General features: G+C 64.6%; 50 protein-coding genes (2 of these 50 running past the window's edge). 29 read left to right on the top strand and 21 right to left on the bottom strand.

Annotated features, from left to right (window positions below; translation table 11 throughout):
* From J2Y55_RS20170 to J2Y55_RS20110, 13 genes are all read left to right on the top strand, one after another.
* Nucleotides 1-364 carry the final stretch of an aldose epimerase family protein gene (locus tag J2Y55_RS20170; RefSeq protein WP_310157239.1) on the top strand. It extends 722 nt beyond the left edge of the window, so 364 of the gene's 1,086 nt are visible here — the last part of the coding sequence; the start codon falls outside the window, past its left edge; its stop codon occupies nt 362-364.
* A gap of 142 nt (nt 365-506) precedes the next feature.
* Nucleotides 507-1,460, top strand: a complete 954-nt coding sequence (gene ytfQ / locus J2Y55_RS20165; protein WP_310157510.1) for a galactofuranose ABC transporter, galactofuranose-binding protein YtfQ — start codon at nt 507-509, stop codon at nt 1,458-1,460.
* Between the two features lie 102 nt (nt 1,461-1,562).
* Entirely contained in the window at nt 1,563-3,119 is a 1,557-nt protein-coding gene (locus J2Y55_RS20160) for a sugar ABC transporter ATP-binding protein (RefSeq protein ID WP_310157508.1), read from the top strand.
* A gap of 13 nt (nt 3,120-3,132) precedes the next feature.
* Nucleotides 3,133-4,116: an ABC transporter permease gene (locus tag J2Y55_RS20155; RefSeq protein WP_310157236.1), complete on the top strand. Its 984-nt coding sequence runs from the start codon at nt 3,133-3,135 to the stop codon at nt 4,114-4,116.
* Complete coding sequence (gene yjfF / locus J2Y55_RS20150; protein WP_310157234.1) at nt 4,113-5,099, top strand: galactofuranose ABC transporter, permease protein YjfF; 987 nt, start codon at nt 4,113-4,115, stop codon at nt 5,097-5,099. The genes J2Y55_RS20155 and yjfF overlap by 4 nt, the downstream gene beginning before the upstream one ends.
* On the top strand, nt 5,096-5,890 hold the full coding sequence (locus J2Y55_RS20145; protein WP_310157232.1) for a FadR/GntR family transcriptional regulator: 795 nt from the start codon (nt 5,096-5,098) through the stop codon (nt 5,888-5,890). Before yjfF ends, J2Y55_RS20145 begins: the two co-directional genes overlap by 4 nt.
* An 8-nt stretch (nt 5,891-5,898) precedes the next feature.
* Nucleotides 5,899-6,825, top strand: coding sequence for a dihydrodipicolinate synthase family protein (locus J2Y55_RS20140; RefSeq protein WP_310157230.1), 927 nt, complete (start codon nt 5,899-5,901; stop codon nt 6,823-6,825).
* Complete coding sequence (locus J2Y55_RS20135) at nt 6,822-7,748, top strand: Gfo/Idh/MocA family protein (RefSeq protein WP_310157228.1); 927 nt, start codon at nt 6,822-6,824, stop codon at nt 7,746-7,748. Before J2Y55_RS20140 ends, J2Y55_RS20135 begins: the two co-directional genes overlap by 4 nt.
* Complete coding sequence (locus J2Y55_RS20130; protein WP_310157226.1) at nt 7,742-8,656, top strand: SMP-30/gluconolactonase/LRE family protein; 915 nt, start codon at nt 7,742-7,744, stop codon at nt 8,654-8,656. Before J2Y55_RS20135 ends, J2Y55_RS20130 begins: the two co-directional genes overlap by 7 nt.
* A 75-nt stretch (nt 8,657-8,731) precedes the next feature.
* Entirely contained in the window at nt 8,732-9,799 is a 1,068-nt protein-coding gene (chvE, locus tag J2Y55_RS20125; RefSeq protein WP_310157224.1) for a multiple monosaccharide ABC transporter substrate-binding protein, read from the top strand.
* 69 nt (nt 9,800-9,868) lie between these two features.
* Nucleotides 9,869-11,419 (top strand): multiple monosaccharide ABC transporter ATP-binding protein, encoded by a 1,551-nt coding sequence (gene mmsA, locus J2Y55_RS20120; RefSeq protein WP_310157223.1) that lies wholly within the window; start codon nt 9,869-9,871, stop codon nt 11,417-11,419.
* Nucleotides 11,416-12,606: a multiple monosaccharide ABC transporter permease gene (mmsB, locus tag J2Y55_RS20115; RefSeq protein WP_310157220.1), complete on the top strand. Its 1,191-nt coding sequence runs from the start codon at nt 11,416-11,418 to the stop codon at nt 12,604-12,606. The genes mmsA and mmsB overlap by 4 nt, the downstream gene beginning before the upstream one ends.
* 260 nt (nt 12,607-12,866) lie before the next feature.
* A complete protein-coding gene (locus J2Y55_RS20110; RefSeq protein WP_310157218.1) occupies nt 12,867-13,358 on the top strand; it encodes a DUF2867 domain-containing protein in 492 nt (163 codons plus the stop codon).
* A 215-nt stretch (nt 13,359-13,573) separates the two neighbouring features.
* Here the strand turns inward: J2Y55_RS20110 and J2Y55_RS20105 are convergent, their stop codons facing one another.
* The 3 genes from J2Y55_RS20105 to J2Y55_RS20095 form a co-directional block, all read right to left on the bottom strand.
* Nucleotides 13,574-14,029: a PaaI family thioesterase gene (locus J2Y55_RS20105; RefSeq protein WP_310157216.1), complete on the bottom strand. Its 456-nt coding sequence runs from the start codon at nt 14,027-14,029 to the stop codon at nt 13,574-13,576.
* A gap of 8 nt (nt 14,030-14,037) precedes the next feature.
* Nucleotides 14,038-15,039 (bottom strand): tRNA dihydrouridine(20/20a) synthase DusA, encoded by a 1,002-nt coding sequence (gene dusA / locus J2Y55_RS20100; protein WP_310157214.1) that lies wholly within the window; start codon nt 15,037-15,039, stop codon nt 14,038-14,040.
* A 355-nt stretch (nt 15,040-15,394) separates the two neighbouring features.
* Nucleotides 15,395-15,682, bottom strand: a complete 288-nt coding sequence (locus tag J2Y55_RS20095) for a hypothetical protein (protein ID WP_310157211.1) — start codon at nt 15,680-15,682, stop codon at nt 15,395-15,397.
* Between the two features lie 748 nt (nt 15,683-16,430).
* Here J2Y55_RS20095 and J2Y55_RS20090 point away from each other — a divergent pair.
* Complete coding sequence (locus J2Y55_RS20090) at nt 16,431-18,608, top strand: hypothetical protein (RefSeq protein WP_310157209.1); 2,178 nt, start codon at nt 16,431-16,433, stop codon at nt 18,606-18,608.
* A 649-nt stretch (nt 18,609-19,257) separates the two neighbouring features.
* Here the strand turns inward: J2Y55_RS20090 and J2Y55_RS20085 are convergent.
* Both J2Y55_RS20085 and J2Y55_RS20080 read right to left on the bottom strand, forming a co-directional pair.
* Nucleotides 19,258-19,899, bottom strand: a complete 642-nt coding sequence (locus tag J2Y55_RS20085; protein WP_310157206.1) for an NrsF family protein — start codon at nt 19,897-19,899, stop codon at nt 19,258-19,260.
* Nucleotides 19,900-20,019: 120 nt separating this feature from the next.
* The gene (locus J2Y55_RS20080) at nt 20,020-20,592 is read right to left on the bottom strand and encodes a sigma-70 family RNA polymerase sigma factor (protein WP_310157204.1); all 573 of its coding nucleotides are present in this window, start codon (nt 20,590-20,592) and stop codon (nt 20,020-20,022) included.
* Between the two features lie 167 nt (nt 20,593-20,759).
* Between J2Y55_RS20080 and J2Y55_RS20075 the strand changes: the two genes are divergently transcribed.
* The 5 genes from J2Y55_RS20075 (at nt 20,760) to J2Y55_RS20055 (ending at nt 25,586) form a co-directional block, all read left to right on the top strand.
* Nucleotides 20,760-21,743 (top strand): CE1 family esterase, encoded by a 984-nt coding sequence (locus J2Y55_RS20075; protein ID WP_310157202.1) that lies wholly within the window; start codon nt 20,760-20,762, stop codon nt 21,741-21,743.
* A 72-nt stretch (nt 21,744-21,815) separates the two neighbouring features.
* Nucleotides 21,816-23,084, top strand: coding sequence for an OpgC family protein (locus J2Y55_RS20070; RefSeq protein ID WP_310157200.1), 1,269 nt, complete (start codon nt 21,816-21,818; stop codon nt 23,082-23,084).
* A 70-nt stretch (nt 23,085-23,154) separates the two neighbouring features.
* Nucleotides 23,155-24,555, top strand: coding sequence for a tetratricopeptide repeat protein (locus tag J2Y55_RS20065; protein WP_310157197.1), 1,401 nt, complete (start codon nt 23,155-23,157; stop codon nt 24,553-24,555).
* 42 nt (nt 24,556-24,597) lie between these two features.
* Nucleotides 24,598-25,083, top strand: coding sequence for a hypothetical protein (locus J2Y55_RS20060; protein ID WP_310157195.1), 486 nt, complete (start codon nt 24,598-24,600; stop codon nt 25,081-25,083).
* Nucleotides 25,084-25,109: 26 nt separating this feature from the next.
* Nucleotides 25,110-25,586: a YHS domain-containing (seleno)protein gene (locus J2Y55_RS20055; protein WP_310157193.1), complete on the top strand. Its 477-nt coding sequence runs from the start codon at nt 25,110-25,112 to the stop codon at nt 25,584-25,586.
* 276 nt (nt 25,587-25,862) lie between these two features.
* On the opposite strand, the gene J2Y55_RS20050 is transcribed toward J2Y55_RS20055, so the two are convergent.
* From J2Y55_RS20050 to J2Y55_RS20040, 3 genes are all read right to left on the bottom strand, one after another.
* Nucleotides 25,863-26,795: a glycoside hydrolase family 16 protein gene (locus J2Y55_RS20050; protein ID WP_310157190.1), complete on the bottom strand. Its 933-nt coding sequence runs from the start codon at nt 26,793-26,795 to the stop codon at nt 25,863-25,865.
* A 49-nt stretch (nt 26,796-26,844) separates the two neighbouring features.
* Nucleotides 26,845-27,939, bottom strand: a complete 1,095-nt coding sequence (locus tag J2Y55_RS20045; protein ID WP_310157187.1) for a glycosyltransferase family 4 protein — start codon at nt 27,937-27,939, stop codon at nt 26,845-26,847.
* Nucleotides 27,940-28,015: 76 nt separating this feature from the next.
* Complete coding sequence (locus J2Y55_RS20040) at nt 28,016-29,365, bottom strand: FAD-dependent oxidoreductase (protein WP_310157185.1); 1,350 nt, start codon at nt 29,363-29,365, stop codon at nt 28,016-28,018.
* A gap of 265 nt (nt 29,366-29,630) precedes the next feature.
* On the opposite strand from J2Y55_RS20040, the gene J2Y55_RS20035 reads away from it, so the two are divergent.
* From J2Y55_RS20035 to J2Y55_RS20020, 4 genes are all read left to right on the top strand, one after another.
* Complete coding sequence (locus tag J2Y55_RS20035) at nt 29,631-31,607, top strand: hydrolase (RefSeq protein ID WP_310157183.1); 1,977 nt, start codon at nt 29,631-29,633, stop codon at nt 31,605-31,607.
* Between the two features lie 94 nt (nt 31,608-31,701).
* Nucleotides 31,702-33,147: a lipopolysaccharide biosynthesis protein gene (locus tag J2Y55_RS20030; RefSeq protein WP_310157182.1), complete on the top strand. Its 1,446-nt coding sequence runs from the start codon at nt 31,702-31,704 to the stop codon at nt 33,145-33,147.
* Nucleotides 33,148-33,315: 168 nt separating this feature from the next.
* A complete protein-coding gene (locus J2Y55_RS20025; protein ID WP_310157180.1) occupies nt 33,316-34,431 on the top strand; it encodes an acyltransferase family protein in 1,116 nt (371 codons plus the stop codon).
* Between the two features lie 369 nt (nt 34,432-34,800).
* A complete protein-coding gene (locus tag J2Y55_RS20020) occupies nt 34,801-36,204 on the top strand; it encodes a hypothetical protein (protein ID WP_310157178.1) in 1,404 nt (467 codons plus the stop codon).
* A gap of 433 nt (nt 36,205-36,637) precedes the next feature.
* Here the strand turns inward: J2Y55_RS20020 and J2Y55_RS20015 are convergent, their stop codons facing one another.
* From J2Y55_RS20015 to J2Y55_RS19980, 8 genes are all read right to left on the bottom strand, one after another.
* Nucleotides 36,638-38,299 (bottom strand): Wzz/FepE/Etk N-terminal domain-containing protein, encoded by a 1,662-nt coding sequence (locus J2Y55_RS20015; RefSeq protein ID WP_310157504.1) that lies wholly within the window; start codon nt 38,297-38,299, stop codon nt 36,638-36,640.
* Complete coding sequence (locus tag J2Y55_RS20010) at nt 38,299-40,305, bottom strand: glycosyltransferase (protein WP_310157176.1); 2,007 nt, start codon at nt 40,303-40,305, stop codon at nt 38,299-38,301. The genes J2Y55_RS20015 and J2Y55_RS20010 overlap by 1 nt, the downstream gene beginning before the upstream one ends.
* Nucleotides 40,302-40,562 carry a hypothetical protein gene (locus J2Y55_RS20005; protein WP_310157174.1) on the bottom strand — a complete coding sequence of 87 codons (261 nt, stop codon included), beginning with the start codon at nt 40,560-40,562 and terminating at the stop codon, nt 40,302-40,304. The genes J2Y55_RS20010 and J2Y55_RS20005 overlap by 4 nt, the downstream gene beginning before the upstream one ends.
* 67 nt (nt 40,563-40,629) lie before the next feature.
* A complete protein-coding gene (locus J2Y55_RS20000; protein ID WP_310157171.1) occupies nt 40,630-41,322 on the bottom strand; it encodes a class I SAM-dependent methyltransferase in 693 nt (230 codons plus the stop codon).
* 37 nt (nt 41,323-41,359) lie between these two features.
* Nucleotides 41,360-42,517: a glycosyltransferase gene (locus tag J2Y55_RS19995; protein ID WP_310157169.1), complete on the bottom strand. Its 1,158-nt coding sequence runs from the start codon at nt 42,515-42,517 to the stop codon at nt 41,360-41,362.
* A gap of 75 nt (nt 42,518-42,592) precedes the next feature.
* Nucleotides 42,593-43,285, bottom strand: coding sequence for a sugar transferase (locus J2Y55_RS19990; RefSeq protein ID WP_310157167.1), 693 nt, complete (start codon nt 43,283-43,285; stop codon nt 42,593-42,595).
* Nucleotides 43,286-43,574: 289 nt separating this feature from the next.
* Entirely contained in the window at nt 43,575-44,198 is a 624-nt protein-coding gene (locus tag J2Y55_RS19985; protein ID WP_310157164.1) for a LuxR C-terminal-related transcriptional regulator, read from the bottom strand.
* 71 nt (nt 44,199-44,269) lie between these two features.
* Nucleotides 44,270-45,622 carry a polysaccharide biosynthesis/export family protein gene (locus J2Y55_RS19980; protein WP_310157160.1) on the bottom strand — a complete coding sequence of 451 codons (1,353 nt, stop codon included), beginning with the start codon at nt 45,620-45,622 and terminating at the stop codon, nt 44,270-44,272.
* Between the two features lie 177 nt (nt 45,623-45,799).
* Between J2Y55_RS19980 and J2Y55_RS19975 the strand changes: the two genes are divergently transcribed.
* The 3 genes from J2Y55_RS19975 (at nt 45,800) to J2Y55_RS19965 (ending at nt 48,369) form a co-directional block, all read left to right on the top strand.
* On the top strand, nt 45,800-46,027 hold the full coding sequence (locus tag J2Y55_RS19975) for a hypothetical protein (RefSeq protein ID WP_310157159.1): 228 nt from the start codon (nt 45,800-45,802) through the stop codon (nt 46,025-46,027).
* Between the two features lie 111 nt (nt 46,028-46,138).
* Nucleotides 46,139-46,903, top strand: coding sequence for a hypothetical protein (locus tag J2Y55_RS19970; RefSeq protein ID WP_310157156.1), 765 nt, complete (start codon nt 46,139-46,141; stop codon nt 46,901-46,903).
* The gene (locus J2Y55_RS19965) at nt 46,900-48,369 is read left to right on the top strand and encodes a mannose-1-phosphate guanylyltransferase/mannose-6-phosphate isomerase (RefSeq protein ID WP_310157154.1); all 1,470 of its coding nucleotides are present in this window, start codon (nt 46,900-46,902) and stop codon (nt 48,367-48,369) included. Before J2Y55_RS19970 ends, J2Y55_RS19965 begins: the two co-directional genes overlap by 4 nt.
* Nucleotides 48,370-48,387: 18 nt before the next feature.
* Here J2Y55_RS19965 and J2Y55_RS19960 read toward each other — a convergent pair whose 3' ends face one another.
* Nucleotides 48,388-49,566, bottom strand: a complete 1,179-nt coding sequence (locus J2Y55_RS19960; RefSeq protein WP_310157151.1) for a glycosyltransferase — start codon at nt 49,564-49,566, stop codon at nt 48,388-48,390.
* 138 nt (nt 49,567-49,704) lie between these two features.
* Here J2Y55_RS19960 and J2Y55_RS19955 point away from each other — a divergent pair, with 138 nt between their 5' ends.
* Nucleotides 49,705-50,724, top strand: coding sequence for a glycosyltransferase family 2 protein (locus J2Y55_RS19955; RefSeq protein WP_310157148.1), 1,020 nt, complete (start codon nt 49,705-49,707; stop codon nt 50,722-50,724).
* 64 nt (nt 50,725-50,788) lie between these two features.
* On the opposite strand, the gene J2Y55_RS19950 is transcribed toward J2Y55_RS19955, so the two are convergent.
* The 3 genes from J2Y55_RS19950 to J2Y55_RS19940 form a co-directional block, all read right to left on the bottom strand.
* Nucleotides 50,789-51,562 carry an SDR family NAD(P)-dependent oxidoreductase gene (locus J2Y55_RS19950; protein ID WP_310157145.1) on the bottom strand — a complete coding sequence of 258 codons (774 nt, stop codon included), beginning with the start codon at nt 51,560-51,562 and terminating at the stop codon, nt 50,789-50,791.
* A gap of 49 nt (nt 51,563-51,611) precedes the next feature.
* Nucleotides 51,612-51,908 carry a YciI family protein gene (locus J2Y55_RS19945; RefSeq protein WP_310157143.1) on the bottom strand — a complete coding sequence of 99 codons (297 nt, stop codon included), beginning with the start codon at nt 51,906-51,908 and terminating at the stop codon, nt 51,612-51,614.
* 61 nt (nt 51,909-51,969) lie between these two features.
* Entirely contained in the window at nt 51,970-52,803 is an 834-nt protein-coding gene (locus tag J2Y55_RS19940) for an oxidoreductase (protein ID WP_310157141.1), read from the bottom strand.
* A 211-nt stretch (nt 52,804-53,014) separates the two neighbouring features.
* Here J2Y55_RS19940 and J2Y55_RS19935 point away from each other — a divergent pair, with 211 nt between their 5' ends.
* Entirely contained in the window at nt 53,015-53,563 is a 549-nt protein-coding gene (locus tag J2Y55_RS19935) for a TetR/AcrR family transcriptional regulator (RefSeq protein WP_310157139.1), read from the top strand.
* A 186-nt stretch (nt 53,564-53,749) separates the two neighbouring features.
* On the top strand, nt 53,750-54,445 hold the full coding sequence (locus J2Y55_RS19930) for a DUF2161 domain-containing phosphodiesterase (RefSeq protein WP_310157136.1): 696 nt from the start codon (nt 53,750-53,752) through the stop codon (nt 54,443-54,445).
* A 68-nt stretch (nt 54,446-54,513) separates the two neighbouring features.
* On the opposite strand, the gene J2Y55_RS19925 is transcribed toward J2Y55_RS19930, so the two are convergent.
* On the bottom strand, nt 54,514-57,191 hold the 3' portion of the coding sequence (locus tag J2Y55_RS19925) for a DUF2339 domain-containing protein (protein WP_310157134.1). It continues 751 nt past the right edge of the window; the window shows 2,678 of its 3,429 coding nt (coding positions 752-3,429); its start codon lies beyond the right edge, outside the window; it ends in the stop codon at nt 54,514-54,516.

Here is a 57,191-nt window from a genome sequence, read left to right as displayed (position 1 = left end):
GCCCGACGAACAGCTGCGGCGCGGCCGCGGCTACGACCATAATTTCTGCCTGGCTCCTGCGGATGGCTTGCCGGGGGATGATTTGCCGACAGATGCCTTGCGTCTGGCCGCTCGCGTCGAGGCGCCCCGCTCCGGGCGGATCATGGAGCTCCATACCAATCAGCCCGGTCTGCAGCTCTATTCCGGCAATTTTCTCGACGGCAGCGTGGCGGGCAAGCATGGCAGGCTTCACCGCCAGGCCGACGCCTTTTGCCTGGAGCCGCAGATCTGGCCCGACGCACCCAATCGTCCGGATTTCCCATCGGCCAGGCTGACGCCGGGCATGATCTACCGACATCGCACGCTCTATCGCTTCACCGCCTGAGCGGCCCCGGCCTGTCGCTGCCCATTAGTAAGATAGTATGACTATTTACAGGCTCAAAAGACCCCGGTAGAACGAGGCTGCGCACGTAGAGGCGCCTCGATTGATAATGTTCCGGGAGAAGCTCATGCGCCGTCTTTCATCCATGACCACGCTGCTTGCCGCGACCATGCTGGCCGGCGGTCTCAATGCCGCCCGCGCGGCGGAACTCACAGTCGGCTTTTCACAGATCGGCTCGGAATCGGGCTGGCGCGCAGCCGAAACATCGGTCTCCAAGAGCGAGGCCAAGAAACGCAACATCACGCTCAAGATCGCCGATGCGCAGCAGAAGCAGGAGAACCAGATCAAGGCGATCCGCTCCTTCGTCGCGCAGGGCGTCGACGCGATCTTCCTCGCGCCCGTCGTCTCGAGCGGCTGGGATTCCGTGCTGAAGGAAGCCAAGGAAGCCAAGATCCCGGTCATCCTGCTCGATCGCGACATCGATCCGGCGGGCAAGGAGCTTTATCTGACCGCCGTGACCTCCGACAGCGTCCATGAGGGCGAGGTCGCCGGCAAATGGCTCGCCAAGACGGTCGGCTCCAAGCCCTGCAACGTCGTCGAGCTGCAGGGCACGGTCGGCGCCAGCGTCGCGACCAACCGCAAGAAGGGCTTCGACACGGCGATCGCATCAGCCTCCAACATCAAGGTGGTGCGCAGCCAGACCGGCGACTTCACCCGCGCCAAGGGCAAGGAGGTGATGGAGAGCTTCATCAAGGCCGAGGGCGGCGGCAAGTCGATCTGCGCCGTCTATGCGCATAATGACGACATGATGGTCGGTGCGATCCAGGCCATGAAGGAAGCCGGCCTCAAGCCGGGCAAGGACGTGCTGACCGTCTCGATCGACGCGGTGCCCGACATCTTCAAGGCGATCGCGGCCGGCGAGGCCAATGCCACGGTCGAATTGACGCCCGACATGGCCGGCCCCGCCTTCGACGCGCTGACCGCCTACAAGAGCAAGGGCACTGTCCCGCCCAAATGGATCCAGACCGAATCCAAGCTCTACACCGCCGCCGACAATCCGCAGAAGGTCTACGACTCCAAGAAGGGCCTCGGCTACTGAGAGCCTGAGGGCGCGCACGCCTCCCTCCTCCGAGCTTGTTCCCACGGCCGCGCCAACGGCGCGGCCTGCGTGGAGTTCGTGCCCATGTCTTTGCCCCCGACCATGACCTTACCCCCGACCGCCGTGCCGCCGATCGACGCCATGCCGCTCCTGGCCGTACGCGGGCTCTCGAAGAGTTTCGCGGGGTTTCCCGCGCTCGCCGGGATCGACGTCACGCTCCGGCATGGCGAGATCCATGCCCTGCTCGGCGAGAACGGCGCAGGCAAGTCGACCTTCATCAAGGCGGTCACCGGCGTCATCGCGCGCGACGCGGGAACCGTGGCGCTGGAGGGCGCCGAGATCGCCCCCCATTCGGCGCAGGAGGCGCTGCAAGCCGGCATCGCGACCGTCTACCAGGAGGTCAGCCTGCTGCCCAACCTCTCGGTCGCGCAAAACCTGTTCCTCGGTCGCCAGCCGATGCGCTTCGGCCTCGTGCGGGAAGGCGAGATGCGCCGCCGCGCGGCGGCCCTGCTGCGTGGTTTCGACCTCGATATCGATGTCGCCGCGCCACTGGGCGACTATTCGGTCGCCGTGCAGCATCTGGTGGCGATCGCGCGCGCCGTCGACATGTCGGCACGGATCCTGATCTTGGACGAGCCGACGGCCAGCCTCGACACTCATGAGGTCGAGACCCTGTTCCGCGTCATGCGCGGTCTCGCCGGCCGGGGCCTCGGCATCCTCTTCGTCACCCATTTCCTCGACCAGGTCTATGCGATCAGCGACCGCATCACGGTGCTGCGGAACGGCAAGCTCGTCGGCGAGCGCGAGACGGCAGCGCTGCCGCGCATGGAGCTGATCAGGATGATGCTGGGCCGCGAGCTGAGCGAGGCCACCTCGGAGCATCCGGCCAAGGACGCAGCCGAGGCCGCGCCCGCAGCGGGCGGTGCGATCCGGTTCGAGGGCTTCGGCAAGGCCGGCTATGTCGCGCCTTTCGACCTCGCTCTGGCAAGCGGCGAGGTGGTCGGGCTTGCCGGCCTGCTCGGCTCGGGGCGCACGGAGACGGCACGCCTGCTGTTCGGGGTGGAAGCCGCCGATAGCGGCCGCCTCACCATCGACGGCCGCAGCGTGCGCCTGACGTCGCCGCGCGACGCGATCGCGCAGGGCTTCGGCTATTGCCCGGAGGAGCGCAAGACCGAAGGCATCGTCGCCGAACTCACGGTGCGCGAGAACATCGTGCTCGCCGTCCAGGCGCGGCGCGGCGCGCTGCATCCGCTCTCGCGGCGGGAGCAGGACGAGATCGCGCGGCGCTTCATCACCATGCTCGACATCCGCCCGCCTGATCCCGAGCGCCCGATCGGGCTGCTTTCGGGCGGCAACCAGCAAAAGGCCCTGCTGGCGCGCTGGCTGGCGACACAGCCGCGCCTTCTCATTCTCGACGAACCGACGCGCGGCATCGATGTCGGCGCCCATGCCGAGATCATCCGCCTGATCCGGCAGCTCTGCACCGAGGGCCTCGCCCTCGTCGTGATCTCGTCCGAACTGGAGGAGATCGTGAGCTATGCCGATCGGGTCGTGGTGATGCGCGACCGCAGGCAGATCGCCACACTCGAGGGCGAGGCCGTGAACGTCACCGCGATCCTGCAGGCGATCGCGGCCGACGCAGCCCCGCTCGCGGCGTGAGGAAGCCGATCCGATGAGCTTCACCCTGCCCCGCAAGGGCCTGCCGCAAATCGCAGCCTTCATCTTGGTGCTGCTGATCAATTTCGCCGTCTCGCCGCAGTTCTTCGACCTCAGGCTGCAGGATGGCCGCCTGTTCGGCAGCCTCATCGACGTGTTCAACCGCGGCGCGCCCGTGGCGCTCCTGTCGCTCGGCATGGTGCTGGTCGTGGCGACCAGGGGAATCGATCTCTCGGTCGGCGCGGTGATGGCGATTTCAGGCGCGCTCGCGGCGACGCTGGCCGATACGCAGCCGCTGCCCGTCGTCCTGCTGGCGGCGCTGGGTGCGGGGCTGCTCTGCGGGCTCTGGAACGGCATCCTCGTCGCCGTGCTCGGCATCCAGCCGATCGTCGCGACGCTGATCCTGATGGTTGCCGGGCGCGGCATCGCGCAATTGATCACCGAGGGCAGGATCGTCACCTTCACCTCGCCCGGCCTCGCCTGGTTCGGCGGCGGTTCGATCCTGGGACTGCCGGTCCCGGTCGTGCTGACCGCGTCGGTGCTGGCGGTGGCGGCGCTTGTCGTCCGCGGCAGCGCGCTCGGGCTGCTGATCGAGGCGACCGGCGCCAATGCCCGCGCCAGCGCGCTCGCCGGCATCGAGACGCGCATGACCACCATTGCGGTCTATGTCTGGAGCGGTTTCTGCGCGTCCCTGGCCGGGATCGTCGCTGCGGCCGACATCCTGGGCGCGGACGCCAACAATGCCGGGCTCTGGCTCGAGCTCGACGCCATCCTGGCGGTCGTGATCGCCGGCAGCTCGCTCCTGGGCGGCCGCTTCAGCCTCGCTCTGGCGGTGCTGGGCGCGCTGATCATCCAGGCGATGAACACCGGCATCCTGCTGGCCGGCTTCAAGCCCGAATTCAACCTCGTGGTGAAGGCGGTCGTCGTCCTGGTGGTGCTGCTGGCGCAATCGCCGCGCCTGTCCGCCATCGGCGTCCTGCTGGCCCGGAGATCGGCATGACGCGCTACCTCCCGGTCATCGTCACCGCCGCCGTCTTCGCGCTCGGCTACGCCATCTGCGCGCTCCAGTTCCCCGCCTTCCTGTCGACGCGCGTGATCGCGGACCTTTTGACCGACAACGCCTTCCTCGGCATCCTGGCGGTTGGCATGACCTTCGTGATCATCTCGGGCGGCATCGACCTGTCGGTCGGTTCGGTCGTGGGGTTCACGACGGTCTTCCTCGCCCTGGCGATCGGGACATGGAACATTCCCCCCTTGCTCGCCTTCATGCTCGTGCTGCTGGTCGCGACGCTATTCGGCGCCACGATGGGTGCGCTCATCCAGGGCTTCGAGATGCCGCCCTTCATCGTGACGCTGGCGGGCATGTTCCTGGCGCGCGGCGCGAGCTTCCTGCTCTCGACCGAGTCGATCCCGGTCACCGCGCCGCTCTACGGCGCGATTTCCGACTTCGCGCTGCGCCTGCCCGGCGGCGGTCGGCTGAGCGTCGTCGGGCTGATCATGCTCGCGGTCTTTCTGGCCGGCGGCATCCTGCTCCATCTCACGCGTTTCGGCACGAACGTCTACGCGCTGGGCGGCAGCCGGGTCTCGACCGGGCTGATGGGGATCTCGGTGGGCCGGCACACGGTCGCGATCTATGCCCTGTCGAGCTTCCTGGCGGGGCTGTCCGGCATCGTGTTCTCGCTCTACACCTCGTCGGGCTATTCGCTCTCGGCGGTGGGGGTCGAGCTCGACACCATCGCTGCCGTGGTGATCGGCGGCACGTTGCTGACAGGCGGCTACGGCTTCATGGCGGGAACGTTCCTGGGCGTTCTCATGCAGGGCCTGATTCAGACCTACATCAATTTCGACGGCACCTTGTCGAGCTGGTGGACCAAGATCGTCACCGGGGTCCTGCTGTTTGCCTTCATCGCTTTCCAGCAGGCGACGCTGGCGCTGGCCCGCCGCTCCGTGCGGGGCACTGCGGCAAAAGGGACCACGCCATGAAACCCGGAATCGTCGCGGTTCCCGAACGGCGGGAGCACTCCAACCACGCCGAGGTGGCGCGGATGATCGCAATCGACATCATCGCCGGCCGCGCCAAGGAAGGCTCCAAGCTCGCCGGCGATGCCGAGCTGATGCTGCGCTTCGGCGTGTCGCGCCCGGTGCTGCGCGAAAGCGTCAAGACGCTCGTCGCCAAGGGCCTGCTCACCACCAAGGCAAGGGTCGGCACGGTGGTGCGCGAGCGCGCCGCCTGGAACATGTTCGACAGCGACCTGCTCGCCTGGCACCTTCAGGCCGGCATAGACCGCCGCTTCCTGGACGATCTCGCCGAAATCCGGCTGGCGGTCGAGCCTCGTGCGGCGGCCCTGGCTGCAGAGCGCAGAACCGAGGCCGATCTCGCCGCGATGCGCGCGGGCCTGGCCGCGATGCAGCGCGAACCGTCCGATTCCGTGGCCTTCGCCAATGCCGATCTCGCGCTCCATGTCGCGGTCGCCAACGCTTCGGGCAATCCGTTCATGCGCTCGGTCGGCGGCGTCATCGACGTTGCGCTGCGGGCCTCCTTCCTGCTGAGCGCGCCGGTCGAGGAGCCCGAGCGCGACATCGTCATCATGACGCACAGGAAGATCGTCGACGCTATCGCTGCCCGCGACGTCGAGGGTGCAGCCGACGCCATGGTGGGTGTCATCTTCAACGGCTTGCGCCGTCACGGCGCGGCGCGCAGCGACCCCTCCGAACGGCTCCCCGGGGCGCATCGTCTCATCGCCCCTTCCCGCCTTCTCACAGACAAGGATTGAGCACCGCCATGCCTGCAGCGACCAGACCCTATCGCGGCGTCTTCCCCGTCGTACCGACCATCTTCCACGATGATGGCACGCTCGATCTGGAAGGCCAGCGCCGCTGCCTGGACTTCATGATCGAGGCCGGCTCGGACGGGCTGTGCATCCTGGCGAACTTCTCCGAACAGTTCGTGCTGACCGATGCCGAGCGCGACACGGTGATGGATGTGGCGCTCGACCATGTCGCGGGCCGGGTGCCGGTCATCGTGACGACGACGCATTTCAGCAGCGCGGTCTGCGCCGAGCGTTCGCGCCGCGCGCAGGACAAGGGCGCGGCCATGGTGATGATCATGCCGCCCTATCACGGCGCGACCTTCCGGGTCGGCGAGGCGGCGATCGAAGCCTTCTTCCGTCGCGTCTCGGATGCGATCTCGATCCCGATCATGATCCAGGACGCGCCGGTGGCCGGCACGCCGCTCTCGCCCGCCTTCCTGGCGAAGCTCGCCTGCGAGATCGAGAACGTCTCGTATTTCAAGATCGAGGTCGCCCAGGCCGCGGCCAAGCTGCGCACGCTGCTCGAACTGGGCGGCAAGACGATCGAGGGGCCATGGGATGGCGAGGAGGCGATCACGCTGATGGCCGATCTCGATGCGGGCGCGACCGGCGCAATGACCGGCGGCGGCTATCCCGACGGCATCCGCCAGATCGTCGACCCCTATTTCGCCGGGCGCCGCAATGAGGCTATGGCCGCCTATTCGCGCTGGCTGCCGCTGATCAATTACGAGAACCGCCAGACCGGCCTGTCGGCTGCGAAGATCCTGATGAAGGAGGGCGGGATCATCGGATCGGCTGCCTTGCGTCATCCGCTCGAACTGCCTCATCCCAAGACGCAGGCCGGGCTGATCGAGATCGCCAAAAGCCTCGACGCCGCGGTTCTGCGCTGGAGCAAATGAGCATGCTGCGCCTCGCTATCGTCGGATTGGGCAAGATCGCCCGCGACCAGCATCTGCCTGCGGTGGCGGGCCTGCCCGATATTGCGATCGCGGCGGTTGTCAGCCGCAATGCGAGGCTGGACGGCGTGCCCTGTTTCGAGACCCTCGAGGCGCTGTTTGCCTCCGATGTCGCGGTCGATGCGGTGGCGCTCTGCACGCCGCCGCAGGTGCGACGGGCCCAGGCCGCGCTCGCTTTGGCGGCCGGCAAGCATGTCATGCTGGAAAAGCCGCCGGGCGCGACCGTCAGCGAGCTTGCGCCGCTGATCGCCGTCGCGCGCGACAACGGCCTGACGCTGTTTGCGACCTGGCATTCCCGCCATGCGCCGGCCGTCGAACCGGCACGCGCCTTTCTCGCCGCCAAGCGGCCCTTGTCGGTCAAGATCGACTGGCGCGAAGATGTCCGGGTCTGGCATCCCGGCCAGGACTGGATTTTCGAGGCCGGCGGGCTTGGCGTGTTCGATCCCGGGATCAACGCGCTGTCGATCCTGACCCGCATCCTGCCGCGCCCGGTCTTTCTGCGGGGTGCCGGGCTCGCCTTTCCCGCCAATCGCGCGGCGCCGATCGCAGCCGAACTCGATCTTGCCGACGAGGCCGGCTTGCCGATCCGGGCGGAGTTCGATTTCCTGCAGACAGGGCCGCAAAGCTGGGACATGCGCATCGAGACGGAAGGCGGAACGCTGATGCTTTCAGCCGGCGGCGCCAAGCTCGCCCATGACGGCCGCCCGCTCGTCGACGAGGCGGAGGCGGAATATCCTGCGCTCTACCGCCGTTTCATCGCTCTCGTCGGCAGGCGTGAGAGCGATGTCGACCTGGCGCCCCTGCAGCTCGTGGCCGACGCCTTCCTGCTCGGGCAGCGTCGCAGCGTGGAGGCCTTCACATGGTGAGCGTGACGCAGGCAGTGACGCAAGCAGTCTTGCCCGCTCCCGAGCTGCTCGGCGAAACACGCTGCCATCTCGGCGAAGGGCCCGCCTATGACGCCGCGACCGACACCGCGTTCTGGTTCGACATCCTGGAGCGCAAGCTGTTCGAGGCTGATCTGGGAGCAGGCTCGGTGACCTGCCACGATCTGCCGCTGATGGCCTCGGCGCTGGCCATGGTCGACGATGAGCGCCAGATCGTCTCGACCGAGAGCGGGCTGCATCTGCGTTCCCGCCGGGACGGCTTAATGACGCTGTTTCGCGCCGTCGAGGCAGACAACCGCGCGACACGCTCCAATGATGCGCGTGCCCATCCCGGCGGTGCGTTCTGGTTCAGCATGATGAGCAAGAGCGCAAGGGCCGGCGCCGCCTCGATCTATGCGCTGTCGGGCGGCGAGGTCGTGCTGCTATTTTCCGGGCTGACGATCCCCAACGCGATCTGCTTCTCGGCCGACGGCCGGCAGGGGTTTTTCGCCGACACGGCGCAAAACGAGCTTTACCGTGTGCCGCTGGACCCCGTGACGGGGCTGCCGCGCGAGGCGCCCTCCTCGCTTGCACTGTCCGATGACGGCAAAGGGCTCGACGGCGCCGTGATCGATCGCGAGGGGCTGATCTGGATTGCCCGTTGGGGTGGCGCGCGCATCGATGTCTTCACCGATCAGGGCGAGGCCGTCCGCAGCCTGGCGGTGCCGGCGCGCCAGCCGAGCTGCCCGGTCTTCGTCGGCCGGGCCTTTGACCGCCTGCTGGTCACCAGCGCCTGGGAGGGACAGGATGAAGCAGCCCGCGCCGCCGATCCGCTGGGCGGCGCGACGTTCGTGTTCACCCCCAGTGCGGTCGGAAAGGCGGAGCCGCGGGTCAGGCTGGGAGCGCACTGACAGTCTCGTCTCAACCAAGACCGCTTGCAGGCGGCGATGAATGTTCAGCGAAATATTCAACCAAGGGAGAAAATGATGACATCCGGGATCACCAAGCTTCTGTCGGCTCTCGCGCTGGGCGCGCTCGCCTTTGCCGGGCCTGCGCTGGCGCAGTCCAAGCCCACCGTCGGCATCGCCATGCCGACGAAATCATCCGCCCGCTGGATCGCCGACGGCGACAACATCGTGAAGGTGCTGAAGGAACGCGGCTACAATACCGATCTGCAATATGCCGAGGACGAGATCCCCAACCAGCTCTCGCAGATCGAGAACATGGTCACCAAGGGGGCGAAGGTTCTGGTGATCGCCGCCATCGACGGCACCACCCTGTCCGACATCCTGCAGCAGGCGGCCGCTGCCGGCACCAAGGTGATCGCCTATGACCGCCTGATCCGGAACTCACCGAATGTCGATTATTATGCGACCTTCGACAACTTCAAGGTCGGGGTCCTGCAGGCGCAGACGCTGGTGAAGGGTCTCGGCCTGCCCGAGGCGAAGGGGCCGTTCAACATCGAGCTTTTCGGCGGCTCGCCGGACGATAACAACGCCTATTTCTTCTATGACGGTGCGATGTCGGTGCTGAAGCCCTTCATCGACTCCAAGCAGCTCGTGGTGGCGAGCGGCCAGATGGGCATGGACAAGGTCTCGACCCTGCGCTGGGACGGCGCAACCGCCCAGGCGCGCATGGATAACCTGCTCAGTGCCTTCTACAACAACAAGCGCATCGACGCCGTGCTCTCGCCCTATGACGGCATCTCGATCGGCATCCTGTCCTCCCTGAAGGGCGTCGGCTACGGCTCCGCTTCGATGAAGATGCCGCTGGTTTCGGGCCAGGATGCGGAGGTTCCCTCGGTCAAGTCGATCCTCGCCGGCGAGCAGTATTCGACCATCTTCAAGGACACCCGCGAGCTCGCCAAGGTCACCGCCGACATGGTCGATGCCATGCTCAGCGGCAAGGAGGTGCCGGTCAACGACACCAAGACCTACACCAACGGCCGCAAGACCGTGCCGTCCTATCTGCTCACCCCGGTCGCGGTCGACAAGTCGAACTGGGAAGCGATCCTGATCGCCTCGGGCTACTACAAGGCCGGGCAGATCAAGTAACGCGGCCCCATCCCGCGCGGCCCTGCTTTGGGCGGGGCCGTCGATCCATCCGGTCGCGGAGCAGATTGAATGAACCCGATCCTGGCCATGCGCGGCATCAGCAAGGCCTTCGCTGGCGTCAAGGCCCTGAGCGAGGTTTCGTTTTCGGTCGAGACGGCTGAGATCCACGCCGTCGTCGGCGAGAACGGCGCCGGCAAATCGACCCTGATGAAGGTGCTGAGCGGCGTTTACCCGCACGGCTCCTATGACGGGGCCATCATCTTCGACGGCGAGGAGCGGCGCTTCCGGGACATCACCGAATCCGAGGCGCTCGGCATCATCATCATCCATCAGGAGCTGGCGCTGATCCCGCTCCTCTCCATCGCCGAGAACATCTATCTGGCCAACCCGCCCACGAAATTCGGCGTGATCGACCAGGGCGCCGTCTATCGCGGCGCCCTGGCGCTGCTGGCCAAGGTCGGCCTCAACGAGGCGCCCGACACCCGCGTCATCGATCTCGGCGTCGGCAAGCAGCAGCTCGTCGAGATCGCCAAGGCGCTGTCCAAGGATGTCCGGCTCTTGATCCTGGACGAGCCGACCGCGAGCCTCAACGAGCGCGACAGCGAAGCGCTGCTCGACCTGCTGGTCGAATTGCGGGCGCAGGGCATCTCCTCGATCCTGATCTCGCACAAGCTCAACGAGGTCGCGCGCGTCGCCGACCACATCACCGTGCTGCGCGACGGGCGCACCGTCGACACGCTCGGCTGCCGCGCCGGCCCGGTCGAGGAAGACCGCATCATCCGCAGCATGGTCGATCGCGATCTCGAGCATCGCTATCCCAGGCGCGAGCCCAGGATAGGCCAAGAGAAGATCGGCGAGGTGATCTTCGAGGTTGAGGACTGGACGGTATTCCATCCGCAGGATGCCGGGCGGCGCGTGATCAAGGGCGTGGATTTCCAGGTCCGGCGCGGCGAGATCGTCGGCATCGCCGGGCTGATGGGCGCAGGCCGGACCGAATTCGCGATGAGCGTCTTCGGCCGCTCCTATGGCCGCCATATCAGCGGCCGCGCCAGGCTGGAGGGCCGCGAGGTCGATCTCTCCAGCGTGCGGCGCGCCGTCGATGCCGGGCTCGCCTATGTCACCGAAGACCGCAAGGAGCTCGGGCTCATCCTGGCCGAGGACATCCGCAAGAACATGACGCTGGCCAACCTGGCGGCGGTCGCTCCCGGCGGCGTCATCGACGACATGGCCGAGCTCAAGGTGGCGACGGGCTATCGCTCGCGCATGGGCATCCGCAGCGCCAGCGTCTACCAGGAGACCGGGCAGCTCTCGGGCGGCAACCAGCAGAAGGTCGTGCTGTCGAAATGGCTCTTCACCGAGCCAAAAGTCCTGATCCTGGACGAGCCGACGCGCGGCATCGACATCGGCGCCAAATACGAAATCTACTGCATCATCAACGAGCTCGCGGATTCCGGGCGCGGCGTCATCGTGATCTCGTCGGAAATGCCGGAACTGCTGGGCATCTGCGACCGCATCTGCGTGATGAACGAGGGCGCCTTCGTCGGCGAATTCTCGGCGCAGGATGCGAGCCAGGAAAAAATCATGCGCGCCATCATGCGCAACGGGGAGGCCAGAGCATGAGCGGCGAAACCTTGAGCGGCGGGCCTGTGCGTCCGGCGGGCCACCACCTGAAGACGGGCCTGCGCGACTACGGCATGCTGATGTCGCTGGTGGCGATCATGCTGTTCTTCCAGGTCATGACCGGGGGCACGCTGCTGCGGCCGCTGAACCTGACCAATCTCGTGCTGCAGAACAGCTTCATCGTCATCATGGCGCTGGGAATGCTGCTCGTCATCGTCACCGGCCATATCGACCTGTCGGTCGGCTCGGTGGCGGGGGCGGTCGGCGCGGTCGCCGCCGTGCTGATGGTGCGCTACGAGATGCATTTCGTGCCAGCCGCTCTGATCTGCCTGGCGTTGGGCGCGCTGATCGGCGCAGCGCAAGGCTATTGGGTCGCCTATTTCAAGATCCCCTCCTTCATCGTGACGCTTGCCGGCATGCTCGTCTTCAAGGGGCTGGCGCTGGCGATCCTGCAGGGCCAGTCGCTGGGGCCGTTCCCGGTGACCTTCCAGAAGCTGTCCTCGGGCTTCATCCCCGAGTTGATGCCGGAAGCCGGCGCACTCTACCCGACCTCGCTGGCGATCGGGGCTGCGCTCGCGATCCTGCTCGTGGTGCTCAATCTCAAGAGCCGCGGGCGCCAGCAGAGCCATGGCGTCCCGGTCGAGCCGCAGGGCCTCTTCATCGCCAAGAACCTCGCCTTCTCCGCGATCATCCTCTACGCGACCTATCTCATCGCCTCCTATCGCGGGCTGCCGAACGTGCTCGTGGTGATGGGAGTGCTGATCGCGCTCTATGCCTTCGTGACGACGCGCACCAGCATCGGCCGGCAGATCTATGCGGTCGGCGGCAATGCGCGCGCCGCCAAGCTTTCGGGCGTGCGCACGGAATGGCTGACCTTCCTGACCTTCGTGAATATGGGCGTTCTGGCGGCGCTCGCCGGTCTCGTCTTCGCGGCGCGGCTCAACACAGCAACGCCAAAGGCGGGGCTGGGCTTCGAGCTTGACGTGATCGCCGCCTGCTTCATCGGCGGCGCTTCGGCCTATGGCGGGGTTGGGCGTGTCTCGGGGGCGGTGATCGGTGCGCTGATCATGGGCGTGATGAACAACGGCATGTCGATCCTGGGCATCGGCATCGACTATCAGCAGGTGATCAAGGGCCTCGTCCTGCTGGGGGCGGTCTGCCTCGACGTCTACAACCAGAAGCGCTGAGCGCCTGACCCGACATCAAGATCCATCATAAGCCTGGAGCAGGATGCTAGCGATCGCGCCGCCTGGGCTGCGACAGCGACGGCTCTATCAGGGCGTATGCATCATCGGATAAATCACGTGTATGGCGCTCACGCGCGACATCATATCGGTCCCGGCCGGCTTGGTTCCAAGGCATGTACCCTCACCGCCATGGACCGGCCAGCTGTCGCAGATACTGTCATGATCGGGCTTTCGGCATGTGTTTAGAACGCAAAGCGCCGGTGCGCCGGACCACGCCGCCACCTGAAAGCGTCGTTGCAAGCTGGTACGAGAATGCCAGCCTGCTCGACAGCTACAGCATCGATCTGAGTTCATCGGAACAGCACAGCATGCGCGTGCTGGCGACCCGGACAGTCGGCGATCAGCCGGCGTGGATCAAGGCGTTGGTCGCGCTGCGCGACGCCATGGTGACGCCCTTCGGCGTCAAAACCTCCGCCGAGGTCCGAGCGTCCAGGGCCGACACCGAACGCGTCGACTTCTTCCCGGTGCAATGGGAAGGCCAGGACGAGATCGTGCTGGGCGAGGATGATCGTCACCTGGACTTCCGACTGTCGCTGCTCCGCCGCAAGTCTCCGACCGGCACGCAGCTCATCGCGACAACCGTCGTGCACTCTCACAATGCCTTCGGCCTGACCTATCTCAGCCTGATCAGGCCGTTTCATCACCTCGTGGTCAGGGCCAACCTGGCACAGTTTGCACGCGCACAAGGTTAGGTGCGCCACGAAGACCTTGATGTCCGCCCCTCCAAGTGGACGCCGATTCGCAAAAAAAACGTGTTAAAACAAAGAGTTGGAGCAGTTTTCGATCAAGTTGATTCAGACGCTGCTCCAGCGGGTTTTCGAGCGCAGCCGGCACCGGTTCGTGCGAAGAAAACCTGTTGAAACAAAGAGCTAGCGCAGTTTCCGATCAAGTTGATTCAAAAACCGCTCTAGTCGGACACGCCCTCGCGCCCGGCGATCGTCATGCAGGTCGCGGTCAGCATGGCGCAGAGCTTGGGGGTGCCGCCCGAGATCGCGAAAACCTCGGCCATGGCGAGCGTCAAGGTGCGCCCGGCCTTGATCACCTTGCCCCTGGCGAGCAGGCGCTCGGCGGCGGCCGGCGCAAGCAGGTTGATCTTGAACTCGGCCGTCAGCACGCCCACCCCCGCCGGCATCGTCGTCAGCGCCGCATAGCCCGCAGCGGAATCGGCGATGCTCGCGACCGCGCCGGCATGGACGAAGCCGTGCTGCTGGGTCAGATGCGCCGAGACCGGCAAGTCGATCTCGATCTCGCCGGGGCTGACACGAACCAAGCGCGCGCCGAGAGTGGTCATGAAGGCCTGTTTGGCGAAGCTGTCGGCGATGCGCCGGGCCATATCCTCCTGCGGGGGCGAGACATCCGGCATGAAAGCTCCTAAGCGGCTGCGACAGCCGCATCCTCATAGCGCGAAACATGCGCCGCTGCCGCGCGCAGATCGGCAAGCCCGGCTTCCGCCTGGACGCAATGCTCGGCGAGATGGCGGCGGAACAGGCGCGCACCGCGCTGGCCCGGGAACAGCCCGACCAGATGGCGCGTGAAGGCGTGCAATCGCCCGCCCCGCTCCAGATGCGCCGCGATGTGCGGCTCCAGCGCTTCCAGCATCGCGAAGGCATCCGCGACCGGCGCGGCTTCGCCGAAGAGCAGCGGATCGACCTGGAGCAGGATCTCGGGGTTCTGATAGGCCTCGCGGCCGATCATGACGCCGTCGAGATGGGCGAGATGGCGGCTCCATTCCTCCGGCGCGCGGATGCCGCCATTGATGGTGACGACAAGCTCGGGATTGGCCTGCTTCAGCCTGTAGGCGCGCTCATAGTCGAGCGGCGGCACCTCGCGGTTCTCCTTCGGCGAGAGCCCCTGGAGCCAGGCTTTGCGGGCATGGACGGTCAGGGCGTCGACGCCGGCCGCGCGCACCGCCGCAGTCAGCGCATCGAGCGCCTGCTCCGGATCCTGATCATCGACGCCGATGCGGCATTTCACCGTCACAGGGATGGAGACGGCCGCCTTCATCGCCGCGACGCAATCGCCGACGAGCGCCGGCTCGCGCATCAGGCAGGCCCCGAAGGCGCCGCCTTGGACGCGGTCCGAGGGGCAGCCGCAATTCAGATTGATCTCGTCATAACCGAAATCGGCGCCGATCCGCGCAGCCTGCGCCAGCAGGACAGGATCATTGCCGCCGAGCTGGAGCGCGACGGGATGCTCGAAGGCGTCGAAACCGATCAGGCGCTGGCGATCGCCCCGGATCACGGCCTGCGCCGTCACCATCTCGGTATAGAGCCGGGCGCGACGCGACATCAGGCGATGGATGATGCGGCAATGCCGATCAGTCCAATCCATCATCGGCGCCACGGAAAATCTATGTAGTTGATAGTCCTGCATTTTTCTCTTGCAAATCAGTGCATACGCGGCGTTTCGCGTGCCACCGGAGCCGAGCGCCGAGTTGATCCTGGTGAGGCTCCGCACGCGTCACACATCGCGCCTGGAAACATGCGGGGCACTCAACGACCCTCATATCAACGACATCTGCGGCCTCGGCAAGGCGCCTCTGCGCTCCAAGGCAGCGACTCGTGCTCCGACTTCGCTCGCCATCGCCGCCTCGAGCATGACGGCCTGATCACCGAAGGCACAGGCACCGGGGCTCCGCTCGGGAAGCCGGAAGGCATCTGAGCGCTGCATTGGCCGAGACGCCTTCCGAGGCGCGCCATCCGCAATTGGAAAAGACGGCCGCCATTCGTCAGAAGATCCAGCGGACCGCGGCTCCAGCGTGGAGGCGGGTGCCGTTCTCGTCCCCGCCGATGAAGCCGAGGCCGGTCATCGTCCCGCCCTGCCCGCGAAAGGCTTCATTCTGCTCGATTGCGTTGCGACCGTAGCCGACCACCACGGAACCGTCGGCATTTGTTCCGATAGCCAGGCTTATCGGCGCCACCACGCCTCCGCCGATGAAGCCGAGGCCGGCAAAGCTGGAGGTCTGAGCCTGACCCGCGCATGGCCAGACAGCCAGGGCGGCAAGCGCCCATATCATTCGAGCCGACATCATGTTCCGCCCCCTGCCGCGTGCCGTCCATTGCACAGCAAATGATCAAGCTGTCGCCGCCTGATCAGTTGATCAAAGCCACGGATATTCCGCAAGGGAAATACAATCAATAGCTCCGTTTGCATCCGTTCAATACGCTAGTTGACATCGAATTTGCTTGGATTGACGCGGTTAGCGCGGATCGGCCGGTATCGTTCGAGGGCGGCGGCCGCTGTCGGAGCAGGCCGACCAGCATGGGCGCCTCAAGACCGTTTCGATCGCAATCGAGGATTGGTCGATCCCGAAGTCGGGCAACAGCTGACATGTGGTTTCAGGCGGGTGACGATTTCGCACGATGTGTGTCACGAAGGGACGAGCCGATTGTTCGACGCCGGTTTCACGATCGAGCAAGTTGCGTTGGTCACTGGTCACAAAGATTGGAAGACGCTGCGCCGCGATACGTATCCGGAATCAATGCACTTCACGCCCTATTTGTCGCGCGCGCAGCGCAGGCGCGGCCGCTGTTCTCAGCCTGCGGGAGCAGAGACGTTAGGGCACTGGCCGATGCTTCCATGATCTGTCAGATCTGGTATCCGCCGTAATACCACCCATTCCCCATTCCTTGAGTAGCCAATGAGTAGAGTTCGTAACAACAACTTTCGATTGCAAGTCCTGCGATGGATTGCCATTATGAAGTAGGAAGCTGACAACTTTTTAGCCAGGCTTTCGTCTCGGTGCAAAAAGGGGGGGCCTTTTGATGCTGTTCGGATCACCTCGTAGGAAAGGCACGCGCCTGTTAATCGGACGGGCGATAATCAAGGCATGGCGGGGTATCGGCTTCACCACATTTACAGCTCTGAAGGGCACAGGCCTGATATTGCTTTTGATGTTCTTGGGAAATCTGATTTTTCATTCTGCTCGCGGCATCCCCTATCGCGCGCTTGATCCCGACTCGAAGGAATGCCGCACGATCGCGGTAGACGGCACCGACGTTCTCGCACCGGCCAACCCCGCCTCTCCCCAACAGAAGCTTCAGATCGCTAACGATGAATGGGAGGCCATCAGGGTCATGCCCGAGTTCCGCACTCGCTTGTCATGCGCGGTGCAACGCCACATCATTCACGGCTATAAGACGCCTTCAGGCCGAGAAACCGATCTTGAATATAATCTGGCATTTCTAGAATTTCAGGAAGATGGGAAACCTTACGCAGTTCGTGAACTTTGCGAAAAACCAAGCGATGCGTGCAGGGACGAGGGGTTTGGCCTGGTTCGCCTCGGGGAGCGCTCGCAACTCAATAGGATACTGGCAACACTAAACGGCCCAGAACCGCAATATGTAGTCGTCTTTATTCATGGCTGGCGACACGACGCCAGCATTGGCGACAGCAACGTATCGGAACTTAGGCAATACGCCGCACATGTGACGCGTTTTCTTGAAGATCGGCACGATCTTGATCCCACCCAACCCAAACCTCGCGTTACAGCCCTGTTTGTCGGATGGCGCGGAGCGCGAACCGACGAAACCTGGCTTCGACATCGGTTCGGCAAAGTTGGTGAGTGGGTCGGAACATTTTCTGCCATTTTGACTCTGTTCGACCGCAAACCGGTCAGCGAGGCCATCGCGCCGTCAGTTCTCTCGGGGCTGCGTGCAGTTGAATCAAAACTGGGCATGCATAGCAGGAGATCGTCCGGCGACCCCGAGGGCCCAGTCATTCGACCAAATCGTATGATCGTGTTCGGTCACTCGCTCGGCGGGAACCTGCTTGCGACAGCTTTGCAAGACGACCTAATCAAAAAAGTTGAACTCCATAAGCCAAACGACACCATGCAGCCGGTTCTCGGTGATCTGGTGGTGCTGCTAAATCCGGCCGCGGAAGCAAAGAAATGGACAGATGTTCAGCGAGCGGTATGGAGGAAGCTACCTATCGCTGAAAACGAGCGCAGGGTTCACAACGAATATGAGCGCTCCAACAGATTTTTTAGATCCGATCAGCGTCCAGTCGTCGTATCCGTCACCTCAGCGCTGGATTGGCCGCCTGGTGGGAGACGAGCACTGGATTGTGTTTTACCAACTCCATTGCCAACAAGCACTCCAAATTCGCCCGCATCGACGTCGACCGCCACTCCTAAACTGTCATCCGAGCAAATAAACTCTGCGAATAACCAGGCGGAGAAAAGTGACCAACTGGTGTTGCGAGGAGTTGATTACGATTGGGCGACTTATGACATGTTTCCGGCATTCAAGGGCGATTTGCGACCAATAGCTGACAGTCTCATACGTATGGCAACTGGCCACGATCCCCACAATGAGTGCGATCACGTCAAGGATTCGTGGTGGCGGTCCGCCATCAATCTCCCGGTCATTGGAATTAGCGCGTTTATGCGGGTTTTGCCTTTCACGCAGACTGACCCTGAGCAAACTCGGACAATCGGAAATCTGGACCCGCCCCGCGCGCCAATGGGTTCCCTCTCGAATTACTATGTCAGCGGCCGCCCGTTTGGTACGACACACGAGCTTCGAGGGCTGGAAAGCAACGTGGCCAGGCCCCCCCGCAAATTTCCCAACACGGGCAAGAACCAATCGAACGAGTTATCGCGAGAGGTCCCGCTCGATTACGAGGAGATAATCGGGCCGAATGCATCTTGCCCGATTGCAGGAAATTGGCTGTCGGCAGCCAGGAGAGTAATGACCATAAAGGACCCTGGAAGTAGCGGGATGTACTGGACGAGCATCGATTCTGGAGAGTCGGCGCCTGCTCTTCAATTTATCCACGGCTTCAGCCTCGGCGGCGTGGCGGCGATCACGCGAGCAAATGACCCATTCTGGAATATGAGGGCCTTCGATACGGCGCTCGCAAGGCATGATGGCTACATGCTATCATCATTCATCTGCGCGATGAACCAACTTGTAATGGATCAGATTACCCAACCATGAGTGTTGAGGAGCCATCACGTGATTGGCCGAGCGCTGAGCGAGACGGAGCGTCTGGATATGATCGAATACCTCAAGACGCTCTAGGTGTGAGCGGTCGGTGAAGCCGATGATCGGGTGTGGTGCAGTCTCGTGAGATCTTGATCCCGGGATCTTCACCCTAGGATGTCCGCGACGATCTTGCGCAACTCCGCCCGGCTAAGGCCGCAGGGCTCAGGCTTCCAGTTCGGATCGGACTTTGGGGTTGCGGCGGTTGCCGCGCTCGTCATGTTGGGGCGCGAGCGCCCGGTTGCAGGCTTGGTTTGGGAGATATGATGCATAAGAATCCATTCGCGACGCGGCTAAGCCGCGCAGCAGTTGCGTTTTAGGGAAATCGGCGTGCGCCTAGGCGCAGCGGCACGCTGCATTCGGGCAGCGGTCAAACTTCGATGAATACGGCAGCGGGCTCCGCGCTTGATAGGCGCAACTGAAGCCGGCCGAACGAATCGTCGCCGATTCACAATCGGTAAGGGTACAATGTGGCGAATTCAAGCGCTGGTTCGAGTAGCAGCTTTCCGCCCAGCGCCATCGGCAATGCGCCGTGGGTCAAGATATCGCAACTGAAACTGCAGAACTCGCAACTGCTAGCCAAAGCTGGCGCCTGAAACCAGCCTCACCAGCGTATCAGGCGCGGAAAGGTGAGCGCGCCCAGGCAGGCCATAATCGCGATGGCGAGCGTGTACCAGGTCGCCAGGAATGGCGCCGCATCGTCAGGGCAATGCAGGCTGTACGCCACCGTGGCGAGGCCGGCCGAGGCAAGGCCGGCGCAAGCGCCGGTGAGACGCCTGTTCGTCGGGGCGCCCCGGCGCGCCAGCAGCAGCAGGACGACGAGAGGACACAGCGCATAGAGTGGCACGGCGATGAGGCAGGCGCGCCAATAACGGCCGAAGACCAGCGCGCTCCACTGCTCGCTCGGCGCCTGGTTCAGGGTCAGCAGGGCCCAAGCCGCCACCACCAGCAGCGGAACCGCGACCATCGGCAGGAGCCGCGCCGCCTTCAACCCGGGACGCAGGCTCCTCTGAAACAGCACGAGCGCGATGGTCGCGACGCTGGCGCCGAAAACGGCCTTGGCGATGACCGGCAGCGTTGTCCAGGCGCGGGCGAGATCGTGCCGCGTGCCGAGCGTGACGAGGACGAGCCCGACCGTGACCGCAAGCGCTGCGAGCGCGGCGATCCCGGTCGCGCGCCTCAGCCAACCGGTATCCACCGGCTGGTGGCTCGCGGCCATGAGGGAGATCAGGTCGTTGGTTTGCATGAGTGACCTTGGGTCTGCATGTCTGATCTTATCGGTTCTGATCGTGCGGGCAGGTTCGGTTCAGGAGGGAATTCGCGGCAAGCCGGCGAAAGGTTACGGCGCATCGATCTTGCATCGGGCTCATGCCGGTCGTGTCCCACGCTTCGACAGGAACTTGGCCATGGCCTGCAAGCCGCGATGGATCGCGACCTTGGCCGCCGTCTCGGTCATTCCCGCGGCGTTGGCTGCCTCGGCCACGCTTGTCCCTTGAAGCTTGACCCGGTCGATCAGAGCGCGCGTGCGCTCCGGCAGAGCCTGCATCGCGCGTTGCAGATCGAGCCTGGCATCCGGGGCAGCGCTGTCGGGCGCGGCCAATTGAAACACCTCCTCGTCGATCGGCAGGTTTGCGGCGTGACGGCCGCTGCGGCGCAGATGGTCGACGAGCTTGTAGCGTGCGATCGCATGCGCCCAGGCCGTCACCGGGCTTGCGGGATCATAGGTGTGGCGGGAGAGATGCAGGGCCAGCAGGGTCTCCTGCAGCACGTCCTCGGCCTCGCTCGGCTCGCTGCGGCCGGCGCGCGCCAGCATCTGTCTGAGATAGCCGCGCAGACGCAGGCTGATCGTGTCGAGGAAGAGCCGATAGGCCGCGGCATCGCCGGCCAGGGCAGCCAGGAAGACGGGGCGCAGCTGCGTTTCGAGTTCGGCGAGCGACAAGGCTGTGCGCTTTTTTGGGGATGGCGAGGCAAATTCCGGCTTATTCCGTCGCACGCCGTCACAGGGCTCACAAGCCCGTGATCTGGCGATGAACCCCGCTGGCCTACTCTATAGGCTCGCCCCTGCGGGAGGCGCTCTGTCGGCGCGCATGCACAGGAGCCTCGGACATGAGCGCGAGGGATTTGGCTGCGGGACAGCCTCTTGCCCGGTGGCTGGTGGCGCTTGCCGCCACCCTGGCTGCTACCCTTGCCGCCACCTTTGCCCTGACCGGCCCTGCGCCGGCGCAAAATCCGGCCGAGCGCAAAGCTGTCGATTCCTGCCCGACCGAAGGTGGCTGTCTGGTCGATGCCGGTTCCTACCGCATCATCCTGCCGCAGGTGCCGGCCGGGCGGCGCAGCGGCGCGATCCTGTATTTCCATGGCTATCAGGGCTCGGCCGACGAGACGATCGCCGATCAGGGGCTCGTCGGCGTGGCGCAACGCCTCGGCGTCGCCCTGATCGCGGCCGACGGCATGGGCGCAGAAGGCCTGGGCCGCACCTGGTCCTATCCAGGTTCGCCAGGTCGTAACCGCGATGAGTTCGCCTATGTCGGCCACGTTCTCGACGATGTCGCACGGCGCTTCCCGGTCGACCCCGGCCGGATCATGGCAAGCGGCTTCTCGCAGGGCGGATCGATGGTCTGGTATCTGGCCTGCCGGATGCCGGCGCGCTTTGCCGGGTTCGCGCCGATCGCCGGCGCCTTCTGGGAGCCGCTGCCGAGCGGCTGCGCCGGTCCGCGCCCGAACCTGATCCATGTCCATGGCGTGAGCGACACCACCGTGCCGCTGGCCGGGCGCAGCTTGCGCTCCGGCTACAAGCAAGGCGATGTCTTCAAGAGCCTGGCGATTCTGGCGCCTGGCGGCTGCACCGCGTCTTGGGCGGCAGATAATTGGGCAGCAGACGCTCGAGCCGCCGACAGGGAAGCGCCTGCCGATCCTCCTGAGCTCACCTGCAGGTTGGCGAGCAACTGCGACGGCCCGGCGCGGCTTGAGCTCTGCCTGCATAGCGGGGGCCACATCGCCTCCGCCGCCTGGGTCGAGCGCGCCTGGAAGCTGATCATGCCGCAGGAGGCGCCGCCCGCGCGCACCGGCGCCAGCCTCACATTTCCGTGAAGATGTAACCGCAGCGCCGGCCGCTGCGATCTCTCTCTCGCAGCCACCGACGCGGCCTGCCGGAGACCCTGCATGCGCCACGCGACGAGTTCACCAGAGAGCGCCGAGAACACAGTGCCCGCGACCGCAGCCGGCCCCTCGCCGCAAGCGTCGAAGCGGCCGCGCGACGAGCGGCTCGACTTCTTCCGCGGCCTGACCATGCTGATCATCTTCGTGGCGCATCTGCCGGAGAACAGCTGGAACGCCTTCATCCCGGCGCGCTTCGGCTTTTCCTCCGGCGCGGAGCTCTTCGTCTTCTGTTCCGGCATCGCCAGCGCTCTCGCCTTCGGCAGCGTCTTCGTCCGGCGCGGCCTCCTGCTCGGCACGGCGCGCATCGCCTACCGGATCTGGCAGGTCTATTGGGCGCAGCTCGGCCTCGTGCTGGCGCTGATCGCACTCGCAGGCCTGCTCGACCGCGCCTTCGGCCTGGCCGAGCTCGCCAGGCAATTCCCGCCGCTGCTGAGCGACGCGGAGACCGCGCTTGTCGGCCTGGCGACCCTGACCTGGCAGCCCGACTATCTCGACATCCTGCCGATGTACCTCGTCATCCTGGCGCTGGTGCCGGTCATGATGGTGCTCAGGCGCCTCCACGCCGCCCTGCCCTTTCTGCTGGCCGGTTTGCTCTACGCGCTGGTCTGGACCGAAGGACTCAACCTGACCGGCAATCCCTGGAACGGTGCCGGCTGGTTCCTCAACCCCTTCGCCTGGCAGCTCGTCTTCTTCATCGGCTTCTTCATCGCGATGAAATGGCTGCCGGTGCCGCGGCTCGGCGACAGGCGATTGATGCTGGCCGCCGCCGGCTTCGTCCTGCTCAGCGTGCCGCTCTCGTTCTGGGGCATCCTGGAGCACTGGCCGGCCGCGCAGGCCCTGCGCGCGCTGATCATCCCCGAGGCCGAGAAGAGCAACCTGCATATCCTGCGCGTGCTGCACTTCCTGGCCCTGGCCTATCTCGTGCTGAGCCTGATCGAACCCTGGCGCCAGCGGCTCGACAGCGGCGCGGGCCATCTCCTGATCCTGATCGGCCGGCAGTCGCTCGCGACTTTCCTCGCCAGCGTCGTGCTGGCGCGCCTCGCCGGCACGGCCGCCGATATGCTGGGGCGCGGCGAGGCCAGCGTCGCGCTGCTCAACCTGTCAGGCTTTGCGCTGATCCTCACGGTTGCCGCCATCGTCGGCTGGTTCAAGAGCCAGCCCTGGGCGCGGCCGGCGCCCAAGCTGGAGCCGAAGCCCAAGCCCGAGCCGACGCGGCGCGACGAGCCGGCCCCAGCCGCAGCCCTGCCAACACGCGTCCGTGAAGCGAGTTGATGTCCGTTTGAACGGCGCCCTGCGAACTCCCCGATGAGCGCCCTGTTGGGCGCGACAATGGAGCAGCCTCATGTATCACGATCTCTCCTGTCATGATCTTTCGGGCGACCGCGTCACCGTCGGCAACGACGCTGCAAGGCTGGCCTGGAACGACACGCTGGAGGCGCTGCTGGCGCATGCCGCGGCGACGCCCGAGCATCTCGCCCGCACGCTGGAGGCCGACCCCGGCTTCGCGCTCGCTCATGCGGCCAAGGGCCTGATGCTGCTCTCGCTGGCGCGGCCCGAGCTGCTCGGCGCGGCGCGCGACTGCCTGGCGAAGGCGCAAACCGCCATGACGCAGCGCCCGGTGACGCGGCGCGAGCGCATGGTCACCGAGGCGCTGGCGCTCTGGCTCGCAGAGGCGCCGCGCCAGGCGGCGCAACGCCTGGAGGCGATCCTCGAGAGCCATCCCCTCGACGTTTTGGCGCTGAAGCTCTCGCACGGCCTGCGCTTCATGCTTGGCGACCAGGCCGAGATGCTCGCGAGCCTGCGCCGCGTCGCCCCCGGCTTCGCGGACAGCCATCCGCTCAGCGGCTATGTCCATGGCTGCTACGCTTTCGCGCTGGAGGAGCAGGGCTTCTATGCCGAGGCCGAGCGCACCGGGCGCCGCGCGGTCGCCCTGAGCCCGCGCGACGCCTGGGGCCGCCATGCGGTGGCGCATGTGCTGGAGATGACCGGCCGCAGCGAGGAGGGCGTCGCCTGGCTCGGCGACAGCCGCAACTGGGCTCATGCCAATAATCTGCGCTTCCACATCGTCTGGCACCTCGCTCTGTTCCGGCTGGAGCGCGGTGAGACCGCTGAGGTGCTGCGCCTCTATGACGAGGACATCCGCGGCGAGCAGACCGATGACTACCGCGACATCGCCAACGGCGCCTCGCTGCTGGCCCGGCTCGACTATGCCGGCGTCGATGTCGGCTCGCGCTGGGAGGAGCTCGCGGCCAAGGCCGAAAGCCGCGTTCATGACGGCCGCCTCGTCTTCGCCGACCTGCATTACGCGCTCGCGCTGCTCGGCGCCGGCCAGCACGACGCGGCGGAAACCATCGCGCGCGGGCTGGTCGAGGATTGCCAGACGCATCCGAGCGGCGAACGGCGCGAAGCCGCCCGCAACGGCGCGCTCGCGGCGTTCGGCCTGATCGCCTTCCATGAAGGCGATTATGCCGAGGCTTCCCGCCTGCTCGGCAGCGCCCGCAGCGGGCTTGTCGCCATCGGCGGCAGCCATGCCCAGCGCGACCTGTTCGAGCAGGCCCATATCGAAAGCCTGATCCGCTCCGGCAATCATGACCGGGCCAACCACATCCTCAGCGAGCGCCTCGCCCGGCGCGGCGGCTGGAATCTCTACGCCAGCCGCAGGCTGACACAGCTGCACAGCCGCCCGAGCGGGCGTACCGCCGCGCTTGCGGTCGCGGCCACGCCACTTGCCATCGCCCACTAGTCCCTTGGACCCCTTGGATCCCTCGCGACAGGACCTCATGCCATGACCACCGCCACCATGACCCGCGGCTTTGCCCTGCCTTCGACGCGTACCGTGCTCAACCTCGCTCTCGGCGGCTTTGCCGCACTCGGTTTCTGGGAGCTGTTCTCAGCCGTGCCGACCGCCTGGTTCGCCGAATATCCGCTGGAGCCGCCGGAGCTGGTCAAGTCGCTCTTCGCGCATCAGCTCGGCCTCACCATCTCGACGCCGACGGCCAAGCTGCTGCACTTCACCACCGGCTTCCTGTTCTACCCGCTCGGCTACTACGGGCTGACCCGCTGGGTGAAGAGCTTCGGCATGCCGGCCGATGGCTGGATCTGGGGCGTGATCACCTATTTCATCGCGCTTGGCTTCTTCGCGCCGCTCGCCGGCCAGCATTTCCTGCTCAACGACGTGCCGCGCCTCTCCGTCATGAGCCTCATCGGCCACGCGATCTACGGCTACCTCGCGGCCTATGTCTTCGAGGCGCTGGAAGCGCGCAGGGCCTGAGCCCCGGCAGGACAGGGAGAGACGCCATGCTCGACAGGCGAGATTTCATGCGACTGCTCGGCCTTGCGGTGGTGCCGCTGGCGACAACCGGCTGCTGGGCCGAGGCCCGACAGCCGGTCAATACGCTGGGCTCAAGCGAAGGCGTCGCCATCCGCGGCTATGATCCGGTCGCCTATTTCCGCAATGGCGGCCCGCGCCTCGGCAAGGCGGAATTCTCGGTGCGACACGACGGCGCCACCTGGCGCTTCACCAGCGCCGAGCACAAGGCCTTGTTCGAGGTCGATCCGCAGCGCTACCTGCCGGCCTATGGCGGCTTTTGCGCCTACGGCACCTCGCGGGGCTATCTCGTCAAGATCGAGCCCGAGGCCTGGTCGATCGTGGATGGCAGGCTCTACCTCAACTACGACCTCGGAGTCCGCAAGACCTGGCTGGCAAAACCACAGAGCTACATCGCCAGGGCCGACGCCAACTGGCCGAAGCTGGAGCAGGATGCGAAAAACTGAGAACCGGTTTTTCGTATCGATCCTGCCCTCATCGACGAGCGGGTTTGGAAATGCCCGCCCTCATGCTGGGAGCGCTGCAAGCTTCGTCTCGAAGGCGTTCCAGCGTGCATGGGAGCCTCCTGGAGTATCCTTCGATCGGCATCGGCGTTGCGGTGCGATTGGGACGCGGCCAGGGCTTCCGGAATTCGGGCAGGCGGATCGAACCCTGAGGGGGAAGTCTGTAGACTTGCCGAGGTTCCTATCTGCCCGAAAGCGGAGATTGGCCGGGCAATCCAGCTAACTACCGTAGACACGGACATAGTCGACCCGCAGCCGAGCCTGTTGATCTTCTGGTCTGAGTGGCTGCGGAAATGGGACGTCGGTTCGCAAGGCGAGCGTAATCAGGGGCCAAAAAACATCGCTCTGCGCATCCATCTCGCTCGCACGCCCGATCCGCCACGCGAGCGCGGCGCCGGTCTTCGGATCACGGATCGGCTTGCGCTCGAAATAGAGCACGCAACGATCGCCGTCGATCAGCCCGCCATAGCGGAAATAGCCGCTGGTGAGATCGACTTCCGTGGGTACGCCGACCCCCTCGTGCCGCTCGCCCGGCTGCCCCCATTCGTGGAGATAGGCGCCGTAGAGCCTATGCTCCCAGCCCTTGTGCTCGACGATGTCGATTTCGACGCTGGTCTGCGGGAAGAGGATGCTGCGGCCGTTCATCAGCCAGAAGGCCGGGAAGCTCAGCGGATGCGCCGGGAACCACATCCGCGCCTCGAAATAGCCGTTACGCCAGCCTCGCAGGATCGTCCCGTCCCGGCGTGCCGTCTGGAGATTGCCGGAAATCCACTGGAACTCCGGCAGCGCGTTGCCGTAATAGGCCGGCACGTTCATCGTTCGTCCGAGATAGCGTGCCGAAATCTCGAGGGCGTGGCCTCCGGAGGCAAGCGGATCGGCGACGATCGCATAGGGGTCGAAACCCTCCTCGCCGCCGCGCCGGCTGAAGGCCGAGCGACCATAGAATCCAGGTTCATGGGTGGTCGCCTTGGGGCCGGCCTGCCAGATGGCCGGATCGAGGCTGGCGAAGGATTCATCGAAGATGAGCTTGCGGCCGAGCGTCGGATCCGGCGCATCCTGCTGTGCGCCCGCCGAATTGGGGCGGCCGCCTGCCGCTGTCGCGAGAGCCGCGGCTGCGCGCAGGAACGTCCGGCGAGACGGCATGATCGGCATCGCTCATCTCCATGTGGCTGTCAGGGCGCCGCAAGCAGCTCCCGCGTCTTCAATTCGTACGGGGCAGTGCCGAGCCGGCCCTCCGGCCGAGCTGCAGGATCGCTTCATCGTAGAGGTCGAGCGTCTCGCGGGCGACGCGGGCGATCCTCAGATGGTCGATCCGGAACTGGCTTTTCTCGCGCCAATCACCGATCGCGCCAGGGACTGCGATCAGGTCGGACAGAGCGGCGGCAAGCGCCTCGGGGTCGCGGGCCGGAACCAGCAGGCCCGCTTCCCCGCCCTCCAGCAATTCGGGAATGCCATCAACCTGCGTCGCGACGATGGCGCAGCCCGCCTCCCTCGCCTCCGGCAGGACAAGCGGCGCGGGATCGGCATGAGAGGGCAACACAAAGATATCGGCGCCGCGCATCCAGGGGAAGGGATCGACCTTGCTGCCTTCGAAGCGCACGGCCTCGCGGCAGGACAAACCGGAGACCATGTCGCGGTAGGTCTGCGCGAAAGGTCCATCGCCGACGATGTGCAGGCGCGCCTGCGGATGCCGGCGATGAACCAGATCGAAGGCGGCGAACAGATCGGCCAATCCCTTGCGCGGGTGCAGCCCGCCGACGAAGAGGATGCTTGGCGAGGCGAGTGCGATCGGGGTGGTCTCGCGGTTTCCGACGCGAGCCGAGCCGATGGTGCCGTTGAGAATGACGCGCAGCTTGGCAGCCGGGATGCCGCGCCGGCGCATCGATGCGCCGACCGCGGCGCTGACCGCAATGACACGGGTCCCGAGCCCCATGAGAATCGCGCTCTTCTCGAATTCATTGTGGACCGTCGCGACCAGCGGGATACCGGCGAGCTTGCAGATCGGCCAGGCAAGCACGGCGCTGGTCATCATGTGGGCATGGACGATATCGGCGCCGAACGAGCGGACCAGCCGCCGCAGCGCCCAGGCGGAGCGCAACAGCGTCGCTGCCTTGCGCCGATGGTCGATCGTGAAGACCTTGACGCCATTGCGGGCGAGCAGCGCATCGAAATCGCCCCCGCCGCTGGCCACAGCGACGTTATGGCCGAGTCGGCCCTGCTCGCAGGCAAGGTCGACCGCCGCGTGGACATGCCCGTTCGACTGCGTCGTGTGATTCAGCAAATGGAGGATACGCATGGGCCCATCACGATGCTCGGACCGCCAACTCGCCTGCGCTCGCGCCTCTGCGCCGCTGGACGCAACGGCCTTGCATTTACTGTGCCGAGACCGCGGGAGTGCTCCGCAGCGCCGCTTCGGCCTCGATCGTCGAGACCCTTGCCGTCGGCTGGTAATTGAAACCGCCCTGGCGCCCCAGGGATTCGATCCCGAAGGCTTTCAGGGCCTTGATCGCTTCGGCAGCGCTCTCGTCTGCTCCATTGCGATAGATCGGATAGGCGTTGTCGAGGAGTTGGCTGCCTTCGAGCCTGAGATCGCCGCTAAAGAGTCCGTTCGCCGCGACATGCGCGCGGAAATCCGCCTCGGCCTGGGCGACTGACTTGCCGATATGGTTTGCGATCACCTCGACGCCGAAATACTCGCGCCCGTTCGCGCGACCGTAGAAGTCGGAATACATCGTCAGGCGCTTCCAGGCGCCGTCATAGGAAAAATTGTAGATGATCTCCTCATCGAAGCCGCGCGCGCCGTCGAAGCTGAAATAGAGCGCCAGCAGCGTGATCGTCTCGAGCTCCTGCGAGACCGGCAGGTTGCAGAGTGCCTGCAGTTGCGGGATTGGAATCGTCGAAACGACGCGATCGGCGACGATCGCCCGCCCCTCGCGGAACAGGAGGAAACGATTGTCGAGCTTCTCGATCCGGTCGAGCTTTGCCCCCATCAGGAAGCTGACGCCACGCGCCGATAACGTCGCCGCCGCAGTGGCGTAGAGCGCCTCGAAGCCTTCGCGCGGGCGGGCCAACTGGCAATTGCCCGGCGGCGACGGCTTCCTTCGGCGCAGGCGGCCGAGCATGGCGCGCAGCGAAGCGTGCTCGCTGATCCATTGCATGCGCTTGCGCGCCAGTTCGATGCCGATCTGATCGGACGCAATGCCGTAGAATCGGGTCATGTAGGCGTCGAGGCCCGAGCGGTGCAGCAGCCGGGCCCCAATCCAATGGCGGGCGAACTCGCGGGCGTTGCGCATACGCCGTTTGAAAAGGCGGGCATAGGCCGCCGATGCCAGGATGCGAGCAACCTCGAGCGGCCCGGCGCGCAGGATGTCGTCCTTCACCGAGATTGGATATGCGGTGATGAGGCGCTGCGGATTCAGCCTTGCCCAACGCGGCTGGATAGGCACGTAAAGTGGCAGCAATTCCGGGAAATGCTGCAGCAGCGGCGAGTCGTCCTGGAAAATCAGGCTCCCGATGTCGAAGGTGTAGTCGCCCGACGACCAGGCGATGTGATTGCCGCCGATGTGCGGATATTCGTCAATGACGACGATCCGCCTGCAGCCCTGCTGTGCGAGCACCGAGGCCGAGACCAGGCCGGAGACGCCTGCGCCCAGGACAATGACGTCGCAGCGCTCGGCAGCCGTGCTGTCGGCATCGCCAATCTGCTGGATCACCTCTTCCATTGCCGAGCCTCATTGACCGGGTGTGAACGAAGGCTAGCCCCCCTCAAGATCAGCCGAAAGCAAAACTCGCCGGCACACAGCGCCCTTTCCCGCTCAATCATGCGCCGAATGCAATCAGAATGAGCAATCGCGCCCTCGGTGCGACGAAGTAACCATCCTGAACTGGCACGGTCCCTGCTTCATCTGCGTAAGACATGCGGTTTCGCATGCAGCTGTCGCTTCGTCACGGCAGCGTCAACCATTGCGTCTGGGCACGGAGCGTATGATGCCGGGCTGGCCACATCCGAACGAGGCAGAGCTGTTGGAGGGGATCGATCTGGTCTCGACCGACCTGTTCGACACCTTGCTGTTGCGCACGCTGCGCTCGGAGCGCGCTCGGATCGTCGCCGGCGAGCGCATCTTCGCCCGCAGCCTGGTCGAACAGGGCCTGCCGGTTTCGGAAAGCTGGCTGGTCGAAGCCCGTCTGGAGGCGCAGCGGCTGGCCTATCGCGCGCTCGACATGGCTGAGCAGGACGGCGAGGTCATGCTGCGCGACGTCATCGCGCGCCAGCTCGCCATTCTCGGCTTGCCCAAGACGCGAATGGCGGCGCTGTGCGAGACGCGGCTCGCGATCGAGCTCGACATCGAAAAGGCATCGCTACGCCCGAACCTGCAACTCGCAGCACTGCTGCGCCGCTCTCGCGGAGAAGGCCGGCGCGTCATCGCGATCAGCGACATCGGATTGCCGACTTCGGTGCTCGGCGCGTTGGTCAGCCATCTTCATGGCCCAGAGCTGCTCGACCGGATTTATTCCAGCGCCGATCTCGGCCTGACCAAGCGGCGTGGCGAGCTCTTCCATGCCGTCCTTGCAGCAGAAGGCGTCGATCCCGGGCGGACCTTGCATATCGGCGACGATCGGCTCGCCGACCACGTCGTACCGTCCTCTCTCGGCCTGCGCACGCTCCACGTCCCGCGCCCGAAGCTGAAGCGTCATCTGTCGCGGCTTCACGGCGGGGTGAACGAGCTCGGCCGCATCATCCGAAGGCGACGGGCCCATGCCGGCACGCCAGCTGGACATGCTCACGATCCCCACGCGTTCGGGCGCGAGGTCCTGGGCCCGATCGTGGCCGAATTCTGCCTGGCTATCTGGCTCTACGCCGACGAGGCCCGCAAGCGCGGCGACGCGGCCCTGCTGTTCTGCGCGCGCGGCGGGCTCGGCATCCGGGCAGCGTTCGAGCGGGTCGCGGAGCGGCTGAACCTGCCGCTCGCAATGCCCCGCGAGAACCTGATGATTTCGCGCCTGGTTGCGGCAAGAGCGGCCGTCATGATCCGCAGCCCGGCAGCTCTCGACGAACTCGGGCGCGAATTCCGCGGCAGCAGCTTCGCCGACGTCGCCACAGCGTTGGGTGGCGGTCGCTATGAGCTGCTCGAGTCATGGAATGAACGGTTTGTGCCAGAGCGCTTCTTCGCCATGCTCGACAGGCCGGCCGGTGCAGCCGTCACCGCCGACATCGACAGGCAGAACACTCTCTTCCAACGCCATCTTTCCACGACCAGCTGCGGCGCAAAGCGGATCATCCTCTGCGACACGGGGCTTTACGGCAGCACCCAACGCCTGCTCGCAGTCGGCCTGCCGGATTTGCGCTTCGAGACCATCCAACTCGCGCGCTGCAACTACAAGGGCCTCAGCGAAGAGCATTTTCCGCGCGTCGTCGGGCTTACCGTCGAGCGCAGCCGCTACAGCCCCCTCGCTGTCCGGTCGACGGTGCTGCGCTATTGGCAATTGATCGAAAGCCTGTTCGAGCCGGCGATTGCGTCTGTACGATCCTTCGCCGAAGGCGCAGACGGCGCGATCATCTGCAACTCCGGCGACATTGCCTTTGGGGCCGTCGATCCTGCCGCCGGTAATCCGCTTCTGTCCGGCGCCCTCGCCTATATCGACGACGTAGACAGCGGAACGGCGATCTTGGCCGATGCGGCCCGCGCCTGGCCGCGGCTCAGGCAGGCCGTCACCTGGCCGGTCGAGGCCGACCTCGCGGCGCTGGCTATCGGCGAACGCTCCGTCGATTTCGGCCGGGCCGGCACTGTCGGAGATGGCGTAGCGCTGCCGGGCAGCGCGCTGTCCCGGCTGGCATCGATCCGCACCCAGCTTTGGCGCGAAGGCGCGATCGTGCGGGCCTTTCCGCGCTCGCGCTTGCCGTTGCTGACGGCGGTCGAAGCCTTTCATGCTCTGCGCGGACTCTCCACCGGTTTCCACCGCTGATGGGATGCCTTGCGATCCAGGCGTTTCCCAGAGCGCTCAGCGCAGGCCGAGATCTGTGGCTACGCATGCCGCACAGCTTTGAGGACGGATCGCCATGTTGGCGATGAAGGCCTTCCAAGGCGCTGGCTGGCTGGTCGCATCCCGCTTCCTCGGCCGGTTCATCGACTTCTTCACGCTATTGATCATGGCGAGGATGCTGACGCCGGCGGATTTCGGCCTGACGGCGCTCGCCTTGTCCTGCGTCGCGATCGTCGACGTGGTGCTCGAGATTCCGGTGACGCAGGCGCTGGTCCGCCTGCCTCATGTCGACAAGGCGCATCTCGACACCGGCTTCACGCTCGGCGCGCTGCGCGGCCTCGCAATTTCCCTGATTCTGCTCGCCGTCGCCTGGCCATTCGCTTGGATGAACGGCGATCCGCGGCTCGTCCCGGTCATTCTCGCGCTCGCCTTCGCTCCGATCGCGCGCGGCCTCGCCAGCCCCGGCCTCGTCATGTTCATCCGCGAGCTCGGCTTCCTGCGCAATTTCCTGCTTGAGACCGGCGGCAAGCTCGCAGCCTTCGGTCTCGCCATCGCGACGCTCCTGCTCGGCGGCGGCTACTGGGCCCTGGTCGTCAATTTCGTCGCCGCCCCCGTCTTCGGCTGCGCAATCTCCTACCTGCTCGCGCCTTATCGACCGGCGCTGTCGCTGTCCCGAATGGCGGATTTTGCCAGTTTCGTTGGTTGGTTTACCTGCTCCCAGCTCGTCTCAGCGGTGAACTGGCAATTCGATCGCATCCTGCTCGGGCTCGGCGGCGCCAAGGAGGCGCTCGGCCGCTATGCAGTCGCGGCCGACCTGTCGGTGATGCCGACCCAGAGCCTGATCGGGCCGGCGCTGCAACCGATCATGGCCGCGTTCGCCCGGATCAAGGCGGAGGATCAGCGCCTGCGGCTGGCCTTCCTCAAGGCGGCACGCTTCAGCATGCTCGCTTCAGCGCCCTGCAGCCTGGGAATCGCACTGACGTCGGATCTGATCGTCGAGGTGCTGCTCGGCCCGAAATGGCATGGCGCCGATTGGCTGCTGAGCCTGCTGTCGCTCTCGGTGATGGCGACGCCCTATTTCCAGACGCTGTATTCGCTGAGCCTGGCGCTCGGCCGGCCTGAGGTGATCTTCCGGCTCAATCTCTATGATCTCGCCATTCGCACTCCCGCCGTCGTCATCGGCTTCCTGCAATGGGGCGCCGTCGGCATGGCGGCCGGTCGGCTCATCGCGGCTGCAATCATGGCGGCTTTCTTTCTGCGCTGGCTCCGCAGCCTGCTCTCTATCGGTATCGCCGAGCAGCTCCTCAATCTCTGGAAGATTGCCGTTGCGGCGGCCGTGATGACGGCCGGCGTGCTCGGCCTGCGTGGTATCCTCACCGCTTGGCATCTGCCGGCGCCGGCCGAACTCGCACTCGTCGCGGCACTCGGCGCACTGCTCTACGGGCTGACCCTGCTCGCCTGCGGCATGTGGCTCACGATTGGCGCCGGGCGCCTGGAGCTGGCCGATCGCTGGTGGCGATGAGACAGGGGTCTGCCCCTCCAATCACGACAGGCTCGGCCACCTGCCGGGACGCCATGATTCTTGCATGCTTAACGATGCGGCTATCCGTTCGACCCAGGGGGCAGGCAGCCAATGACACTCAGTGACCGTCTACAGGCGACGCAAGGGCGGCCGTCGGGGTTCGACTATATGCGCGTCGCCCTGGCATTCGCCATCGTCGCCTGGCATACCGTTATCGTATCATACGGAATAGATGGGCAACGATCGCTCGCCCTTGGTCCGACCCGACCGATTTGGGCAGCTTTACTTCCGATGTTCTTCGCGCTCAGCGGCTTTCTGGTTTCCGGAAGCCTGGAGCGATCACGGACGCTGTTCGGGTTCATCGGGCTTCGCTTGCTGCGCCTCCTCCCCGCTTTGGCCGTCGAGTCACTGGTCGCCATGGTGGTTCTTGGCTCGATATTCACCAGTTATACGCTCGCTCAATATCTGACGGATGGCAATTTCTGGGCGTATACTTCAAATATTTTTGGAATAATCAGGTATTACCTGCCGGGCGTTTTTCTCGAAAACCCGACAACTCAAGTCAATGCCCAATTATGGACGCTGCCATACGAGTTATATTGCTACATCGCGATTTCTCTATTATTTGTTTTTCGCTTTTATCAGTCGACTACCCTGTTGATCACCGCCTGTATAGCGGTCCAGATTGCCGTCATAATTCTCATATACACGCGTGTACAGGTCGACGAAGGCACGGTGCGCGGCCCGGTACTCGTCCTGTCTTTCCTGTATGGCTCGCTCCTGTACAGGCTTCGGCATATAATCGCGTGGAGCTTCAATCTATTCGCGCTGAGCACCGCGGTTGGATCATTGCTCCTGTACTTTCCCATCATCAATGCGCTTGCGGCCCTTCCGCTCGCATATCTCACGGTTTATCTCGGCCTGATGAACCCGCCGAAGTCGCCCATCGTCTCCAGTGGGGATTACTCGTACGGGATATTTTTATATGGCTTTCCCATCCAGCAAGCCGTCTCCGCGGCATTTCCGGAGTTCCGCCACTGGTGGTTTAATTTGATCGTATCTGCACCGATTGTCTTTCTTGTCGCATACGCTTCCTGGCACATGATCGAAAAGCGAGCGCTCCTGCTACGTGAACGTTTGAAAAAACTCGAACTTCGATACTCCGTTCTCCGTGACGGTCTATTTTCCGTATGCGATCAGGCTCTCGCAACCGGGCTGAAAAGCCGCTGGGCTCCGAAGCGACTTCAAAGCCCGGATCCTAGCCAGGGCCGTGAAAATCCATAGATATCGACGTGCTGCTTCCGGCATCGTCGCGCCACGAGCGCCTGCGCCTCCAGAGCGCGTCAGCTGTGGAGCCGGCATCTTGTCGAAACCCGAAGACGCTCATCCGCTTGCCGGTCCTGCACGCCGACGCAGGCGGCGCTCCGTACAGCAAGGCCTCTGGCAATCGAATTGCATGAACGTGACCTGGATCGCGATGAGGCAAGGAGCCACGATGCCGGGCGAACGAATGTCACTGGTCGGGACGGTCCGAGCTGCAACCGTGCCGATGCACTCTGGAGGATGAGTGCGCTTGATATCGCTGACTGCTAGCCGAAGGCATCGGGAGCGGCCAGGAGGTGTCTTGCGCGTCGGTGCGCGGAGCATATTCGAATGAGTCTGGAGCCGATCGGCCTGATAACGATTGCGATTGGACTGCTTTGCCTGCCGCTCGGCTACAGGGCGATGCTGATCGCGTTTATCTGTCTGACGGTCCTCGGATCTGCCGCAGCCGTACTCGTCGGCTCGAACAATATCCAGCCTGCACATCTGTTTCTTGTTTTTCTTGCTTTCTCGACGCTGAGCTGGCGAGCCAATGCCGATGCCGCGATCAAATCGATCAGCCCCCCTGCCCCTGGGTTCTGGCTCTTCTGCTTTCTGGTCTACGGCGTCCTGACGGCGATGTTCTGGCCGCGCCTGTTCGCCGGCTCAACCACGATCATTCCACTCGGCGCTTCTGAATTCGAAGGGAAACAAGTTCCTGTCGGGCCGATTTCCAGCAACCTCACCCAATCGATCTATCTTACGGCAGGAGTCATATGCTTCGCCGTCACATCGGCAATCTCGACAAGTCGAAGAGGATTTGATGCTGTTGTCACTGGCCTACTGGCCTATACGGTGGCCAATATCATTTTTGCATTACTGGATCTCGTTACATCCGCCAGCGGAACGGAGTTCTTACTGGAATTCATCCGCAACGCCAGTTATACGATGCATCATGAAGAATCTGTCGGGTCTATGAAGCGTATTGTTGGGTCATGGCCCGAAGCTTCAGCCTTTGCCGGAACGTCGCTCGGCGTGCTTGGTTTTACCGGAACGCTATGGGTGTGTGGACGGAAGCCCGGCCTGACCGGGCCACTCGCATTAATATCTTTGATTTTGATCCTGATTTCGACCTCGTCTACAGGATTGCTCGCCGCTCCGCTGATTATGGCAATACTCTACATAACGGCACTTAATCTGGCGATAAATAATAATTGCAGCAAGCATACGTCATTGATACTGATTCTATCTCCTCCAATCCTATTGTTTGCATCGATGATTATTTTGCTTAACAACGATATTTATGGAGTGTTGTTCAGCTATGTCGATACCCTCATTCTGAACAAGTCGAATACGGACTCCGGCATGGAGCGGTCGTCGTGGAATGCCTATGCGCTTCAGAATTTCTTTGACACCTGGGGGCTGGGAGTTGGCCTCGGGACCAATCGCACCTCGAGTTTTCCGCTCGCGGTGCTATCGAACCTTGGAATTCCCGGCGCGATATTTTACCTGCTGTTCCTCCTGTCGGCCTTTGGCGTCACCCGCGCTCAGCGGCCGACATACTCCGCTGATACGCGGATGGCGGCTGATACGCGGATGGCCGCCCGGAACGGCTGCCTCAGCCTCATCGTTGGCGGCCTCGTATCCGCGCCGACTGTCGACCAAGGCTTCATGTTCTATGTTATGGCCGCGTTGGCGTGCGCCATGCCGGATGAGAGCGATGCGACTGCAGCAGCCGGAATGGCCAAGCGCTGACCTCGGCATCGCTGCAGATCCTGTCGACGGCCGGCCAGCCAAACCCATCTTCTCTTCGAGTTCCGTTCCGCATTTGGCCAGGCGTTCAGGCCTGGCGATAAGCGGCCCCTCCAACTGCGCCTGCGATTGCAACTTTCCCGGAGCGAGCGCGGGTCGCTCGAAGCGATCAGGCAAGCCCCTTCGATGAGTGCAACGCGTCAGCGGTTCCGGACCTTTTGCCCAGGACGCCGCCCGACGCCGGGATGCTGAAGCAGCGCGCCCGCGTGAGGCGCCCCGCATCGGAGAGCCTTGGCCGGGATATCGCGCGGCACTCGGTCGCCGCGGCGTTTCCGCAGGGGCTGCCAGATCCGGATGACTTGAGACGGGGTCGCGTCGTGATCCGTCTGAAATCTGAATCCGTCTCTCATCAAGGAGTTAGAGCAGGATCAATGCTCTAGTGCCGGCTGCGATTGATCGCCGCGCCAATCACGGTGACGCCAGCGCGCTGCAAGCGGGCGAGCGCATCGTTCAATTCGTCGAAGCTCGTCACGCCTTCGCGGGCAACGAGCACGACGATGTCGGCATGGGTGGCGAGCGCAACGGCATCGGACGTGCCGCAGAGCGGTGGCAGGTCGATCAAGACGTCACCACGCTGCCTTGCCTGCGCGATGACCTGCCCCGCACGCGGATCGCGGAAATCGACGAAGCGGTTCAGCTGTGGCGTTGCCGAGCTGATAGGAAGCAGGCGGACCCCGTCAATATTGGCAAACGCAGCCTGCACCGTACCGCCAGAGGCGATCACGTCGGTCAGCGATTGTCCGCCAGGGCTACCATCCTCCCCACGGAACGAAGGTGCAGCGGCGCTCAAGACGCTGACCCGCCGGCCACGATGATTGAGCAGTTGCGCCAGGCTCATCGTCAACAGCGTAGCGCCAACGCCCGGTCGCCAGGAGCCGATCGCCACCACCGGGTTGCCCTCGGTGCGACTCGTCGTCCAGGCGAACTCGATCGCGGCGCGCAGATCGCGGATCGCATCCGCGAATGCGCCGGCGTTCTCGCCCACCAGCATGGCCCTATCAAAGGCGAAGACGCGCGACATCCCACGCCCGCGGCCCGTTTCCGGAACGACGGCGAGGCAGGTAAGGCCCGTCTCACGCGCCAGTTCCTGCGGGTGCCGCACACGCCTGTCAAAAACCGAGGCGAGTGCCACGACCAAGATGCCGCTAAACAGGCCGAAGACACCCCCGAACGCGATGATCAGGCTACCGCGTGGCGCCGAAGGGCCGAGCGGCGCCTGCGCGGCCCCGATGAGCCGTGCATCGGCATCAGGGATCGGCAGCGCCGGCAGGGCTCCGGCCTTCACCGCGGCCGCAGCCGATCCGACCTGGGTCGAGAGCGCATCGAGCCGGCCCTGAAGGAATTCGGCGCCGCTGCGTGCGGCATCGGCCTTGAACGCAACCGATTGCAGGAGATAGGCGGAAGCGGCCGCGTTCGCGACCCGGGCGGGCAGCTCTGGATCGGCCGACGAATAGCTGATCTCGAGCACATAGGACTGGCCAATGCGCCGCGCCGAAAAGCGTCGCGCGAAATTCTCGAAGGCGTTGCGCCGCGGATCGACGCGAAGCGAGGCTTCCGTCTGAGCCGCGCCGGTCGATGTGGTCCAGATACTGTGAAGGGCGGCGCCGGCGTGGTTGGCCAGCCTCCGCAGCAGCCCCGGGGGCTGCGGACCCAGCTCCGGATGGTTGCTCAAGGCCAGCGCATCGAAGACCGTGCTCAACAGGCGCTCCGAGCGGATCACCTGCAGTTCGCTGTCGGCGGCGTTCAGGTCGAGCGAACTCGGCGCGGCGACCTCGCGCGCCACACTCGGAACCTGCCGTCGCGGCTCGAGGAGCACCGTTGCAGCCGCCGTGTAGGTCGGCGGCGTCGTTCGAACATAGGCCGCCGCCGCCACAAGACAGAGTGCGACCCAGATCGCCAGCTTGCCCTTGTGACGCAGACCAGCGGCACCGATCGTGCGGAGCAAGGCGACCGGGCCATCATTGCTCTGTGACGTGAGAGGTTCCGGTTGGGGCAGGATCCGGAATGACGCGCCGGATGCGCCCGGCTTTCCCAACATCATCTGAATTTCCCCCTCGGCTGCAGAGCGGCGGCGCGCTCAGGCTGCAAGCGACCGCGCAGGATGTCGGCGATCCCGAGCAGGTTGCCCCTGAGACGGCCGCGACGATCGATGAACGGCTCGGGGCGTAGCGAGCGTCCGAGATTGCTCGACATGTTCCGGAAGAGATGGTCGGCGACCTGGCCGAGCGTCATCGTGCCCTTGCGCAGCATGTAGAGCGGATTGACGATCTGCGAGTAACCGAAGCGTTCCCCTGCCATGCGCCCGCCCTTGACGCCCATGTGGACGCCTATCGCGCCGGCGGACTTGACCAGACGCCCGCCGCCCTGCCGTGCCAAAGCCGCCGCGAAATCACGGTCCTCGAGCCAGCCATAGAGCACCAGCCGCTCGTCGAAGCGCAGGTCTCCGATGCTGGCGAGGCGAAAGGCCATGTTGCATCCGTATGGGCTGTAGGGCTCGATCCAGGACCAGTCGCTCGGCGGCGGGGCGGCAACCAGCCTCATCGCCTCTGCAAGCGGGATGCCAGGGCCGGTCGCGCCATCGGCCAGGACCCGGCCGGTGAAGGCGCCGATGCCGACTTCGTCGCGGAACGTCTGGGCCGCCGTGGCCAGCCAGTCCTCATGGGCGACGAAGTCATCGTCGAAGAAGGCGACGATCTCGGTGCCGCGTGGCAGATGCGCGAGCGCCGTGTTGCGCTGGGCCGCCAGCCCGGCCGGCCCGGTCAGCACCACGACATCGTTACGGCCCTGCAGGCCGCCGGCATCGGCCGGATCGATGCAGGAAACGATGACGCTGTCAGGCTTCAGCGTCTGATGGGCGAGCAGGTGCAGGACCGTCTCCGTCACCACCTCCGGCCGGCCACGGGTGGCAATGACAGCCGCGATGCGCGGGGCCGGAGTCGCGGGCAGCGTCGGCGCGGCGCGGCGCGCTTTCGGCGACTGCGCCAGATCCAGATAGCCCTCGGCGGTGCTGCGCCAGGAGAACAGCGGCAGGCGCCCGCGGCCGCGCTCGCTCAATTCCTGCCGCAGGGCTGCCGATTCCGCCAGCATCCTGACATGCCCGACCCACGCGGCCGGGTCCGCTGGCGATGCGAGCAACGCGGCGTCGCCGCAGACCTCCGGCATGCTGGCGCGATCGGACGAGACGACCGGACAGCCCCACGCCATCGCCTCGAGGATCGGCAGGCCGAACCCCTCGGTCCAGGACGGGAAGGCGAGACAGAGCGCGCGCTCGAGCAGGAAGGCGAGGTCGTCGTCGCTGACCCGCCCCAGCAGCTTGACATTGGCCGCCTGCGGAAGCCGCTCCTCCGCGAAGATGCCGCCGCCGCCGCCAGCGATGACGACGTCGAGGCCAAGATCGGCCAGCTGCGGCGCGATCTTGACCAGGAGCGCGAGGTTTTTATGGCGCCCACGCGAGCCCAAAGCGAGGACGAAGGGCCGCTCGGCATCGGCTCGCGCCGCCAGCAACCCCCGAGCCTGATCCGCCTTGGCAGGATCCCAGGCCAGCGCATGCTCGTGGCCATTCGGAAGCACGGCGATATCGGCGGCGCGAAGCGGCAGATGCCGCACCAACTGCCGGGCCGAGGCCTGCGAGACGGTGGCGATCCGCGCGCTGCGGCGCGCCAGCAGCGGCTGCAACGCCCGGTATGCCGTGCGAAAGCCGCGGCCATAGCTCTCAGGCGCAGTGAAGACGTTGGCGTCGTGGATGCAGACGATCTGGTCGCCTTTCAGTGCCGGCGCGGTGTTGCAGAGGTTGAGGAGCCGCCCCGGCCAGAGCCGCGGCAGTTCGAGCTGCTCCCAGCCATGCCCGCTCAATCGCCCGCCGCGGACGATGTCGATCGCCTGCAGCGCCATGGCGTCTGCGCCCGGTGGCGCGATCAAGGCGGCTTTCTGGCCGGCCGCCGAGAGGCTCGCATCGAGCGCCGCGACGACGTTGCGCGCGTAGCGCTGGACGCCGGTCATGTCCTGCGACAGGAAGCGGCCGTTCACCGCGAAGCTCTCCGTCATAGCCTTGCTCCGGTGACCAAAGGAACAGGCTTGGGGACATCCGAGCCTTGCGGCCTGATCGCCGCGGCCGCCGCGGCCAGCATGCAGAAGAAGCCTTGATCGATGATCGGCCCGATGGGGAGGCTGCCGATGAGCATGGCTGCGGCCGCCCCGGGGACTGCCATGATCGCCAGCCGGTGGACGAGCGCGCCCGTGCCCGGCATCAGGCAGGCCAGTCCGATGAGGAGGGTCAGCACCCCGATCAAAGCGATGCTCATGGCGCCCGCGCCTTTCGCTGCGGCCACCACCGCCAGCCTCCGCTCCGGTCGTGCCCGCCAGCCATGGTCATTCGGCCAAGACCAGCAGCGAATAGCCGCCGAGCACGCGCACCGTCAGATCGGGGTTGAGCGAGAAGCAGAACCGGCGCGGCCAGCGCATCAATCGGCTGCTCAGCGTCTGGTTCGGCAACTCAAGCCGGCTCGCCGTATAGGCGTGGTCGACGACTTTGTAGCCGCAATCGGCCAGGGTCGCGAGCGCGGTCTCCTTGAAGAAGTAATGCAGGTGACCGACATTTTCGCGCAGCTTGGTGATCGGCCAGCCGCGCAGCAGGGACTGGACGGAGAGATCGAGCGGGATGTGGAAGACCTTGTAGCGGCCCTTGCCGCGCAGCGCCTTGATGAAGGCGATGTAATCCTCGACATGCTCGATCACGTCAGCGATCACGAGCAGATCGTAATCCGATGCGCCCTCTGTCGTGAAATCTCCGAGTGAGAAGGTGACCTTGTCGGTCTCCTTGTACTTGGCGCGCTGATAGGCGTGCGGCGAGATTTCATAGCCGTGGAAACGCGCCGTCGGGAACGATTTCGCCAGATTGAACAGGATCTCGCCGGTCCCGCAGCCGACCTCGCACGCCTTATCGAAGCTGATCGCGTTCTTGCGCAGGATCGTCTCGATCTGCCGTGCCTTCCACGGCGAATCCTCCTCGTGCCAGCTCGGATTCAAATCGGCGTAGACTTCACTCTGGTAAATCGTCTGCATTGGATTCTTTCCGGATGTCGCGAGGGGGCAGCGTCGATCACGCCAAGCTCTGGACCAGGGCGGGGCGTTGCTGCGCCGCCGGCTTGTTCATCGAGATCGTCCCGGCCAACGGTTTGAGCAGCTGGTTGATGTGAAGCCCCATCTGCTTCTCGAAAACCGCCGTCGAAAAATTGCGCGCATAGGCTGCGATCTCGCGCGGCTGCCAGCTGATCACCCGTGCTCGCTCCTCGGCGGCTATGATCGCGTCGACGCTCTGCTCATCGAAGAAGACGCCGCTCGTGCCGTCGATCACCGTCTCGGTCGCGCCACCGCGGCGGAAGGCGATCACCGGCCGCCCGCTCGCCATGGCTTCGACCGGCACGATTCCGAAGTCTTCCTCGCCGGGGAAGATCAGGGCTCGGCAGCGCGAATAATGGTGGCGCAACACGCTGAAAGGCTGCGGCCCGAGCACGGTCACGTTCGGCTTGGCGATGCGGCGCAGTTCGGCCAGCATCTCGCCTCCGCCGATCACCACCAGGCGCCGGCCGGTGCGATTGAAGGCTTCGACCGCGAGCTCCGGCCGCTTGTAGCCGACGAGCTCGCCGACCATCAGGCAATAGTCCTCGATGAGGTCGCTCGGGAGCACTTCGAACGCATCGACGTCGACCGGGGGATGGATCACGGTCGAGGCGCGGCGATAGTAGCGGTGGAGCCGGGCGGCGACCGTCTCGGAGTTGGCGATGAAGTGATCGACGCGATTGGCGGAGACGCTGTCCCAGTTGCGTATGTAATGTGCCAACACCGGCATGACGAACCGTGTGATCGGCCCGGAACGCTCCCTGTATTCGTGGAACATATTCCAGATGTAACGCATCGGCGAATGGCAATAGCAGATGTGCATGGCGCCTGGCGGAGGCACGATGCCCTTGGCCGGTCCGGACTCGCTGGAGATGATCAGGTCGTACCCGCGCAGGTCGAGCTGTTCGAGTGCCAAAGGCATAAGCGGCAAATAGCGCTGATAGAGCTTCGCTGCGCGCGGCAGCCGACCGATGAAGCTCGTCACCACCTTGTGGCGCCGGATTTCCTCGGAAACAGCGTCGGGCACGTAGACATGGGTGAACACGTCGGCGTCCGGATACATCCGGCACAGCGCCTCGATCACCTTCTCGCCGCCGCGCATGCCAACAAGCCAGTAGTGAACGATTGCGACTTTCATGGCCCGATGAACTCCAGGGAACCGACTTGGTCTGGGCGTGAATTTGCTTGGCAGGCTCGCGGCTCGGGACGGCTCCTAACGACTGCCCTTCTGCATCAGCACCGCAGGCACCGTCTTCACCAGGATTTTGGCGTCGAGCAGAAGATGCCAGTCCGAGGCATATTGGCTGTCGAGAGAGATACGGGTGGCATAGGAGCAGTCGCTGCGGCCGCTGATCTGCCAGAGGCCTGTGAGCCCGGGCGGGACCGAGAAGCAATGATTGAAGGCCTCGCCGTAGCGCTCGCGCTCGGCCGCCACGATCGGGCGCGGCCCGACGAAGCTCATATCGCCGGAGACGATGTTGAAGAGTTGTGGCAGCTCGTCGAGACTCGAGCGCCGCAGGAACGCGCCGACAGGCGTAATCCGCGGGTCACGGGTCAGCTTCTGACTTTCAGCCCACTCCTGCGCTGCGGCCGGATCGGAAGCGAGCAGACGCTGGAGCGCTTCCTCGGCGTTGCTGGCCATGGTGCGAAACTTCCAGCAGCGGAAACTCTTGCCACTGCGACCGACCCTCGCCTGCCGGAAGAACGCAGGACCGCCGTCGCCTGCCCTGATCAGGCCGGCGATCAGAAGCATAAGCGGCGCCAGCAGGAAGAGCAGAGCCACGCCTGCTACAAGATCGCACGCGCGCTTTACCCAAAACCTAGTTAACTTGTACTCACCCCGCGATGCACGCAGAGGTAGAGAGAAGGACACCGGCAAATTTTGAGAGTCCGGAAATCGGCTCATTGCAGCACCCTACACGTAGACCGCATCTTAATAGATTATTAACGCGACACGAATACATAACAATAGGGTTTTTTGCACTGCACCATGTTTGTTCATGGCACTTTGAAATCGGTCACGACTTGGGCGTTGTCAGTAATTTCCCTGACAAATCCTGTCTGATTCCGCCCCTTTCTATGGCATCTCGGCAAGCAGACCATCAAACCTGAACAGGTCTGCGCCTGCGTCCCGCTGACGCAGATGGAGGTTCGTTGAGAACGTCCCGATCAATCTGAGGAATTATTCGATCGATCTACTGAAACCATCCTTTGGTGATGGCGTACTGCACGATCTGTTGGCGGCTGGCGATGCTCAGCTTATGGCTCGCGCGCGCCTTGTAGGTTTCGGCCGATTTGGTGGTAATCCCGATACGCTCGGCTGCTTCACGAATGCTGAACCCCAGGGCGATCAGGCGCAGAATTTCTTGCTCCCTGTCGGTCAGGGCCGATCCGCGCCGCCTCCCCGCTGGAGTCTGCACGGTATCGGCGGCATCAAGAAATTGGCCGCCGCGAAGAATTGTTGCGATCGCCTTGCATATAACGGAGCCTGGCGACTGTTTCAGGACATAGCCGCGCGCACCCAAGGCCAGCAACTGGTGCGCCCGCGTATTATCGAGTTCTTCCGCCACGACGAGCACCCGCTGCGATGGAAGATCATTCAAAATGCCCTCGGCCACCGAGACGCCGTTGAAACTCTCACTCACCACCGCGACATCGGGAGCGGCCTTCTCGATGACTTGCGCGAGATGGGCAGACGAATGAGCTTCCCCTATCACGTCGACATGAGGTTGCTCAGCCAGGCAAAATCGCAAACCCGCCAAGAAGATCGGGTGTTCGTCTGCGAGGAAAATGCGAGCGGGCCGCTCGAATGGCAGCATAGGCCAACCTCCATATGGACGGGAGCCCGGGGGCAGCCGATCACAGATCGGCTGGTGATGTCCGCGATACGCTAGTTCTGCGCACCCGCCGCGGTCGGCGGTAGCGACGAGATGATCGATTGCAGCGAGGCCCGCTCCACCCTGACGATGTCTCCGGGCAGGATGGGCGACGTTTCCTCGATCGCGATTTCGTTGATCGCGCCACCTTCGCGTCGCTGAACGCTGAAGCGCATGCGCGCGAGCTGCTTCGCCTGCTGGTTCTGCAATTTCGGCGCGAGCGTGGTCGATTCTTGGATCAGCGCGCGCAGCGCGATGATCCTGTCATCGGTCTGCCTGAGTGACAGTTGCGTTTCGCGCAATTCGCGCCCGATATCGATCTCCCGCTGGTTCTCGAGATCGGACAGCGTCCGGTCGATCCGGCTGATCTCCTGTTTTGCCCTGGCCGTTGCGAGCATCAGGTCAAGCGCCTGACTCTCGGATTGCGCGAGATTCTGTTCGACGGCGAGCTGGCGCGGGCTCACCGCCAGCCCCTTGCTGACCAGACTGTTGATATTGTTGAGTTCTCGCCGAATGAGATCCTGCTGACGCTGCTGCGTCACGGCCTTGGCGTCGAGCATGCGCGACTCCTCTTCAAGCAGGGAGCGCATTTGCTGCAGGAGTTCACCCTGTGACCGGGCGGCCTTGCGACGCGAGGCGAACAACGCATTTTCCTCGCGCATCGCCTGAGCGGCGCCATCGTTCAAACCCCGGCGGATGTCATCCGAGAAGGTGATCGCCTCAGCCTTGCGTGCCTCTGCCAGAAGTCTGTCGCGACGCACTTGCAAGGCGAGCAATTGTGTCTGCTGCACATTGATTTCACCCTCAGCGATGATCGTCTCGCGCTCGAAGCGGCCAAGAGCGAGCTCCAGGCGCTGGAATCCGCCGGCAATGGCGACCGCCTGCAGCGCAGTCATCGTCGGTCGGAAGGCGTATTCCCCGGGCTTCTCGACCGCCCCGACCACATAGATCGGCCGGTACTGCGCGATCTCGACGGCTGCCGCCGGCGCATTCACAAGCCCGGCGGTGCCCTTCAGCCGTTCCGATATCAGCGCTGCGATCTCGGCGGGCGCCTTTCCATCAACCGAAAAAGTACCCACGACAGGCAGCGAGAGCATGCCGGTCGAACTGACGGCGAACTCGCCGCTGAGCGCCGACCATTCGAAAAGCTCGCGTGAGTTCGGCCTCCATTCCGAGACCTTGATCTTCAGCCGATCCTGCGCGGCGACACGGTATTCGAACTCGCTCGCGCTGACTTGCAGGTCGCCGCCGGTGGCGAAAACCAGAGGCAACGCCGCAACCAGCAGCGCGAGCGCTCGGCCAGAGGCTCGGGCGCACTTCACCAAAAAACGGTTAGGGAGGGTGAGATGTCTCACGAAACACTCCACTGCAGAGACTTCGACTGCTCCCTAGCAAATCCTTTGCCAGTTCAGCGCGGAGCGTTAGCGCGCCCTTAACCATGACGGCGCAGTCTCATGGATATCCCTTGCGCCCCTGAAGCCTTTCGCGGGCAGAGGAGCGAAGCTATAGTCACTGGCCGATAGCGAGCCGCGAAAGCACGAGTAATGCTGATCGTCTTATTCCTGGCGGCCCTTGCCAGCGGGGCACTGACCCTCTGGCTGACGTGGGCCCACGGCTTGCTGGTTGCGTTGATCGCCACCGCCGTTGTCGCCAGCGCGATCGTCGCTGTTTTGGCCGTCGTTCTAACCGCCCTCAGGTCTCGGGCCGCGACGAGCGACGAGCAACGGCCGCGCGGCGTCCTCGATATCCTCGGGCCCCGCCCGCGGCGCTGATCGGCCGCGCGACCGATTGTCTGGCACATGAATTGCTGATCATCCCCGCAAGGGTGGCGGGCGCAATCGCGCTTTGGACCGCCGCCCGCCATTGCTATGGGAGACGGGGCAATGATGCTTCCGGAGCGGTTTCGTAGTTCGCATCGAGACCGCCAGACGGATCTCGACAGGCTCGGACCGCTGTACCGGCATCTCGGGCAGGCCCTTGCCGGGATCGAAGGCGAACGCACCGGGCTATCAGGCCGGCTCGACGAGGCCCGCACCCGCGCGGCAGCGCTCATGGGCAATGAGGACGGCATCTATTTTGACCGTGAGCCGGCCGACGAGGCCAATCTGGTCGAGGCAGAGGCGCAGATGATGGCGGCCTTCCACCGGCTCGAACAATTGCAGGCGCAAAGCTCGATGCTCGCCGCCTGGCGCGTCGAGATCGAGGCTTCGGGCGTTGGCGGCGCGTTACGCCAGTGGGCAGGTTCGGGCGGATTGTTGACGTGGTTCCTGCGCGTGGTGCGGGCGCGGATGGCGGTGATCAGGCGTCTTTCCCGCTTCGCCGCCTGGATGCTCCTGACCGTCATCGTCTATGCGACGGTGTCCGGCATCGAGCAGCGGCCATCGGTGCCGTGGCTGATGCCCGATGTCGAGCGCAGCCTTGCCTTCCTGGCCGCTGCGGCGGCGTTCGCACTCGGCTATCCTCGGCAACGGATTGCGATCTTCACCATCGGTCTTGCCGCGGTCGTCACGCTGGAGTTTGCCCAGGCCTGGGTACCGTCGCGCCACGGCACCTTGCACGACGTCCTGGTCAAGGCCGTTGGACTTGGCCTCGGCCTGCTGCTCGTCTCTGGTCTGGAGCGGCTCAAACCATCTGTGAGGGCCTTGTGAAGCTCACCCCCCTTACGCAGGCGTCGATAGCCGCCGCCGCCCCCTCCACTGTCGTGAATATCGCCAATACGATTGTGCCCATCGTGCTCTGCGGCGGAGCAGGATCGCGCCTTTGGCCCGCCTCGCGGGAAGCTTTTCCGAAACAGTTCATCTCACTGCTTGGCGAGGAATCGCTGTTCCAGAAGACGCTCGGCCGAATCCGGCACCCGCTGTTTCGCGCCCCGGTGATCGTCACCCATGATGATTTCCGCTTCCTTGTGATGAGCCAGATGAAGCAGGTCGGGATGACCGGCGAGATCCTGCTCGAGCCGGCACGCCGCGATTCCGGGCCCGCGATCGCGGCCGCCGTCAGTTTCGTCCAGAAGCGAGATCCAGACGCGCTCGTGCTCGTGCTCGCTTCCGACCATTTGATCGGTGACCTCACGGCGTTTCGCGCCACCGTCGAGACTGCCGCAGCAGCTGCCACCCAGGGCCGGATCGTGACGTTCGGCATCGTCCCCGACAAGCCCGCTACGGGTTATGGCTACATCCGGCCGGAACCGGGCAGCGACGGCGCCCGCAAGGTGGTGAGCTTCGTCGAGAAGCCTGATGCAACAACAGCGGCGCGCTATCTCGACGAAGGCTATCTCTGGAACAGCGGGATGTTCGTGTTCCGCGCCGACAGCTTCATGACCGCACTCGCCAAGCACGAGCCGGCCATGGCGAGTGCGGCGATAGCAGCGGTGGCGGAAGCGCGCGAGGATATCGGCTTCCATCGCCTCGACGCCGAGCGTTTCGGCGCCGCGCCGCGCAAGTCGATCGACTACGCCCTGATGGAGCGGACCGACCTGGCAAGTGTCGTGCCCGCTTCTTTCGGTTGGTCGGATGTCGGCAGCTGGTCGAGCGTCTGGGAGGCTTCGGCGCGAGACGAGACCGGCAATGTCGGCGGAGAGAATGTCGAATTCGTCGACAGCCGCAATTGCTATGTCCAGAGCAGCGGCCCGCTCACCGTGCTGGTCGGCATCGAGGACGCCGTTGTCATCGTCGAGAACGATGCGGTGATGGTGACGAAGCGCGATCGCGCCGAAGAGGTCAAGGGCGCCTTCGAGCGGCTCAAGGCCGACGGGCATCCGGCCGTTGTCAGCTCCCGGCGGGTCTATCGGCCATGGGGCTATTATCAGACGCTCGATCTCGGCGCTCGTTTCCAGGTCAAGCGCATCGTCGTCGATCCCGGCCAGAAGCTGTCCCTGCAAAGCCATCACCATCGTGCGGAGCATTGGGTCGTGGTCCGCGGCATCGCGGAGGTGACGCGCGACGACGAGACCATCCTCGTGCACGAGAACGAGTCGATCTATCTGCCGATCGGCTGCGTCCACCGGATGGCCAACCCTGGCAAGATCCTGCTCGAGATCATCGAGGTGCAGTCCGGCTCTTATCTTGGCGAGGACGACATCGTTCGCTACGAGGACATCTATCGCCGGGTGTGAGCAGCAACCGCTCCGTCTTCAGGATGCTCCGGCGAGTTCGGCGTTCACCGTGTCGAGCGGCGGCTGCTCGACGCGCCCGGCGGCCGCGAGCAGGGCTCGTGCATGCGCATGCACGACCTTGTCGAGACTAAAGCGATTGATGTAGTCGGCCCGATACTGCGCATGGCGGCGCTCGGACACGGCATGGTCGCGGTAGTACACCATCGCGGCGACGAAGCCAGCCATATCCCCCAGCGCGACGAGACGGCCGATCCGCTCATCGATAATGATGTCGCTCGGCCCGAACTCGCAGTCGAAGGCGATCACAGGCAGCCCGAACCGCAGCGCCTCGCAAATGGCGAGCGACCAGCCCTCCCAGCGCGCGCCCGAGAGATAGATGTCGCTGCGCGAGAGCGGGATCGCCGGGCTGTCGGGGTGATGTTCGATCGTCACTTTACCGGCGAGGTCGAGCTCGTCGATCAAGGCACGGATCGTCGGCTCCTCTTCGCCATAGCCGACGAGGACGAGCTCGGCGCCCTCGCGTTCCTTGCAGAAGGCGGCGAAGACGCGCAGCAGGATGTCGTAGCCCTTCTGGTAAGCGAAGCGGCCGACCGTGACGAAGCGGACCGGACCGTCCAGGGCTGGCTTCAGCGCCGGGACCGGCACGTCAAACGAGCGCACCGGATTGGGCACCCAGACATGCTCGATTCGACTGGGATAGTCGGCCCGGAACGCTTCGAGCTGGCGCGGCGACGTGCCGAAGATGCGCGCGAGCCGCGGCAGCACCAGGTATCGCATCGCCTCGAACAGCAGGCTCGCCTTGAGCGAGCGACGCTCGAGCCTGGGATTTCCGTGGAGATAGAGGATGAAGCGGCGCCGGATGCCGAGGCAGCAGAGCCAGAACACCGCCGTCGGCTCGACCTGCGGCACGATCACGAGGTCGAATTGTCCATTGGCGACCGTTCGCCGGACCCGTCGCAGCAGATCGAGCCGTCCCTTGGAGAAACTCAGAATGACGTCGTATGGACGCTGCTGGCCAATGATCTGCTCGAAGGGCGAGGTGTAGAGGACGGAGACCTCGAGATCCTGCTCATAGTTGCTGGCCAATGCCGAGCAAATCGAGTCGGTGACGCGCTCAATACCCGCGAACGAACGGGTCGGCGGAACGATGTAGAGAAGCCTGGTCTTCCTGCCCGACATCGCGCTCCCGATCGCCATCACCCCAAGCCTGCAAGCTGGTCAGCTCTGCGGTACAGCTCTTGCAATGTCTGCGCCAAGCGATGCTTGACGTCGGGTGGCGCGCACCATGCCACTGCTGCGAACGGCGCCGGGATCGAAGCTTTAGCGGAGCGGCGCATGACCGGCTCGATGTTCAAGATCGCGGTGATAATCAACTGCTACAACTACGCCGAATATGTCGAGCGCGCGATCCGCAGCGTCGTTGCGCAGAACCGCAGCGATTGCGAACTCGTCGTCATAGATGACGGCTCGACGGACGCCTCATGGGAGGTGATCAGCCGGACGGGGGTCACCGCCTACCGGATCGAGAACAGCGGCCAGCGCCGGGCCTGCGCCTTTGGTCTCGACCAGACGACGGCGCCATTCGTGTTGTTCCTCGACGCCGACGACGAACTCGTTCCGGGTGCGCTCGATGCGATCGTCCCACATCTGCAACCGTCGGTCGCAAAGGTGCAATTCTGCCTGAGCCGTGTCGACGGCGGCAACGCCTCCCTGGGCTCCGCGGTTCCTGAACCCGAGCTCATTCGCGAGCCCGGCAACCTCAGGGAGCGTGTTCGCAGGACAGGCGTCTATGTCAGCCCGCCGACCTCCGGGAACGTGTTCAGGCGCGATCTCTGCGAATTGCTGCGCGACGCCGATTATGACGATGCAGTCGACGGGATCATCATTCTCGCCGCCCCCTTCTTCGGCGAGATCGTATCCCTCCCGGTGGAGCTCGGGCTCTACCGTGTCCACACCCGCAACATGTCGGGCGTGGGGCGCACGATCGACACTGATAAGATCGAACAGCATATGAAGCGCTTCGAGCACCTGATCGACCATCTCAACATGATCATGCCCAAGGATTCGAAATCGCGGCAACTCGATGTCAAGCGAACGTTCTTTTATCTGGAGAAGAAGCTGATCCTTGCCTCGATCAAGGGAGAGGCCAATCGGTATTTTCAGCTGCCCCGTTTGATCGGGGTCGTCTCTCGAGAATACTTCTCACTGCCCAAAAAACTCGTGCTCTCGCTGTTTCATATCCTCGTCGCCGTTCTACCCGTCAGCATGTCTCGCCATCTCATCGACATCCGCTACCGCCCCGAGCAGCGGTCAGTTGGCGCGCTCACGAAGACGCTGATCGGTATTGGCAATTGAGGTCAGCTCTGCGCCAAAATCGCGGACATTGGGAGATTGCCCGGGAATGGACAGTCCTGGGGGTTCAACCTCGATAGCGCGCGGCCGGTTTGGCGTTGCTGAAGCCTGACGCCAAGATGCCGCGTGCCTGCTCGAAGGCTTCCCATGCCGCGGCGTCAGGCACGGGCGGAATCGTGACCAGTTCCCGACGATCGAAGCCGACCAGAGCCGCATCGACGAGATCCTCAACCTCCATGAGGTCGGGAACCTTGCTGATGTCGCCACCGGCTCGTTCGTAAATTTCCGTGCGTGTCGCCGCGGGCAGCACGGCCTGCACATAGACGCCCTTCGACGCCATTTCGGCGGCGAGCCCTTGCGATAGCGTCATCAGATAGGACTTCGTCGCCGGATAGATGCCGCGTGAGTATTCCGGAAGCAGAGCCAGCACGGATGCGATATTGATGATCGCGCCATTGCCCCGTTCGACCATGCCGCCGATGGCGGCAGAGGCGAGCAAGGTCGGCACGAGGACGTTCAGCCGCAGCAGCTTGTCCATCTCCGCGGGATCGGCCGTCGCAAAGTCGCCGATCAGGCCGGCGCCGGCATTGTTGACGAGAATGTCGATCGGCGGATCGGAACGGAGACGCTGGAGGACCGGTTCGCGTTGCGCACAGTCGATCAGGTCGGCCGTGATGACCTCGATCGCAACGCCATGTGCATTGCGCAATTCGGTTGCAAGAGCGTTGAGCCTGTCGGTCGCGCGAGCGACGATGACAAGGTCGTGGCCGCGTGCGGCCAGGCGGCGTGCATAGACTGCGCCGATGCCGCTTGAAGCGCCAGTAACGAGTGCTGTCGTCATGGATGGTCTCTTGGGTCGATGTTGCGAAAAAAGGGGCTGAGGCGAGAGGTCAGCCGCGCGCCTTCAGATGAAGCATTGGATGATGCTCGTAGTGACCGGCGCCATTCCTGACGATGGGGTCTTCCGAGGTGATCGTCTCGATCTCCAGGTCATCGGCGATCCGGTAGAGCGACACCCCGTAGCCACCAGTCGGGTCCATTACGGGGCCGTGCGCGACGATCTGGCCCTTTTCGAGCAGCGCATCCAGGAAGGCCCCGTGCTGCTTCATCCAGTCTTTCTCATCGGTGGTCATCGTCGCCAGAAAGTCCGCACGGGGCGGAATATACTTGCAGAGGTAGTATTTCATTGTTTCGCTCCTCAGCGAATGGGACATGCCCGTTTGCTTGGCCGTGCCGCGATTTGAGGGCTCAATCGATCACGCCCATCTGCTTGCGGAAGCTCTTCTCGAACATCTTCTCGGGGATGAAGCGCCGCATGAGGCGCAGACGGCCCGCCATTGTCCCGGGCGTGTACCGAATGCTCGGCTCTTTCTCGGTGGCGGCCAGCACCACTTTCTCCGCCACGGCTTCCACCGGGTCGCCATTCGCGATGCCGTTGCGCCAGGTCTCATTCGCTGCCGCGCGGCCCTTGTCGTAGACGCTCAGAACCTGGTCCGGCTGATCTCCGTGATCGCCCAGCGCCGTGCGGGTAAAGACGGGCTCGATCAGGGAAACGCGGATTCCAAACGTACGAAGCTCGTGATCGAGCGACTCGGAATAGCCTTCGACGGCGTGTTTGGTGGCGTTGTAGAGCGCCGTATAGGGGCCCGGCAGGAACCCGGCCACCGAACTGATATTGATGATCCGGCCCTTGCCCTGCTTGCGCATGATCGGCAGCACCTGCTTGGTCGTGCGGAGGATGCCGTAGACATTGATGTCGAACAGACTCTGGGCCTGGCCGATCGACGATTCCTCGGCGGCGCCGATCAGGCTGCGGCCCGCATTGTTGACGAGCACGTCGATCCGGCCTGCAAGCCCGATGACCTCCTTGACGACCAGCTTGACCGACTCGTCGTCGGTGACGTCGCAGCGCAGCATGTGAATGCCCTGGCGCACCTCATTGGGCGCTGCCTGACGGCTGGTGCCGAAGACCCGATACCCCGCGCGGATGAGCGCGACCCCGGCCGCAAGCCCGATGCCCCCCGAGGCGCCTGTGATCAGCGCGACCTTTTCACCCGCCGCGCGCGATTGACCCTGTGTCATCCCATATTCCCTCGTCAGCGAAATTAATGATTACGCTCGTAATCATTAATCGTGTATGATTATGATCATAATCATTGTCAAGCGCCAATTTCGGGCGGACAGCGAGGCCTGGCGAAAACAGGCCCCCCGCTCCGATATGTGACCGGCACCATCGACGAGGAGTGCGGACGTGAAGGTGAGCAAGGAAACGGTCGAGCAGAATCGCGAGCGCGTGATCGACACCGCCGCAAAGCTGTTCCGCGAAAGAGGGATCGACGGGATTGGCCTTGCCGACCTGATGAAGGCGGCCGGACTCACCCCCGGAGGCTTCTATCGGCAGTTCAAGTCGAAGGACGACCTCGTCGTTCAGGCGGTCAAGCGGGCCTATGACGATATGAGCGCGGATCTGGCGCGCCGCATTGCTGCCAGCGATGATCCGCTGCGGACGCTCGTGCGCCACTACGTCTCGAACGATCACAGGGATGATCCGGGGCACGGCTGCAGCCTCGCCTCGCTGGCTGGCGACGCGGCACGGCACGACGACCCGGCGCTGGGGGCGGTCTTCGGCAGTATCGTCAGCAACTATATCGCGCTTCTCACCAGGCTCGTGCCAGGAAACGACCCGGCCGCCAAGCGCAGTACAGCGATCGCCGTTCTTGCCGAGATGATCGGATCGGTCGTGCTCTCCCGCGCCGTGCCGGATCCGGCGCTTTCCGGCGAGATCATCGACACGGTCTCGAATGACATCGTGAAGCGCCACCCGACACCGACGCCTGCATGAACGGCGCTGCCGAGCCGCTCGAAATGCCGCCGATGCGTTTCCCCCGCCCCCGGGCAACCTATTGAGAGCCCGCATCCAGGGCCATTTGTCATTCCGAAACGACTGCCGCCGCATAGTCGCGGCAGCAGCCCCTCTCCTGAAAGCCGATTCCGGGAGTGGCGTTTGGCTGCATCCGGAGATTTCGCGTTGGAGACGACCCTTTATTTGCCGGTCAAGCGCTTTCTCGAAAACCTCGGCTATGCCGTGAAGGGCGAGATCGGGCGATGCGACCTTGTCGGGCTCAAGCAGGGAGACCCGTCTGTCGTCGTGATCGGCGAGTTGAAGCTGAGCTTCAATCTCGAGCTTGTCCTGCAAGGCGTGGACCGGATGAGCGTCGGCGACGAGATCTGGCTGGCCGCCCGCCTGTCGGCCAGGGGCAAGGGGCGCGAGAGCGATGCCAGGTACCGCAACCTGTGCCGGCGCCTGGGCTTCGGGCTGCTCGGTGTCGCCTCATCCGGGCGCGTCGATGTGCTGGTCTCCCCGGCGGCGCCGACGCCGCGCAAGGATCCCAAGCGCCGCTCGAAGCTCGTCGAGGAGCACAAACGGCGCCAGGGCGATCCGGTCGCAGGCGGCGGCACGAAAATGCCGATCATGACCGCCTATCGGCAACAGGCGCTTGCCTGCGCCGCGGCGATGATGGCAACGCCGCTGCGGCCGCGCGATCTCAAGCCAGCCTGCCCGGACGCCCAGAAGATCCTGCATCGCAATGTCTATGGCTGGTTCGAACGCGCCGATCGCGGGGTCTACGCGCTGACGGAGGCCGGCCGCGCCGCGCTGCTGAAGTGGCCGCCATCGGCGATCGAGCGAAAGCATGAAGCCCCGGCCATGGATGCGTCTCTCTAGATTTTAGAAACGGCGCGGACGGTCTCCTTTCGGCGTGCAACGCCGCGTCTGCTCCGAAGCTCCCAAGGTTATGGTGAGACGGAGGCGTCGCCTGTAACCTTCTCCTGCTGCGCAAATTCGCGCCGCAGGAGGCGCTGATAGGCGAGCCCGATCCCGACGAGGCAGGCTCCCAGGCCGATGAAGGACAACGCCCTCAAGAGGCCTTCCAATCCCGACATATCGACGAGGAAGGCTTTGCAGATCGCGACCGTGACGACGGCAAGGGAGGCCAGCCTGAGGTCTTTCGATTGCAGCCGGAAGCCGAGCGCCAGCAGGGCGACACCATAGAGCAGGAGCGCCGCCGAGTAGGCGTAGAGTTCGGTTGCGCTTCCACCATCGACCAGCAGGTCGGGGCCGACGAACCAGCGCCGCACCTCGATCAGCACATAGATCAGGCCACCTGTGATCGCTGCTGCGCCAAAGATGCGCCTGGCCAGCGGGGCTGTGATGTACTCGCCTGTCCAGCGCGCTGCGGCAAAGGCGAGAAGCGAGGGCATGAGATAGCCGACCAAGGCGTTGTCGAGGATGATCGGCCCGGCCAATGGCACCTCCGTCAGGAGCGGATTGGCGAGCAGTCCCGAGAGAAGACCGAAGGCGATGCTGGAGGCAAGAGCCGCGCTTTCCGCGCGTACCAGGACAGGGCGACCGAACACCCTGACCGAACCGGCGATCATGACGGCAATGGCCGCGATGAAGCCGAGCGACGCGTACCAGCCGGCTTCGGCCAGCGTCACCGGCACCTCGGAGACGAGCAGCGGCCCGTGGAAGCCATGTCTCAGAAGCAGGAAAGCGCACAGAACCGCCCCGCCGATTGCGGTCTTGGCGAAGGCCTGACTGATTGCTGGACGGGCGGAGCGCGTCCAGAAGGCCAGGCCGGCGAAGGCAAGGGTTGCTGCGCCATATCCCCATAGGATCCGATTGAAGATGACTGGGCCGGAGACGCCGCTGTGATCGATCATCGGATTGCGCACGATACCGAGCGCAAGTATCGCCCATCCGATCGCCAGGACGGCCAGCGCGCGCATCGCATAGTCGGTCACGCGATTGCTTGCGGCTGTGTGCCAGATCCGCGCGCCCGCAGTCAGGGCGAGCAGCACGAGCGTCACGATGACCGCCTCGACGAAGCCGACGGTCTCAACGGATCGCGGAGCCATTTGCGGGCCCGCAAAGGCGTGCCGGACGATGAGGATGGCACCGAGTGACACCAGTACGGCCGCACAGGCCGTCAAACTTTCGCCGACGCGCGAGCGTGCTTCATGTCGATCGAGCCCGAAACCCAGCACGCCCAGAGATAGGCCGGCCAGCACATAGAGCATGAGCCGATTGAAGATTGGCGGCCCGAGCACCTGCGTGCCATCGAAGAGCGGATTGAGCAGGCCACAAAGCCCGCCGAGGCTGAGCACGATCAGGGCGGCCGCAGCGATGTCTGCAGCCGGGCCGAAGATGCGCCCGGCCAGGCGGCGAGCAAGGCGTTGCAACCCTGCCCCGATGAGGCCGATCGCCACGACATGCGTCACGGCTTCCTCGAAGAGCCTGTTTCGTGGTTCCCCCAGATAATGGCCTGCGATCAGCGTGCTGTTCGGCACGAGGTCCGGCTCGGCGAAGAACTGCCGGATCTCGAGCAAGACGAAGGCCGCACCGAAGACGACGGCCAAAGCCTCGTGCACGCTGCGGGGTCGGTCCTGCTTTGCGCGCAGCGCGAGCGCGCCAACAGCAAAGCACAGCGCCGGGCCGGCATAGGCAGGGATCACCCAGTTGACGATGGGCCAGGAGCCCATCTCGGTGACGATCGGCTGCCAGACCAGGCGCGCGAATGCGGCCGTCGCCAAAGCGGCCGACATGCTGCGCAATAACGGGATCGGGCGCAGGCTGGCGATGATGGCAACGCCTGCCGCGGCGATGGCCAGCCCGACCACAAGCCAGGTCTCGCGCAGCGCAAAGGCGACGGCCATGCCGAGCGCTATCGCGCCGCCGGCGGCATAGGCGGCCGAGCCGATGAGTGCGAGCGGGTTGGTCCGCGACCGCGTGTTGCGCCGTTCGACGGGCAGCAACATTTCCGAAGCGCCAAACAGCGCCAGCGACAGCAAGAGCGCGAGCACAGCGAAGCCGGTCGAGCGCTCAAAGCCGTTGCTGCGCAGAGCTGCCGCCAGCAGCAAACAGATCGGTCCGAGCGCGGAGGCGAAGGCAAGGCAGCTGCGGATGATGAATCCGCCTGCGCCGGAGCCCTGGCGCGTCAGCAGGGCATAGAAGGGAAGCCCCGCGACGAGCGCAGCGAGCAAGGCAGCGGTCCAGCCGATTCCCGGACCGGCATTGCCCGTGAAACTCAGCCTGATGAGATCGAGGATGAGGTGCGGCGAGATGCCGAAAGCGGCCTCCCGGCTCGGCCAGAGCAAGACCATTCCCGCCGCCGCGGCCGCAGCCAGAGGCGCCAGCGGCGCAAGGTCACGGTGCCGCGCAGATGAGAGCGCTGCGACCAGCACCGATATCAGAATGGCTGCGTGCAGCGGTGCGGGACCACCATCGGCTGTCCATATGACCCCGGACAGAACCAGCGGAACGGCGATGGCGATGAGGCCGATCGCGTCGAAGCCCAGAACGGTCCAAACGCCCTGGGCTGCTCGGCCCCTGAGCGCGGGCCATTCCTTGAGCAGGACAAGAGCCAGCACCGCGCCGACGATCAGCAGGAAGGAGGCCCATGCCGGATTGT

Source organism: Allobosea sp. BE125, from assembly GCF_031456075.1.
Lineage (GTDB): Bacteria > Pseudomonadota > Alphaproteobacteria > Rhizobiales > Beijerinckiaceae > Allobosea.
This window is presented reverse-complemented; position numbering and strand designations above follow the sequence as displayed.

Bases quoted from the DNA above. Each gene is read 5' to 3' on its own strand.
- J2Y55_RS20025 (WP_310157180.1), top strand. From the start codon at position 33,316: ATGCGCGTCGCCCTGGCATTCGCCATCGTCGCCTGGCATACCGTTATC.
- J2Y55_RS19995 (WP_310157169.1), bottom strand. From the start codon at position 42,517: ATGAAAGTCGCAATCGTTCACTACTGGCTTGTTGGCATGCGCGGCGGC.
- J2Y55_RS19970 (WP_310157156.1), top strand. From the start codon at position 46,139: ATGATGCTTCCGGAGCGGTTTCGTAGTTCGCATCGAGACCGCCAGACG.
- J2Y55_RS20010 (WP_310157176.1), bottom strand. From the start codon at position 40,305: ATGACGGAGAGCTTCGCGGTGAACGGCCGCTTCCTGTCGCAGGACATG.
- J2Y55_RS19940 (WP_310157141.1), bottom strand. From the start codon at position 52,803: ATGACACAGGGTCAATCGCGCGCGGCGGGTGAAAAGGTCGCGCTGATC.
- J2Y55_RS20000 (WP_310157171.1), bottom strand. From the start codon at position 41,322: ATGCAGACGATTTACCAGAGTGAAGTCTACGCCGATTTGAATCCGAGC.
- J2Y55_RS20130 (WP_310157226.1), top strand. From the start codon at position 7,742: ATGGTGAGCGTGACGCAGGCAGTGACGCAAGCAGTCTTGCCCGCTCCC.
- mmsB (WP_310157220.1), top strand. From the start codon at position 11,416: ATGAGCGGCGAAACCTTGAGCGGCGGGCCTGTGCGTCCGGCGGGCCAC.
- dusA (WP_310157214.1), bottom strand. From the start codon at position 15,039: ATGCAGGACTATCAACTACATAGATTTTCCGTGGCGCCGATGATGGAT.
- J2Y55_RS20065 (WP_310157197.1), top strand. From the start codon at position 23,155: ATGTATCACGATCTCTCCTGTCATGATCTTTCGGGCGACCGCGTCACC.
- ytfQ (WP_310157510.1), top strand. From the start codon at position 507: ATGACCACGCTGCTTGCCGCGACCATGCTGGCCGGCGGTCTCAATGCC.
- J2Y55_RS19985 (WP_310157164.1), bottom strand. From the start codon at position 44,198: ATGCTGCCATTCGAGCGGCCCGCTCGCATTTTCCTCGCAGACGAACAC.
- J2Y55_RS20160 (WP_310157508.1), top strand. From the start codon at position 1,563: ATGACCTTACCCCCGACCGCCGTGCCGCCGATCGACGCCATGCCGCTC.
- mmsA (WP_310157223.1), top strand. From the start codon at position 9,869: ATGAACCCGATCCTGGCCATGCGCGGCATCAGCAAGGCCTTCGCTGGC.
- J2Y55_RS20090 (WP_310157209.1), top strand. From the start codon at position 16,431: ATGCTGTTCGGATCACCTCGTAGGAAAGGCACGCGCCTGTTAATCGGA.
- J2Y55_RS20040 (WP_310157185.1), bottom strand. From the start codon at position 29,365: ATGGAAGAGGTGATCCAGCAGATTGGCGATGCCGACAGCACGGCTGCC.
- J2Y55_RS20005 (WP_310157174.1), bottom strand. From the start codon at position 40,562: ATGAGCATCGCTTTGATCGGGGTGCTGACCCTCCTCATCGGACTGGCC.
- J2Y55_RS20015 (WP_310157504.1), bottom strand. From the start codon at position 38,299: ATGTTGGGAAAGCCGGGCGCATCCGGCGCGTCATTCCGGATCCTGCCC.
- J2Y55_RS20070 (WP_310157200.1), top strand. From the start codon at position 21,816: ATGCGCCACGCGACGAGTTCACCAGAGAGCGCCGAGAACACAGTGCCC.
- J2Y55_RS19990 (WP_310157167.1), bottom strand. From the start codon at position 43,285: ATGAGCCGATTTCCGGACTCTCAAAATTTGCCGGTGTCCTTCTCTCTA.
- J2Y55_RS20055 (WP_310157193.1), top strand. From the start codon at position 25,110: ATGCTCGACAGGCGAGATTTCATGCGACTGCTCGGCCTTGCGGTGGTG.
- J2Y55_RS19975 (WP_310157159.1), top strand. From the start codon at position 45,800: ATGCTGATCGTCTTATTCCTGGCGGCCCTTGCCAGCGGGGCACTGACC.
- J2Y55_RS20155 (WP_310157236.1), top strand. From the start codon at position 3,133: ATGAGCTTCACCCTGCCCCGCAAGGGCCTGCCGCAAATCGCAGCCTTC.
- yjfF (WP_310157234.1), top strand. From the start codon at position 4,113: ATGACGCGCTACCTCCCGGTCATCGTCACCGCCGCCGTCTTCGCGCTC.
- J2Y55_RS20060 (WP_310157195.1), top strand. From the start codon at position 24,598: ATGACCACCGCCACCATGACCCGCGGCTTTGCCCTGCCTTCGACGCGT.
- J2Y55_RS20105 (WP_310157216.1), bottom strand. From the start codon at position 14,029: ATGCCGGATGTCTCGCCCCCGCAGGAGGATATGGCCCGGCGCATCGCC.
- J2Y55_RS20135 (WP_310157228.1), top strand. From the start codon at position 6,822: ATGAGCATGCTGCGCCTCGCTATCGTCGGATTGGGCAAGATCGCCCGC.
- chvE (WP_310157224.1), top strand. From the start codon at position 8,732: ATGACATCCGGGATCACCAAGCTTCTGTCGGCTCTCGCGCTGGGCGCG.
- J2Y55_RS20030 (WP_310157182.1), top strand. From the start codon at position 31,702: ATGTTGGCGATGAAGGCCTTCCAAGGCGCTGGCTGGCTGGTCGCATCC.
- J2Y55_RS19945 (WP_310157143.1), bottom strand. From the start codon at position 51,908: ATGAAATACTACCTCTGCAAGTATATTCCGCCCCGTGCGGACTTTCTG.
- J2Y55_RS20095 (WP_310157211.1), bottom strand. From the start codon at position 15,682: ATGATATGGGCGCTTGCCGCCCTGGCTGTCTGGCCATGCGCGGGTCAG.
- J2Y55_RS20035 (WP_310157183.1), top strand. From the start codon at position 29,631: ATGCCGGGCTGGCCACATCCGAACGAGGCAGAGCTGTTGGAGGGGATC.
- J2Y55_RS20145 (WP_310157232.1), top strand. From the start codon at position 5,096: ATGAAACCCGGAATCGTCGCGGTTCCCGAACGGCGGGAGCACTCCAAC.
- J2Y55_RS20075 (WP_310157202.1), top strand. From the start codon at position 20,760: ATGAGCGCGAGGGATTTGGCTGCGGGACAGCCTCTTGCCCGGTGGCTG.
- J2Y55_RS20050 (WP_310157190.1), bottom strand. From the start codon at position 26,795: ATGCCGATCATGCCGTCTCGCCGGACGTTCCTGCGCGCAGCCGCGGCT.
- J2Y55_RS20045 (WP_310157187.1), bottom strand. From the start codon at position 27,939: ATGCGTATCCTCCATTTGCTGAATCACACGACGCAGTCGAACGGGCAT.
- J2Y55_RS20020 (WP_310157178.1), top strand. From the start codon at position 34,801: ATGAGTCTGGAGCCGATCGGCCTGATAACGATTGCGATTGGACTGCTT.
- J2Y55_RS20140 (WP_310157230.1), top strand. From the start codon at position 5,899: ATGCCTGCAGCGACCAGACCCTATCGCGGCGTCTTCCCCGTCGTACCG.
- J2Y55_RS19960 (WP_310157151.1), bottom strand. From the start codon at position 49,566: ATGGCGATCGGGAGCGCGATGTCGGGCAGGAAGACCAGGCTTCTCTAC.
- J2Y55_RS19950 (WP_310157145.1), bottom strand. From the start codon at position 51,562: ATGACGACAGCACTCGTTACTGGCGCTTCAAGCGGCATCGGCGCAGTC.
- J2Y55_RS20085 (WP_310157206.1), bottom strand. From the start codon at position 19,899: ATGCAAACCAACGACCTGATCTCCCTCATGGCCGCGAGCCACCAGCCG.
- J2Y55_RS19955 (WP_310157148.1), top strand. From the start codon at position 49,705: ATGACCGGCTCGATGTTCAAGATCGCGGTGATAATCAACTGCTACAAC.